The sequence below is a fragment of the Janthinobacterium sp. NFX145 genome (assembly GCF_049810325.1).
GTDB classification, from domain to species: Bacteria; Pseudomonadota; Gammaproteobacteria; order Burkholderiales; family Burkholderiaceae_D; genus Janthinobacterium; species Janthinobacterium rivuli.
The window spans coordinates 4,273,923-4,330,952 of record NZ_CP187360.1; the positions used below are offsets into that span (position 1 = coordinate 4,273,923).

The 57,030-nt window shown below is 61.3% G+C and carries 49 protein-coding genes and 2 tRNA genes (2 of these 51 running past the window's edge); 13 read left to right on the forward strand and 38 right to left on the reverse strand.

Annotated features, from left to right (window positions below):
• A protein-coding gene (locus ACPJXG_RS19070; RefSeq protein ID WP_099402681.1) for a carbohydrate ABC transporter permease crosses the window boundary here: on the reverse strand, positions 1–259 show its start. Its footprint begins 602 nt before the window's first position; the window shows 259 of its 861 coding nt (coding positions 1–259); the start codon lies at positions 257–259; the stop codon falls past the left edge of the window.
• A gap of 102 nt (positions 260–361) precedes the next feature.
• Entirely contained in the window at positions 362–1,666 is a 1,305-nt protein-coding gene (locus ACPJXG_RS19075) for an ABC transporter substrate-binding protein (protein ID WP_176390914.1), read from the reverse strand.
• 310 nt (positions 1,667–1,976) lie between these two features.
• On the opposite strand from ACPJXG_RS19075, the gene ACPJXG_RS19080 reads away from it, so the two are divergent.
• The gene (locus tag ACPJXG_RS19080; RefSeq protein WP_035826512.1) at positions 1,977–3,245 is read left to right on the forward strand and encodes a maltoporin; all 1,269 of its coding nucleotides are present in this window, start codon (positions 1,977–1,979) and stop codon (positions 3,243–3,245) included.
• Between the two features lie 71 nt (positions 3,246–3,316).
• On the opposite strand, the gene ACPJXG_RS19085 is transcribed toward ACPJXG_RS19080, so the two are convergent.
• The 11 genes from ACPJXG_RS19085 to xsc (ACPJXG_RS19135) form a co-directional block, all read right to left on the reverse strand.
• Positions 3,317–5,665, reverse strand: a complete 2,349-nt coding sequence (locus ACPJXG_RS19085; RefSeq protein WP_425252006.1) for a chitinase C-terminal domain-containing protein — start codon at positions 5,663–5,665, stop codon at positions 3,317–3,319.
• A 112-nt stretch (positions 5,666–5,777) separates the two neighbouring features.
• On the reverse strand, positions 5,778–7,229 hold the full coding sequence (locus ACPJXG_RS19090; RefSeq protein ID WP_425252007.1) for a glycoside hydrolase family 19 protein: 1,452 nt from the start codon (positions 7,227–7,229) through the stop codon (positions 5,778–5,780).
• Between the two features lie 298 nt (positions 7,230–7,527).
• Positions 7,528–8,139 carry a c-type cytochrome gene (locus ACPJXG_RS19095; protein WP_425252008.1) on the reverse strand — a complete coding sequence of 204 codons (612 nt, stop codon included), beginning with the start codon at positions 8,137–8,139 and terminating at the stop codon, positions 7,528–7,530.
• Between the two features lie 10 nt (positions 8,140–8,149).
• Complete coding sequence (locus tag ACPJXG_RS19100) at positions 8,150–9,376, reverse strand: molybdopterin-dependent oxidoreductase (protein ID WP_425252009.1); 1,227 nt, start codon at positions 9,374–9,376, stop codon at positions 8,150–8,152.
• On the reverse strand, positions 9,369–10,796 hold the full coding sequence (locus ACPJXG_RS19105) for an amino acid permease (protein ID WP_425252010.1): 1,428 nt from the start codon (positions 10,794–10,796) through the stop codon (positions 9,369–9,371). The genes ACPJXG_RS19100 and ACPJXG_RS19105 overlap by 8 nt, the downstream gene beginning before the upstream one ends.
• Before the next feature lie 278 nt (positions 10,797–11,074).
• Positions 11,075–11,869 carry an ABC transporter permease subunit gene (locus tag ACPJXG_RS19110; RefSeq protein ID WP_051959683.1) on the reverse strand — a complete coding sequence of 265 codons (795 nt, stop codon included), beginning with the start codon at positions 11,867–11,869 and terminating at the stop codon, positions 11,075–11,077.
• Positions 11,870–11,948: 79 nt separating this feature from the next.
• Positions 11,949–12,764, reverse strand: a complete 816-nt coding sequence (locus ACPJXG_RS19115) for a taurine ABC transporter ATP-binding protein (protein ID WP_035828937.1) — start codon at positions 12,762–12,764, stop codon at positions 11,949–11,951.
• An 84-nt stretch (positions 12,765–12,848) separates the two neighbouring features.
• On the reverse strand, positions 12,849–13,910 hold the full coding sequence (gene tauA, locus ACPJXG_RS19120) for a taurine ABC transporter substrate-binding protein (protein WP_425252011.1): 1,062 nt from the start codon (positions 13,908–13,910) through the stop codon (positions 12,849–12,851).
• Positions 13,911–14,028: 118 nt separating this feature from the next.
• Positions 14,029–15,468 (reverse strand): NAD(P)/FAD-dependent oxidoreductase, encoded by a 1,440-nt coding sequence (locus tag ACPJXG_RS19125; RefSeq protein WP_425252012.1) that lies wholly within the window; start codon positions 15,466–15,468, stop codon positions 14,029–14,031.
• 25 nt (positions 15,469–15,493) lie between these two features.
• The gene (locus ACPJXG_RS19130) at positions 15,494–15,919 is read right to left on the reverse strand and encodes a nuclear transport factor 2 family protein (protein WP_402720750.1); all 426 of its coding nucleotides are present in this window, start codon (positions 15,917–15,919) and stop codon (positions 15,494–15,496) included.
• A 278-nt stretch (positions 15,920–16,197) separates the two neighbouring features.
• A complete protein-coding gene (gene xsc / locus ACPJXG_RS19135) occupies positions 16,198–18,006 on the reverse strand; it encodes a sulfoacetaldehyde acetyltransferase (RefSeq protein ID WP_425254769.1) in 1,809 nt (602 codons plus the stop codon).
• Between the two features lie 201 nt (positions 18,007–18,207).
• On the opposite strand from xsc (ACPJXG_RS19135), the gene ACPJXG_RS19140 reads away from it, so the two are divergent.
• The 3 genes from ACPJXG_RS19140 to ACPJXG_RS19150 are packed head-to-tail and all read left to right on the forward strand — an operon-like array spanning position 18,208 to position 21,798.
• On the forward strand, positions 18,208–19,056 hold the full coding sequence (locus ACPJXG_RS19140; protein ID WP_425252013.1) for an IclR family transcriptional regulator: 849 nt from the start codon (positions 18,208–18,210) through the stop codon (positions 19,054–19,056).
• A 40-nt stretch (positions 19,057–19,096) separates the two neighbouring features.
• The gene (locus ACPJXG_RS19145) at positions 19,097–20,071 is read left to right on the forward strand and encodes an AAA family ATPase (RefSeq protein ID WP_425252014.1); all 975 of its coding nucleotides are present in this window, start codon (positions 19,097–19,099) and stop codon (positions 20,069–20,071) included.
• Positions 20,068–21,798 carry a cobaltochelatase CobT-related protein gene (locus ACPJXG_RS19150; RefSeq protein ID WP_425252015.1) on the forward strand — a complete coding sequence of 577 codons (1,731 nt, stop codon included), beginning with the start codon at positions 20,068–20,070 and terminating at the stop codon, positions 21,796–21,798. The genes ACPJXG_RS19145 and ACPJXG_RS19150 overlap by 4 nt, the downstream gene beginning before the upstream one ends.
• Positions 21,799–21,802: 4 nt before the next feature.
• On the opposite strand, the gene ACPJXG_RS19155 is transcribed toward ACPJXG_RS19150, so the two are convergent.
• Together ACPJXG_RS19155 and ACPJXG_RS19160 are read right to left on the reverse strand one after the other, a co-directional pair.
• Complete coding sequence (locus tag ACPJXG_RS19155; RefSeq protein ID WP_425252016.1) at positions 21,803–22,945, reverse strand: AAA family ATPase; 1,143 nt, start codon at positions 22,943–22,945, stop codon at positions 21,803–21,805.
• A complete protein-coding gene (locus ACPJXG_RS19160; RefSeq protein ID WP_425252017.1) occupies positions 22,942–23,829 on the reverse strand; it encodes an RNA ligase family protein in 888 nt (295 codons plus the stop codon). The genes ACPJXG_RS19155 and ACPJXG_RS19160 overlap by 4 nt, the downstream gene beginning before the upstream one ends.
• Positions 23,830–24,265: 436 nt before the next feature.
• Here ACPJXG_RS19160 and ACPJXG_RS19165 point away from each other — a divergent pair, with 436 nt between their 5' ends.
• Positions 24,266–24,667: an RtcB family protein gene (locus tag ACPJXG_RS19165; RefSeq protein ID WP_402720745.1), complete on the forward strand. Its 402-nt coding sequence runs from the start codon at positions 24,266–24,268 to the stop codon at positions 24,665–24,667.
• Between the two features lie 76 nt (positions 24,668–24,743).
• On the opposite strand, the gene ACPJXG_RS19170 is transcribed toward ACPJXG_RS19165, so the two are convergent.
• From ACPJXG_RS19170 to hisC, 11 genes are all read right to left on the reverse strand, one after another.
• A complete protein-coding gene (locus ACPJXG_RS19170; RefSeq protein ID WP_425252018.1) occupies positions 24,744–25,358 on the reverse strand; it encodes a hypothetical protein in 615 nt (204 codons plus the stop codon).
• Positions 25,355–26,122, reverse strand: coding sequence for a TSUP family transporter (locus tag ACPJXG_RS19175; RefSeq protein ID WP_425252019.1), 768 nt, complete (start codon positions 26,120–26,122; stop codon positions 25,355–25,357). Before ACPJXG_RS19175 ends, ACPJXG_RS19170 begins: the two co-directional genes overlap by 4 nt.
• Position 26,123: 1 nt before the next feature.
• Positions 26,124–27,125, reverse strand: coding sequence for a phosphate acetyltransferase (pta, locus tag ACPJXG_RS19180; RefSeq protein ID WP_425252020.1), 1,002 nt, complete (start codon positions 27,123–27,125; stop codon positions 26,124–26,126).
• 189 nt (positions 27,126–27,314) lie between these two features.
• On the reverse strand, positions 27,315–29,129 hold the full coding sequence (gene xsc / locus ACPJXG_RS19185) for a sulfoacetaldehyde acetyltransferase (protein ID WP_425252021.1): 1,815 nt from the start codon (positions 29,127–29,129) through the stop codon (positions 27,315–27,317).
• 225 nt (positions 29,130–29,354) lie between these two features.
• Positions 29,355–30,365 (reverse strand): porin, encoded by a 1,011-nt coding sequence (locus ACPJXG_RS19190; protein ID WP_425252022.1) that lies wholly within the window; start codon positions 30,363–30,365, stop codon positions 29,355–29,357.
• A gap of 70 nt (positions 30,366–30,435) precedes the next feature.
• The gene (locus tag ACPJXG_RS19195; protein ID WP_425252023.1) at positions 30,436–31,257 is read right to left on the reverse strand and encodes a thiazole synthase; all 822 of its coding nucleotides are present in this window, start codon (positions 31,255–31,257) and stop codon (positions 30,436–30,438) included.
• Positions 31,254–32,591 carry a D-amino acid dehydrogenase gene (locus ACPJXG_RS19200; protein ID WP_425252024.1) on the reverse strand — a complete coding sequence of 446 codons (1,338 nt, stop codon included), beginning with the start codon at positions 32,589–32,591 and terminating at the stop codon, positions 31,254–31,256. Before ACPJXG_RS19200 ends, ACPJXG_RS19195 begins: the two co-directional genes overlap by 4 nt.
• 16 nt (positions 32,592–32,607) lie before the next feature.
• A complete protein-coding gene (locus tag ACPJXG_RS19205; RefSeq protein WP_082127569.1) occupies positions 32,608–33,672 on the reverse strand; it encodes a YeiH family protein in 1,065 nt (354 codons plus the stop codon).
• Positions 33,673–33,877: 205 nt separating this feature from the next.
• On the reverse strand, positions 33,878–34,747 hold the full coding sequence (locus ACPJXG_RS19210) for an NAD(P)-dependent oxidoreductase (RefSeq protein ID WP_402720739.1): 870 nt from the start codon (positions 34,745–34,747) through the stop codon (positions 33,878–33,880).
• Positions 34,748–34,810: 63 nt separating this feature from the next.
• Positions 34,811–35,248: a GNAT family N-acetyltransferase gene (locus ACPJXG_RS19215; protein ID WP_402720738.1), complete on the reverse strand. Its 438-nt coding sequence runs from the start codon at positions 35,246–35,248 to the stop codon at positions 34,811–34,813.
• 4 nt (positions 35,249–35,252) lie between these two features.
• Positions 35,253–36,308, reverse strand: a complete 1,056-nt coding sequence (gene hisC, locus ACPJXG_RS19220) for a histidinol-phosphate transaminase (RefSeq protein ID WP_402720737.1) — start codon at positions 36,306–36,308, stop codon at positions 35,253–35,255.
• Between the two features lie 191 nt (positions 36,309–36,499).
• Between hisC and ACPJXG_RS19225 the strand changes: the two genes are divergently transcribed.
• A complete protein-coding gene (locus ACPJXG_RS19225) occupies positions 36,500–36,676 on the forward strand; it encodes a hypothetical protein (RefSeq protein WP_157814808.1) in 177 nt (58 codons plus the stop codon).
• Between the two features lie 164 nt (positions 36,677–36,840).
• Here ACPJXG_RS19225 and ACPJXG_RS19230 read toward each other — a convergent pair.
• From ACPJXG_RS19230 to ACPJXG_RS19250, 5 genes are all read right to left on the reverse strand, one after another.
• Positions 36,841–36,930: transfer RNA gene (locus tag ACPJXG_RS19230), tRNA-Ser, on the reverse strand.
• Between the two features lie 257 nt (positions 36,931–37,187).
• Positions 37,188–37,277, reverse strand: a tRNA-Ser gene (locus tag ACPJXG_RS19235).
• 77 nt (positions 37,278–37,354) lie between these two features.
• Complete coding sequence (gene serS / locus ACPJXG_RS19240) at positions 37,355–38,644, reverse strand: serine--tRNA ligase (RefSeq protein ID WP_425252025.1); 1,290 nt, start codon at positions 38,642–38,644, stop codon at positions 37,355–37,357.
• Between the two features lie 147 nt (positions 38,645–38,791).
• The gene (locus ACPJXG_RS19245) at positions 38,792–38,995 is read right to left on the reverse strand and encodes a hypothetical protein (RefSeq protein ID WP_034786145.1); all 204 of its coding nucleotides are present in this window, start codon (positions 38,993–38,995) and stop codon (positions 38,792–38,794) included.
• 276 nt (positions 38,996–39,271) lie between these two features.
• On the reverse strand, positions 39,272–40,693 hold the full coding sequence (locus ACPJXG_RS19250) for a PLP-dependent aminotransferase family protein (protein ID WP_425252026.1): 1,422 nt from the start codon (positions 40,691–40,693) through the stop codon (positions 39,272–39,274).
• A gap of 180 nt (positions 40,694–40,873) precedes the next feature.
• Here ACPJXG_RS19250 and ACPJXG_RS19255 point away from each other — a divergent pair, with 180 nt between their 5' ends.
• Both ACPJXG_RS19255 and ACPJXG_RS19260 read left to right on the forward strand, forming a co-directional pair.
• On the forward strand, positions 40,874–41,164 hold the full coding sequence (locus ACPJXG_RS19255; protein ID WP_425252027.1) for a DUF2917 domain-containing protein: 291 nt from the start codon (positions 40,874–40,876) through the stop codon (positions 41,162–41,164).
• A complete protein-coding gene (locus ACPJXG_RS19260) occupies positions 41,161–41,898 on the forward strand; it encodes an NAD-dependent epimerase/dehydratase family protein (RefSeq protein WP_425252028.1) in 738 nt (245 codons plus the stop codon). Before ACPJXG_RS19255 ends, ACPJXG_RS19260 begins: the two co-directional genes overlap by 4 nt.
• A gap of 2 nt (positions 41,899–41,900) precedes the next feature.
• Here ACPJXG_RS19260 and ACPJXG_RS19265 read toward each other — a convergent pair whose 3' ends face one another.
• The 3 genes from ACPJXG_RS19265 to ACPJXG_RS19275 all read right to left on the reverse strand — a co-directional run bounded on the left by ACPJXG_RS19265 (position 41,901) and on the right by ACPJXG_RS19275 (position 46,313).
• Positions 41,901–43,220: a replication-associated recombination protein A gene (locus tag ACPJXG_RS19265; RefSeq protein ID WP_425252029.1), complete on the reverse strand. Its 1,320-nt coding sequence runs from the start codon at positions 43,218–43,220 to the stop codon at positions 41,901–41,903.
• A 71-nt stretch (positions 43,221–43,291) separates the two neighbouring features.
• Complete coding sequence (gene lolA / locus ACPJXG_RS19270) at positions 43,292–43,948, reverse strand: outer membrane lipoprotein chaperone LolA (RefSeq protein WP_425252030.1); 657 nt, start codon at positions 43,946–43,948, stop codon at positions 43,292–43,294.
• 4 nt (positions 43,949–43,952) lie between these two features.
• Positions 43,953–46,313 carry a DNA translocase FtsK gene (locus tag ACPJXG_RS19275; protein ID WP_099380551.1) on the reverse strand — a complete coding sequence of 787 codons (2,361 nt, stop codon included), beginning with the start codon at positions 46,311–46,313 and terminating at the stop codon, positions 43,953–43,955.
• Between the two features lie 215 nt (positions 46,314–46,528).
• On the opposite strand from ACPJXG_RS19275, the gene trxB reads away from it, so the two are divergent.
• The 3 genes from trxB (at position 46,529) to ACPJXG_RS19290 (ending at position 48,929) form a co-directional block, all read left to right on the forward strand.
• Positions 46,529–47,482: a thioredoxin-disulfide reductase gene (gene trxB, locus ACPJXG_RS19280; protein WP_034758671.1), complete on the forward strand. Its 954-nt coding sequence runs from the start codon at positions 46,529–46,531 to the stop codon at positions 47,480–47,482.
• A gap of 7 nt (positions 47,483–47,489) precedes the next feature.
• Positions 47,490–48,164, forward strand: coding sequence for a Smr/MutS family protein (locus ACPJXG_RS19285; RefSeq protein WP_425252031.1), 675 nt, complete (start codon positions 47,490–47,492; stop codon positions 48,162–48,164).
• Between the two features lie 135 nt (positions 48,165–48,299).
• Positions 48,300–48,929, forward strand: a complete 630-nt coding sequence (locus tag ACPJXG_RS19290) for a trimeric intracellular cation channel family protein (protein WP_096234652.1) — start codon at positions 48,300–48,302, stop codon at positions 48,927–48,929.
• 143 nt (positions 48,930–49,072) lie between these two features.
• On the opposite strand, the gene ACPJXG_RS19295 is transcribed toward ACPJXG_RS19290, so the two are convergent.
• Together ACPJXG_RS19295 and ACPJXG_RS19300 are read right to left on the reverse strand one after the other, a co-directional pair.
• Positions 49,073–49,411 carry a P-II family nitrogen regulator gene (locus ACPJXG_RS19295; RefSeq protein ID WP_034758685.1) on the reverse strand — a complete coding sequence of 113 codons (339 nt, stop codon included), beginning with the start codon at positions 49,409–49,411 and terminating at the stop codon, positions 49,073–49,075.
• A gap of 173 nt (positions 49,412–49,584) precedes the next feature.
• Positions 49,585–51,201 carry an NAD+ synthase gene (locus ACPJXG_RS19300; protein ID WP_425252032.1) on the reverse strand — a complete coding sequence of 539 codons (1,617 nt, stop codon included), beginning with the start codon at positions 51,199–51,201 and terminating at the stop codon, positions 49,585–49,587.
• Between the two features lie 91 nt (positions 51,202–51,292).
• On the opposite strand from ACPJXG_RS19300, the gene ACPJXG_RS19305 reads away from it, so the two are divergent.
• The gene (locus tag ACPJXG_RS19305) at positions 51,293–52,426 is read left to right on the forward strand and encodes a GNAT family N-acetyltransferase (protein ID WP_425254770.1); all 1,134 of its coding nucleotides are present in this window, start codon (positions 51,293–51,295) and stop codon (positions 52,424–52,426) included.
• A 52-nt stretch (positions 52,427–52,478) separates the two neighbouring features.
• On the opposite strand, the gene ppa is transcribed toward ACPJXG_RS19305, so the two are convergent.
• Positions 52,479–53,021 carry an inorganic diphosphatase gene (ppa, locus tag ACPJXG_RS19310; protein ID WP_034758697.1) on the reverse strand — a complete coding sequence of 181 codons (543 nt, stop codon included), beginning with the start codon at positions 53,019–53,021 and terminating at the stop codon, positions 52,479–52,481.
• A gap of 611 nt (positions 53,022–53,632) precedes the next feature.
• Between ppa and ACPJXG_RS19315 the strand changes: the two genes are divergently transcribed.
• Positions 53,633–56,062 carry a membrane-bound PQQ-dependent dehydrogenase, glucose/quinate/shikimate family gene (locus ACPJXG_RS19315; RefSeq protein ID WP_425252033.1) on the forward strand — a complete coding sequence of 810 codons (2,430 nt, stop codon included), beginning with the start codon at positions 53,633–53,635 and terminating at the stop codon, positions 56,060–56,062.
• Positions 56,063–56,147: 85 nt separating this feature from the next.
• Here ACPJXG_RS19315 and ACPJXG_RS19320 read toward each other — a convergent pair whose 3' ends face one another.
• Positions 56,148–57,030, reverse strand: the 3' portion of a protein-coding gene (locus ACPJXG_RS19320) for a heme biosynthesis protein HemY (protein WP_071653290.1). The gene runs 314 nt beyond the window's last position; only the last 883 of its 1,197 coding nucleotides appear in the window; the start codon falls outside the window, past its right edge — the gene reads right to left on this strand; the stop codon is at positions 56,148–56,150.

The window sequence follows — 57,030 nt, forward strand, 5'->3', positions numbered from 1 at the left end:
CCAGCGCCGTGCCCAGCACCACCGTGATCAGCATCACGGAAAACAGCAGGGTAAACGTGTTCTGCAAGGCCGGCAGGAACGAGGCATCCGTAAAGAAAAAGTGAAAATTGGCCAGGCCATGGAAAGGATGGCCGCTCGGATCGAGCATGGAATAGCGCACGAACGCGTAATACAAGGTGATCAGCAGCGGGATCACGGAAATGACGGAGACGGCGACCACGGCCGGCGTCAGCAAAGTCCGGGGGATAATGCGTTTCATAGGATTCTCTTGAGACAAGGTGAAATCTGGGGTCAGACCCGGCGGGTCTGACCCCTGCTTTACGCCGTTGGGGTAAGCAAACTACTCGACGAGGACGCTGCGTTATTTGTAGTAGCCGCCCTTGCGCATTTCTCTTTCCGCCGTCTGCTGCGACAACTCCAGCGCCTGGTCCACCGTCACTTTGCCCAGCAATGCTGCCGCCATCTGCTGGCCTGCCGCCACGCCGATCACCTGGAATTCGGGAATCGACGCGAATTGCACTCCCACGTACGGCGATGGCGGCAAGGTGCTCTGCACGGCGCGCGTGGTGGCCAGGGCCTTGCCTTCGGCGGCGGCAAATTTCGCCACTTTCTGGAACTCGGGGCTCGCATACGTCGACTTGCGCGTGCCCGTCGGCACGTTGGCCCAGCTCGTTTCCTTGGCCACCAGCTTCACGTAGTCTGGCGAGGTAGCCCAGTTGATGAAGCGCTGCGCTTCGTTCGGGTGCTTCGAGCTCGCTGGAATGGCCAGCGACCAGATCCACAGCCAGTTGGCGCCCCGCTCCGTCACGCCGACGGGCGACTGGGCAAACGCCACCTTGTCGGCCACCTTGCTTTGCTTGGGATCCGTGATGAAGGAGGCGGCGATCGTCGCGTCGATCCAGATGCCGCACTTGCCCTGATTGAACAGCGCCAGGTTTTCATTGAAGCTGTTGGCGGCCGCGCCCGGCGGGCCGTATTTCTTCATCAGGTCGACATACATGTTGACCGCGTCTTTCCACGGCTTGCTGGTAAATTGCGGCTTCCATTTCATGTCGAACAGCTGGCCGCCGTAGGAATTGGCCATGGTGGTGATCAGGGCCATATTGTCGCCCCAGCCCGGCTTGCCGCGCAGGCAGATGCCGTACACGCCGTTGGCCGGATCGTGCAGCTTGGCCGCCACGTCGCGCAGCTGGTTCCAGGATGGGCGGTCCTCGATCGTCACGCCCGCTTTTTTGACGAGGTCGCTGCGGTACATGATCATCGAGCTTTCGCCATAGAACGGCGACGCGTACAGCTTGCCGTCGCCGGACAGCCCTTCGCGGATGGCGGGCAGCAAGTCGTCGATATCGTATTTGGCATCCGGCTTGATGGGAATCAGCCAGTTTTTCTTGCCCCAGATGGGTGTTTCATACAGGCCGATGGTCATCACGTCGAACTGACCGCCCTTGGTGGCGATATCGGTGGTCATGCGCTGGCGCAAGACGCCCTCTTCCAGTGTCACCCATTTGAGCTTGATGTCGGGATTGGCTTGCTCGAAGAACTTGCTGAGCTTTTGCATTTCGATCATGTGGCCGTTGTTGACGGTCGCGATGACCAGGTCGGTAGCGGCGAAAGCGGACGAGCTGAGGCAGCCGGCGATCAGCGCGGCAATGGCGGAACGTTTCATTGTGTGTCTCCAGTGTTTTTTGTCGTTGGCAATGCTCAGGTACTTGGCACCACGACCACAATGTAGCACCGGACTTTGATACTTTCTGATACTCCAAAACCGCAATTCGATACTCCTTTGCAAACCTGCCATGCGCAAGAGTATCGATATGTGGCAAAAACAACACTCTGAAAGAAAGTATCAGCACTTGCACGTTTTGTATCAGGGTGGTTAAAAAAGCGCTGCTAGACTTGGTTTTCGGCATTAGACCGCGTGCGGTGACCGTCCCCCTGGGCGCCACCGCTACCACCTACATTCTTCTGGAGACCGCATGAACCGCACTGCATTGAAAACCTTACCTGCCCTCATCCTGGCCATCGCCAGCGCTTCCGCCATGGCCGACCCCATGTACCCAAGTGATGCCGAAGGCTTCCACGGCTACCTGCGCGCTGGCGCCGGCAGCAATACCTCGGGCGACGGCGGTTCGCAAGGCTGCTTCGGCCTGGGTGGCAATACCATGAAATACCGTCTGGGCAATGAGTGCGACGCCTACACGGAATTCGGCTACACCAAGTCCGTTGCCCAGTCCGGCGGCGTGAACTATCTGGCCACCATCTGGGTCAATGCCTACGCGCCAAACTCGGATTTCGGCAGCAACAAGCTGGGCATCGTCAAGGCCTATGTCGAAGCGCAGGGACTCGATTTCCTGAACGGCGGCACGGCCTGGATCGGTAAACGCTTCTACTACCGTCCTGACATCCACATGCTGGACTTGCAGTACATCAACATGAACGGCACGGGCGCCGGCCTGGACCGCATTCCTGCTGGTCCGGGTAAATTCTCGTACGCCTTCTTCAAGGACAACGATATCAACACCGTGTCGAACACCGGCGTCGTCACCACCAAGTCTGCCGTACGCCAGAACTTCATCTTTGGCGAGATTCCCGTCAACGAAAACGGCACCTTGGACCTGGCCGCGACCTACATCATCGGCGAAGGCAAGGATGACGTGCTCACGGGCAAGCGCAATAACGGCTGGCAGTTGTCGGCATTCCACCGCCAGGCGAAAGTGTTCGGCGGCGGCAATACCTTCGGCGTGCAGTACGGCGTCGGCCCTGGCACGGGCGCGGGCGCGCAGTTCGGCGCTTCGGGCGACACCACTTTCGGTTCGGACGTGAAACGCACGCGCATCTTCAATGACATGGCGATCCAGCCGATGGCCAACTTCGGCATGGAATTCGTCGCCCTGTGGCAAAAAGACGAGTCGAACGCCAAGGGTTCGTCGACCTGGACCTCGGTCGGCGTGCGTCCCGTGTACGCGTTCACCAACAACTTCAAGCTGGTGGGCGAACTGGGCACGGATCGCGTGACGCAGTCGGGCGGCCAGCCAGCCAAGCGTTTGACCAAGCTGACCATCGCACCGACGATCTCCGCCGGTCCTGGCCTGTGGTCGCGTCCTGAACTGCGCGCTTTTGTTACCTACGGCAAATGGAACGATGCGGCCACCGCCTCGGTCAACGCGTCGAACAACGGCGGCCCGATCTACAACAACAATACCAGCGGCACTTCGTATGGTTTCCAGGTAGAAACCTGGTTCTAAACGGAATCAGCGGTAAAAACTAACAAGGGCGGAACCTCGGTTCCGCCCTTTTACTTTACGGCATCACCAACTTACGGCAAGGCCACCGGCAGTTCCGGATACTCTTGCGTCAAGGCATACTTGGTGCCGCCCACGGTGACCGTGTAGTTGGCCGGTCCCGAGATCGGCAGGCGGTAGTTCAGGGTCAGCGCCACGGAACCGCCCGGCGCCAGCGATTGCCAGGCGGGAATCGCAAAGCGGGCACGGTTGTAGTTCTTCGTAAAGCCGCCGATATTGTTCGGCCCCGTGTAGCCGGCATTGATCACCGTCAAGCCGAAGCCGGACTGGTCGCTCATGTCCGACGGTGCCGAGACGGGATAGTCGAACTCCACCACGGTGCCGCCCGGCAAGGTTGTGGCCGTGTTGTTCTTCACCGTCATCACGGGATTGATGGGGAAGTTGCTGTCGCCCAATTTCCAGCCGCCGAGGGTGATGCTGACGTTGGCCGCCGTGCCCGGCATGGCGATTTCGGCGCGCTTGTTGCCATATACGCCAGCCGTGCGGAAGGCCTGGTACAGCACGTCCGTCAGGGTGGTGCCCATGAAATACTCGCCCTTGCCGCCGTTGCGCGTGGCATCCCAGGCATAGTCGCCCGCCATTTCCCAGATCATCACGCCGCCGATATTGTTGTTGACGATGTACTGGGCCTTGGCCGCGATCGACTGCGTGGTTTCCGTGGAAATGAACACTTTTTTGGTTGCATTCCACAGCCACGGCGCCACCATGGTGCTGCTGTAATGCGGCACATAGCTGCCTACCAGCGCCTTGTCCGTGACTTTATACGCATCAAGGTAGCTCGGCACGATGCCGTTCTGCAAGTTCAGCGCATGCCAGATGGGGTTGCCACCGCCCGGCGTCGGTTTGCCTTGCGAGTCCAGGTCGTACCACACGTTGTCGATGCCGGTGGCGCCCGTGCCGCAGGTCTTGGTGCCGGCGCAGGTGACAGTGGAACTGATCAGTGGCGTCGTGCCCCACAGGCCATTCGTGCCGCCCGTCACGTCCTTCCAGCCCCGCGTGTAGAACGGCACGCCGATATTGATGCGTCCCGCCTGCATGGCGCCCCGGTAGTAGCGGTAAGCCCAGTCCGTGTTCAGGTAGCCGATGTTCTGGAACTGGTAGGCGTTACCGGCCCGCAATTCGCCGTCATTGCCATCGTCAAACAGCGCCGCGTTCGGCCCCACATACTGGTTCCATGCGCCGTGCAAGTCATAGCTCATCAGGCTGGCGTAATCGAGATATTTCAATCCCGACATGTTTTCTTCGCCACGCAAGACCCAGCCCGAGGCGGAACCGGCGATGGTCAGCAGATAGTATTTATTGTCCTGAACGGCCGCTTCGTCGAGCTTCTGGCGCAGCACTTTCAGCAGCAAGTTGTAGCTCGTCATCAGGCCGGCCAGGCGCGGCTTCGAGACGGCGAAGTCGTTCGGATTGCCCGCTTCATTGTTGGTGGTCGGGTGTTCGTAATCGACATCGACCCCATCGAAGAAGTTGTACTGGCGCACAAACGCCACCATGGAATCGGCCAGGGTGTTGATGCCGGCCGTGTTGATGCTGCCATCCGCGTTCGTCGTGGCCGTGTAGAAGCCGCCGCTGCCGGCCCAGCCGCCAACGGATATCATCAATTTGACGCCCGGATACTTCTTCTTGTATTGCGACAGCAAGTTGAAGTGGCCCTTGTACGGCAGCGACGGGTCCATGGCGGCGGCCGGCACGTTCGGCCATGTGAGGCCCGTATCGGGATTGGCCGCGCCGCTGCCGATGGCGATTTTTGACGTGGCCGGGTCGACGGAAGCGAACGCATAGTTCAGGTGGGTGATCTTGTCCCACGGCAGGTTATTCACGAGGTAAGTCGGGCTGCCATCGACGCCCGTGCGCCAGCTGGCGAAGTAGCCGACGATGCGCCGGTTCAAGCCATTGCTCAGCACTTCGCGGCCATTCGTATCGTACACCTTGCAGTACGGCACATTCGGTACGGCCGAGATCAAGCCGTCCGGGCGGCAAGCCGTGGGGGTTGGCGTTGGGGTCGGGGTCGGGGTCGGCGTTGGGGTTGGGGTTGGGGTCGGGGTCGGGGTCGGGGTCGGAGTCGGAGTCGGAGTCGGTGTTGGCGTTGGCGTCGGTGTTGGCGTATCCGTCACGGCCCATGGGCCCCACTGGTCCGTGGCGCTCGGGACATTGCCCTGCGTCCACCACTTGGCCTTGTAGGTGACGCCCTGGTACAGCACGCACTGGCCGCCCGTGTAGACGGTGGCGGCATCCCAGACGGCGCACGCTTCGACGGCGGCGAGCAAGGTGTTCGGGGTGGCGGTCGTACCGTCCTGGCCGCCGCCGCAGGCGACGAGTACGCCGCTGAGCAGGGCCATCAATAATGCATTCGATTTCATGTTGTATTGGTCTCCGTTATGGTTTTACAGCTTGTACGTTGTGAGCTGTTGCAGGCCCCTTGAGGGGCTCTTGTCAACTGTTATCCCTGGCTGGCTGGTCCTGCTTTTGCTGCTACTGCAACTTCACATTCCAGTTGGCTTCCACGCATTTCACGTAGTTCCCGGCCAGCAAGGCGCTGTACGGGGTTTGATAGCTGACCAGCTGGCATTGGTTGTCGCCACCGGCGCTCCAGTTCTTTTCCCAATAAATGTTGTAGGAAGCGGAACTGGCCGGGGTGAAGCGTTGCATGTTGGCGCAAGACAGTTGTTCGCCGGAATAATCCCAGCCCATGTCGGCGGCAAATTGCTTGTAGTAATCGATGCGGTTTTGCGCGGCCTGCTTTTCCGTGCCCTGTCCGCATTCGGCGTTGATGATCATGATGGTGGTGGCAAAGTTATTGCCCGCACCCGCCGTCGTATCGGCCGCGTTCGGCACCCACGTACCGTCCAGCACATGCAGCATCGACGGCTTCGGCGGTTGCGGATAGACAAAGAAAAACGTGGCCGAGGCCAGGTTCAGCCAGGTCGACGCCACCAGGTCCGGGTTCTTCAGCAGAACGGACTGGTCGCCGTCATGCATGGCTTGCGAAAATGGGCCGTAATTGTAGTTGTACGACAGCTGCTTGGCGCCGCGGCCGAAATACTTCTTGAAGCTGCCATCCGCGTTCTTGCCACAAGTCCACACCTTGTTGAAGACGGGGTCGGCGCACTCGATGTTGTAGCCGCAGCCGGCGCCCGTTTCGTCGCAGCCCAGCTCGCGCAAATACTTCAAGCCCTGGCGCCATTGCGGCAGCGGGCTGCTGGCGTTATGGTCGCCCGTTTCCTGCACAAAATGGGCGAACATGGTGGACAGGCTGTGGCGGCAGATGGCGTCCGCATTGCGTCCGTCGCTGTAGTCGTCACACACGGCGGGGAACTTGGCCACGGCTTGCAGGAAGCGCTGGTAGGTATAACTGGCGTCGCGCGCGGCAAAATAATAATCCCACTTCGCCGCCGGCAGCAGGCGCTCGACCCGCTTCACGTTGAGCGGATTGCTGGCCAGGCCAGGCTGCACGGCTTCGACGGCAGCATTGCCCAGGGTGCGGATCGAGGCCTTGACCTTGCGGAAGAAATCGTTGTTCGTCAGCGCCGCTTCATTGGCCTCGGCCTGGGCCTTGGTGGGCACGCCTGGCGTGGGCGTGGGCGTCGGCGTCGGCGTCGGCGTTGGAGTGGGCGTTGGCGTCGGCGTGGGCGTCGGGGTTGGCGTGCTCGTATCGAGGCTCCACGGTCCCCACTGGTCGTTGTTCGGCGCCGTGCCCTGCACCCACCATTTGGCCCGATACACCTTGCCGTCATAGACGGCGCACTGGCCCGCCGTGTAGACGGCGCTGGCGCTCCAGGCCGCGCAACTGTCGCTGGCGGCCGTGGCGGCCAGCAGGGTCGACGGGGGTTCGGTGGTGGAATTGCCGCCGCAAGCGAGCAGCGCGCTGCCCAGCAGGCCAGCCATCAAAGGCGAGGCCAGCCGGCTAATTTGCCGTGTCTTCACAGTGTCTCCTGAACGTTATACGAAAACTATCGAAGTAGCTTTTTATGTTGTACGTAAAGAAAGCACAGCGAAGCGTCGGCTTTCTGCACAGAGAATGCGACGCCCTAAATTGGTAGTCAAGTGGTTTTGTATAACGGTGTTTTTTACAATACCAGTGCTGAGGATTGTTGCTTTGGCAAGCGATGCGGCGGCGAATGGGGGAAGTAAAAAAAGCCCGCTGCGCAATGGCAGCGGGCAATACCGCGCAAGAGAGGCGGCGGCAAGTGGTATTAAGGGTTGCCGCGCGTCCGGGACGAACTTATCTGTTCAGCACGTACTTCGCCAGACTGGCCGCATCGGCTGCACTGAGCTGGCTGAACGGCGGCATGGGCACGGGCCCCCATTTGCCGGCGCCGCCACTGCGGATGTTGGCCGCCACGGCGGCGCCACCATCCTTGCCCTTGTACCTGGCCGCCACTTCAGCAAAGCCGGGGCCGACCACCTTCTGGTCGAGCGCGTGGCAAGCCATGCAGCCGTTCGCCGCCAGCAAGGTTTTCACGTCCTTGCCGCTGGCGGCCGGGACCGCGGCTGCCACGGGTTTGGCGGCTGCAGCAGGTACGATGGCGCCCCGCTCCACGCCATAGGTTTTCACAAGGTAATCGACCATGGCCGGCACGTCCGCGTCGTCAAACTGCGCGCCGAACGGCTTTTTCATCTTCTTGACGGTCGCTTCCCAGTAGGCGCGCGGCGAAGCGGGCGGCTGGCTCGATGCGTACTGGGCCGCGTGGCACGTCATGCAGTTGCGCTGCACCAGCTGGTAGCCGGGCAATTCGCTGGCTTTGTAGGTCGCCGTTTCCGGCGGCAAATGGATTTCCAGCGCGCACGCGCCGCCCGCCGCCGACAGTGCCAGCGCGGCAAGTAATATCTTCATATGGTTCTCCTCAGACTGCCTGGATACGCGTGGTTTCCACCACGTTGCGCATATAACCCATGGGATTCCACAGGGCTTTCATGGGCTGGCTCTGGCCGATGCGGTTGACGGCGCGCACCATCAGCACATGCTTGCCCTTGCGCGGCGCCTTCATGACCATCGTCCACTCGCGGAACGAGAAGCGTCCCAGGTCCTTGCCCAGCTTGGCTTCCTGCCACGTCTGGCCGCCGTCCACCGACACGCTCACCTCGCTGATGCCCTGGCCGCCGTCAAAAGCGATGCCGCGCAGCGCTAGGTCGCGCCCCGCTTTCACCTGCGCGCCATCTTGCACGCTGGTAATGAAGGAGCGCACGTTGAGGCGGCTGATCGGCGTCGTCTTGCCCACGGGCGCGCCCGGTTCGATGAAGCCGGAGCCGTTGTCGGGAATGCGGTAGCCCGTGCTCATCCAGAAGCCGTCAAACGGCTTGTCGAGCACGGTGATGTCGCTCAAATGCTTGACCCAGTAAGTGCCATAGAAACCCGGCACGATCAGGCGCAGCGGATAGCCGTTGAGGAAAGGAATGTCCTCGCCATTCATGGCCCAGGCCAGCATGACGTCGCCGGCCATGATGTGCTCGACCGACAAGGCTTTCTGAAAATCGGGGCCATCGCCCACGGGCGGCGTTTCCAGGCCATTGAAGGCCACTTGCACGGCGCTGGCCGCGATACCGGCCTTTTCCAGCACGGTTTTCAGGGGGATCCCCATCCAGCGGGCATTGCCCATGGCGCCATTGCCCAGCTGCCCGCCATTCGCGCGCGGGGCGAAGAAGCCGCGGCTATTGCCCGAACATTGCGTCACGGCCACCACCTCGACGGGGTCGGCCAGCTGCTTCAGTTCGGCCAGCGACAGTTCCAAAGGCGTTTTCACGAGGCCGGCTATGCGCAGCCGGTAGCTGCCGCCATCGATGCTGGTGGGCAAGCCGCTCCAGTGGTAGCGCACGAAAAACGCATCGTTGGGCGTAATCGCGCCTTCATTGAACACGCTGAACGGCGTTTCCAGCTGGGGCGGGCGGCTGGTCAGCAGGATCAGCGGGCGCTTTTGCGGGAAGGCCACCAGTTCGCGCTCGCCGTTTTCAAACGGCAAGGTCACTGAGGCGGACTGCGCCAAAGCCGGCCCCGCCACGGCGGCGGCGCCCAGGGCGGCCGTCGTGCGCAGGAAGCGGCGCCGCCCTGTGGGCAACAAGGTCGTATCAGACATGTTTGAGCTCCACCTTGGCTTCGTTACCGCCGTTGCGGTCGTCGTTGACCAGTTTCTTGATGTAGTACATGACGCTCAGGATGACCACGCTCAACAGGCCGAACCAGAACGACACGCGCTGCTCCGTATCGGACGACACGCTCATGGCGCCCAGGATCACCAGCATGGCGATGATGGTGAAATACGTCAGGTAGGGAAACAGCCACATGCGCACCTTGATGCGTTCCGGGCATTCGCGTTCCAGCCGGCGACGCAAACGCAATTGAGATATCGCAATGAGCAGGTAGACGAACAGGATCAGGATGCCGTAGGAATTGACGATGAAGGGGAATACGAGGTCGGCCGACACATACGAGACGGCAATGGCGAAGTAGGCGAACAGGGTGCTGAACAGGATGGCGCGAATCGGCACGCCGTTCTTGCTCAGCTTGACCAGGCCCGTGGGGGCGTCGCCGCGGCGCGTCAGCGCAAAGATCATGCGCGACGAGGCGTACAGGCTGGAATTGAGGGCCGACAGCACGGCCGTCAGAATGATGGCGTTCATGATGTGGGCTGCGTACGGGATATTCATGACGGTCAAGGCGCTGACGAAGGGCGTGGCGATGGCCGGCGAATCCCAGGGCACGATACAGACGACGACAAACATGGATCCCACATAAAACATCAGCACGCGCGTGATGACGGAATTGGTGGCGCGGGCGATGGCCTTGGCCGGGTCCGACGTTTCGGCGGCGGCGATGGTGACGATTTCGGCGCCCGAATAAAAGGCCGTGGCGGCGACGGCGCCACTGAGTACCGGTCCCCAGCCGTGCGGCATGAAGCCGCCATTGCTGGTCAAGAATCCCAGGGTCGGGATGCTGTTGGGCAAGCTGCCCGTGATGAACAGGGCGCCGACGAACAGGAAAACGATGATGGCGACCACCTTGATCGAGGCGAACCAGAATTCGAATTCGCCGAACGCTTTCACCGAGAACAGGTTGAGGATGGTCATTGAGACCAGCAGCACCAGGCTGATCGACCACGACGGCACGTCAGGCAGCCAGAAATTGACCAGTTTCGCGCCGGCGATGGCTTCCAGCGCCACGACGACGACCCAGAAATACCAGTACATCCAGCCGCTCATGAAGCCGAGGAATTTCGAGACCTTCGGTTTGTCGTCGAAGGCCAGGCGCGCGTATTCGTAAAAGGAGCCGACCACGGGCAAGGACGAAGCCAGCTCGCCCAGCATGCGCATGATCAGGACGACGAGGCCGCCCGTGAGCAGGAAGGACAGGATGGCGGCCGGGCCGGCGGCCTTGGCGATGACGCCGCTGCCGACGAAGAGGCCGGCGCCGATCACGCCGCCGATGGCGATCATGCTCATGTGGCGTTGCTTGAGCGAGTGCTGCAAGCCCGTGTTGTTGTGGTTGTCGCGAATCATGTTTGTCTCCTAGTAATATCTGAAGCTCGGTGCGCCCTGGCCTGCTGCGGCTTGTTCCTGCCGCGCGGCTTTGTTTTATTTGGGCAACACCGTCAAGCAGCATCGATACATCGTGTGAATCAGTCTGGTTGGCCGCATTCCATAAGTCAATCTGGAAATGCAGCGGCCCGGCGCGGCAGCCAAGGGGCAAGCGCGCTGGAGGTTACGTACAGTGAGGGTTGCTAAAAAAAGGGAGCGGCGGCAACACTTGTGGCGTGCGCGCCACTCCCGGGAACGTCTTACACCTTGCCCTTCCATGGCACGAGGGTACGTTCGAGGTAACGCATCATCAAATCAAACAGGAAAGCGAAGAAGCCGATCACGATGATGCCCATGATCACCACGTCGCTGGCCAGGAACTCGGAAGCGCTCAGCACCATGTAGCCGAGGCCGCGCGTGGCCGCCACCATCTCGCCCGCCACCAGGGTGGTCCAGCCCACGCCGATGCCGATGCGCATGCCTGTGAGGATTTCCGGAATCGCGGCACGCAAAATCACGTGCACGATGACCTGGAAACGGGTAGCGCCCATCGAATACGCCGCGTGGATTTGCTCCAGCGACACGGAGCTGACGCCGGCGCGGGCCGCAATCGCCATCGGCGCGAAGATGGCCAGGAAGATCAGGTAGACCTTCGAAAACTCGCCGATGCCGAACCAGATAATGACCAGTGGCAAGTAAGCGAGCGGCGGCAGCGGACGGTAGAACTCGATCAAGGGATCGAAGATGCCGCGCGCCACGCGGTTGACGCCCATCATCACGCCGATGGGAATGGCGAACAAACAAGCCAGGCCAAAGGCGCCAAACACACGCACCAGACTGGCGACGGTGTGTTCCCACAGGGTGGCGCCGCCGAAACCGGTGGTAGCCGCCATGATGAATTTTTCATACACGGCTTGCGGCGACGGTAAAAACAGCGGTTTGACCATGCCGCTGGCCGTCACGCCAAACCACAGCAAGAGCACGGCGATGACGGTAACGGTAGCGATGCGGCTGGAATTGCCCTGCCCCGGCGCGCCGAACGCTTCGCCTGGCATGGCGCAGCGGGGAGCGAACAGGCGGCCAAAGAAACCGGCGCGCTTGGCGGTGGTGGGAGGAAATCCCACGGCGGATGGGCTATGCATGGGACACCTCCAGCTCTTTATTGACGGCACGTTCGTCGCCATAAATGATGTTGAGCACCGTTTCGCGCATCTTGATGAAGTCCGGGCTCGATTTCACGGCGCGCGCATCGCGGCATTCGAGGAAGCGCTTGTTGAAATCGAGTTCATACGTGTGCGTGATGCGGCCCGGACGGGGCGACATGACGATCAGCCGGTTCGCCAGGAACAGCGCCTCGTCGACGCTGTGGGTAATGAAGAAGAACATGGTGCTGGACTTGGCCCAGATATCGAGCAGCAACTCCTGGATGGTTTCGCGCGTCAGCGCGTCGAGCGCCGCCATCGGTTCATCCATCAGCAGCATGGCGGGATTGCTGGTCAGGGCGCGGGCGATGCCCACCCTTTGCTGCATGCCGCCCGACAACTGATAAATCATATTGTCGTGAAAGTCCTTCAAGCCCACCAGCGCCAGGTTCTTGGCCGCCTGTTCGCGCCGCACGGCTTTCGCCACGCCTTGCAGTTTCAAGCCGAATTCCACGTTTTCCATCACGTTCAGCCATGGCAGCAAGGCATGTTTCTGGAACACGACGCCACGGTCGGCGCCCGGCCCTTCCACTTTATTGCTGCCCAACATGATTTCGCCCTTGGAGGGAGCGATAAAGCCCGCCATCAAGCTCAGCAAGGTTGTCTTGCCGCAACCCGAGGCACCGAGCGCGACGACGAAGTCGCCGCTATTGATGGTGAGATTGATATTATTTAAGGCATGTACGCGTTCACCGGCCGTCTTGCCCGGATAAATCACGCTGACATCCTTGACGTAGAGATTTTCCATCATGTGCCCCGCATAGGTGTAGTCACTTCAGTTCAACGCATTCTGTTCAGTCAGCGCGCCCGCAGGCGCGCCATCGCACAACGTTTACTTCAGCAGGCCGGCGGCCTGTGCATACTTGGGTGTCACATACTTGGCGTAATCAGTTGCCAGGGTGTCGATCTTGCCTTCGCCCTTCAAAAATTGCGCCGTGGCCAGCAAGGCTTGCGCCACGCCGCCCTTCGCGCCACCGCCGAGCCAGGCCGGCGACGCCTGCTCCTGCAATGATGGATAGGCGTACAGGGCCACGGAAGCGGCCACGTCCTTGGCGGCCGCGCCCGAATGCTTGACGTTGGCTTTGACTTGCGGGGAATCGATGGTCCACGCCTTCGGATTGGCGCGGTAGTCGGCATCGGCAGCGGCCATCACCTTGACGAACTTGGCCATGAAGTCCGCGTTCGCTTCGCCCCAGGCGCGCTCGACGGCCATGCCGTCAAACGTGGCCTTGCCCTTCTTGCTCAGCTCGCCGGACGTGACGAGCACCTTGCCGTTTTGCTTGAGCTTGCTCAAGGCCGGATCCCATACAAAGGCCGCATCGATGTCGCCGCGCTCCCAAGCGGCGGCGATCTGGTTCGGCTGCATGTTGAGCAATTTCACTTCCGTGGGCTTGATGCCCCACGTTTCCAGCGCGAACATGGTGTGAAAGTGTGTGGTGGAAACGAAAGGCACGGCGATCTTCTTGCCGCGCAAGTCCGTCGGCTTGCTGATGCCGGCGCCATTGCGGGCCACCATCGCTTCGGCTTCATTGATGTCGTCGATGATCCAGAATAGCTGCAAATCGACGCCGCGGCTGACGGCCGCCGTCAAGGGACTGGAACCGATGACGCCGATCTGCACGTCGCCGGACGCCATGCCGGTGGCTACCTTGGCGCCCGAATCGAACTTGCGCCAGTTGATTTTATAGCCGGTGGTTTTTTCCACTTCGCCGCTGGCGATCGCCACCAGGAAGGGACCGTTGATTTCCTGGTAGGCAATCGTCACTTCCTTGCTTTGCGCGAAGGCCGTGCCGCTGGCAGCAACGGCGAGACCCAGCACCAGGGTGCCGAGGACGGCGCGGCGCATTGTTGAAAAAATCGTTTTGCTCGGGGTTTTGCTCGTGTATGTGTTCATGTCTCACTCCAAGTTTATTGTTATGTGTGAACGTTCGGGCAATATCTGCTCCTTGCGGAACAGGCGCCGCTGGTTGCTCTTTGTCAACCATACGGCGGCTTGGTACGGCTACTGCTATTTAAAATACTTCATCCTTCAAGTGATACCAGCGGTACAGGAAGCGCTGGCCCAGGCGGCGGAACGGGGCGAAGGCTTGCGACTCGACCAGTTCCATCATGTTCGGATACGGCAGTTTGGAATTGAAGATCGGCAAGCCCGTGTCGCTGGCCTTGCCGGCGATGCGCTCGGCCATGCGCCGGCCCGCCTGCGCCGAGTACATGACGCCGTTGCCGCCATAACCGAGCGAATAGAAGATCGATTGCTTCGGGTCCGGTTGCACGATGCGCGGCATCATGTCGTGGCTGACATCGACCCAGCCCCACCACGAATAATCGATGGCGATACCGGTCAGCGCGGGGAACTTGCGGTGCAGATCGTTGATCAAAAACTGTTTGTATTTCTCGTCCGGCGCGTCGGCGCCCGTGATGGCGCTGCGGCTGCCGATCTGTACGCGGTTGTCCGGCATCAAGCGGTAGTAGTGGCGCAAAATGCGCGTATCCGTGATCACCTGGTGGGTGCGGAAATTGCACGCCGCGATTTCCGCCGGGGTCAACGGACGCGTGACGAGCGAGTTCGACAAAATCGGCAGCAAGCGGTTTTTCACTTGCGGATGCAGGTGCGGCGAGGTGTAGCCGCCCGTGGCCACAGCCACGGAACGGGCACGCACCACGCCGCCTGGCGTTTGCAGATAATGCACGCCATTGCGCGTTTCCCAGCCCATCACGGGGCTCGATGGATGCACCTTGGCACCCAGCGCGCGCGCCTTGCGCAGGTAGCCGAAGGCCAGCTTGCCCGCGTGGATGCCGATGCCTTCCGGCTCATGCAGCGCGCCGGCCGCTTCCTTGTCGTCGACGAATTCGCGCTTGACGGTGTCGGCGTCGAGGATGCGCGCGTCGTACTTGAAGATCTCGCGCATGATCTTGGCTTCTTTTTCCAGCGCGGGCATGGCTTTCGCCTTGTGGGCGATGTACAGGTGGCCGCCCGGCTGCGGGTCGCAATCGATGTCGGCCGTGATCTTCTTGAACGTTTCCATCGCGTCGCACACTTCCGTGTGCAGTTTCAGGGCCGTGTCCAGCCCATAGCGGTCTATCCACTGCGAGCGCTTCAGGCGGCCCGTCGTGCATTGCGCCTGGCCGCCGTTGCGCGTGCTGCAGCCCCAGCTGACACGGTTCGCTTCCAGCACGGTGGCCTTGATGCCGTGTTCCTGGGCCAGGAAGATGGCGCAGGACAGACCGGTAAAACCCGAGCCGATGATGGCCACGTCGACGTCGATGTCGTGCGTGATGGGGCCGTCGTCGGCAGGCGGCTCGCCGGCCGTACCGATCCAGTAGGTGGGCGCGTAGGCATTGCCGTGGCCGGGACGCTGGGCCACCAGCGGATCGAAGGCGGGATCGTAAGGCGTGCGGGCGGCGGTGCTGTTGCCCAGTACGTCAGATGGGGTGTCGACAGGTTTGTTCATGATCATTCCTGGTGAACGTACTGGCTCAGGCTTTGGCAGCCGTGACGACCGGTGGGCGATCCTTGCGGAAAGCGTTCTTCACGGCGATCTTGCCGTCGCGGAAAGTAAAAATGTCGACCATGCGCGCTTCGATGCGCGTACCGTCCGCCTTGGTGCCGGCAAACGTCGACTCCGTCACGCCGCGCTCGCCGCTGACGAAGTGCACGGGGTTAAGCCATGCCGCGTCGGGGAAGGTTTGCCAGGCCAGTTCGAAACCGGCGCGCACGGCGTCGCGGCCGATAAAACTCTTGCCCAGCAAGTCAGGACCGGCCACGGCGTGAAATTCGCAATCATCGGCCATGGCGGCCATCAGGGCGTCGATATCGTGGCGGTTCCAGGCATCGCCGAACGCTTGCAGAAAATCAGTAGTGGCAGCGGTGGTGACGGCGTCGGTAGGTACTCGTGTGTTCATTTTTGTCTCCGTGAGTCGAATTTGGTACTATTCGTTCCGTTTTTTAGTATTTTATTGAATTTAAGCTGAATGCTTGGGCTTGTCAAATCAAATAATCCAAATACCGGGACGCTTTGTATTCTTTATTGAAATAGCGATGAAGAAGTGACAATGTGTGAGAATTTCGTCACAACGCTGTGTCGGATTACGCCGGGCTTGCGCCCGGCTAATCCGACCTACGCCAGCACCACGCGTAGGTTGGATTAGCCCAGAGGGCGTAATCCAACAACACCATCACATCAAACGTAGTCTTTATATTTATCCAGGTGACGCACAGGTTTGCTCAGCGCATCCCGGCGGAACGGGTCGCCCAGCTCGCGCGTGCACATGATTTCAATGATGGTGGTCTTGCCTTCATTCATCTGCATGTCGATCGCTTTCTTCAAGGCCTGGCCCACGTCTTCCAGCTTGTCGACCGTGATGCCTTCGGCGCCCATGGCGCGCGCAATTTCCGCAAAGCTCTGGTTGTCGAGTTCACCGGCCACGAAGCGGCGGTTGTAGAAATCGACCTGGTTTTTCTTTTCCGCGCCCCACTGGCGGTTGTGGAACACCACGGCCGTCACGGGGATGTTGTGGCGCACGCAGGTCATCGTTTCCATCAAGCTCATGCCCCAGGCGCCGTCGCCCGCATACGACACGGCCGGACGGTGCGGCGCGGCCACTTTCGCGCCGATGATGGTCGGGAACGCATAGCCGCAGTTGCCAAAGCTCATCGCCGCAAAGAAGCTGCGCGGCTTTTCAAAGCGCAGGTAACTATTTGCCACCGAGTTGATGTTGCCGATGTCGGTCGACACCATCACGTCTTCCGGCATGGCTTTTTCCAGCTCGCGCAAGACCTGGCGCGGATGCAGATAGCTGCCCGGCTCTTTCTTCTGCTCTTCGATCATGTCCAGGCTGTACGCATCTTTTTCATGCGTCCAGTTCGTCAGTTCCTCTTCCCATGCCGCTTTTTCGGCTTGCACGGTGGCATAACGCTCGTCGCGCGTGGCGTCGCAGTCGAGCGTCTTGCCATCCAGGCGGGACAGGATGGCTTTCGCGGCCGCCTTAGCATCGCCGCAGATGCCGACCGAAATCTTTTTCACCAGGCCCAGCATCTTGTTGTCGGCGTCGATCTGGATGATCTTGGCGTTTTTCGGCCAGTAATCCATGCCGTGCTGCGGCAAGGTACCGAACGGGCCCAGGCGCGAGCCCAAAGCGACGACGACGTCCGCCTTGGCGATCAGTTTCATGGCTGCCTTGGAACCCTGGTAGCCGAGCGGACCGCACCACAGCGGGTGGCTGGCGGGGAAGGAATCGTTATGCAGATAGCTATTGACGACGGGTGCGCCGAGGCGCTCGGCCAGGGCCTTGCATTCTTCGATCGCTTCGCCCATGACGACGCCGCCGCCCGAGATGATCACGGGGAACTTGGCCTTGGCCAGCAGCTCGGCCGCGTCGTTGAGGCTTTGCTCGCCGCCGGCGCCACGGTCCAGGCGGTTCGGTTTTGGAATTTCCGCCTTGATTTCGCCATAGAAATAATCGCGCGGAATGTTCAGTTGCGTCGGGCCCATTTCCGACATGGCGCGGTCAAAGCAGCGGCCCGTGAATTCCGCCATGCGGGCGGGATTGGTCACATGACCCTGATATTTCGTGAATTCCTCGAACATCGGCAACTGGTTCGCTTCCTGGAAGCCGCCCAGGCCCATGCTCATGGTCCCCGTTTCCGGCGTAATGATCACGACGGGCGTATGCGCCCAGTAGGCGGCGGCAATGGCTGTCACGCAATTGCTGATGCCGGGGCCGTTCTGGCCGATGACCACGCCATGGCGGCCCGAGACGCGGGCATAGCCGTCGGCCATGTGGCCGGCGCCCTGCTCGTGCACGACGGGAATCAAACGGATGCCGGCCGGCGCAAAGATATCCATCGGGTCCATGAAGGCCGAGCCCATGATGCCGAACATGTCGGTCACGCCATTGGCGGCCAGGGTTTCCACGAACGCTTCGGAAGGCGTCATCTTTTGCGGGCCGGTAGGGGTAGCCGCTGCGGCGGCGGCTTTTTGCTCGGTCATGTCATTCATGGGTGTCTCCTGGTCTGTGGTGATAAGCTTCGTCTAAATTATCAAAAAACGGTATATTTTGTTCCGAAATTTGATATACAATTCAATTTAAGCGTTCAGCAATCAAAAGTCAAACAGAATTTCGAGGAAACGGTACAATTTGAGTTCGAAAATGAAATAACACTCAGACAGACAACCGAGGCCACCATGGACATGATTTCATCCCCAAAACTTGAGCCGGAAAAACTGGAAGGCGACACGCCCACGATGCGTTTGTTTGCCTTGCTGGAAGTGATTGCCGAAAAAGACCAGTTGCTGTCGCTGCAAGCGCTGGTGGAAGAAACGGGACTACCAAAACCCACCCTGCACCGCATGCTGCAACAGCTGGAAAGCGTGGGCGTGCTGCAGCGCGAAAGCGATGGCCGCCACTACAGCACGGGCGTGCGCCTGCGCCGCCTGGCGTCGAACCTCTTGATTAACAACACTTTCCATGGCGCCCGCCGCATGGTCTTGCGCCAGCTGGTCGAGGAAGTGGGCGAAAGCTGCAACCTGACGGCCTTCAGCGGCAGCGAAGTGGTGTACCTGGACCGGGTAGAAACGGCGGCCCCGCTGCGCTTCTATCTGCATCCCGGTTCTCGCGTGCCGGCCCATTGCTCGTCCAGCGGCAAGCTGTTCCTGGCGCAAATGACGCCCGTACAACGGCGCCGCCTGCTGGGCCATATGGAATTGACGCGCTTTACGGACAAGACGGAAACGGATCCCGTCAAGCTCGAGCGCGAACTGGAACTGGTGCGCCGCAACGGCTATGCGCTCGACGACGAGGAATTCCTTCCCGGCCTGCTGTGCGTGGCCGTGCTGGTGCCGAACCCGAACGGCCGCTCGAACCTGGCCGTGGCCATCCAGGCGCCCATCATCCGTTTGACGCACGACAAGGCTTTACATTTCTTGCCAGCATTGCAGCGCGCCGCGCAAGCCCTGGCCGCCATCGAATCGGAAACCATGCCGACGACGGGCGGGGACGACGACGCATTGCAAACCGGCAATTCCGCAGCTCACACATAACCGCCGTAGCGCCCATGCTGCGGCTTCACAGGAGAACAAGGTGCCAGATTCACGCCAACATCCCCCCGCCGCCGCAGCGCAAACCGTGCAGTCCGTGCGCAGCCTGTTCCATATCGACAGCGACCTGCTCGTGCCCGTCTTCACGGAGCGCGACCCGCACGTGCCCGACATCGATCCCGCCTACCGCTTCAACAAGGATGTGACCCTGGCGATACTGGCCGGCTTCACCCACAACCGCAGAGTGATGGTGCAAGGCTTGCACGGCACGGGCAAGTCCACGCACATCGAGCAAGTGGCGGCGCGCCTGAACTGGCCTTGCGTGCGGGTCAACCTCGATGGCCACATCAGCCGCCTGGATCTGGTCGGCAAGGACGCCATCGTGCTGCGCGAGCAGCAGCAGGTCACCGAATTCCAGGAAGGCATCGTGCCCTGGTCCTTGCAACGGCCCGTGGCCCTGATCTTCGACGAGTACGACGCAGGCCGCCCCGACGTGATGTTCGTCATCCAGCGCATTCTCGAGCGCGACGGCAAGTTCACCCTGCTCGACCAGAACCGGGTCATCACGCCGCATCCCCACTTCCGTTTGTTCGCCACCTCGAACACGGTGGGCCTCGGCAACTTGAACGGCATGTACCACGGCACGCAAGTACTCAATCACGCGCAGATCGACCGCTGGAACATCGTTGCCACCTTGAATTATCTGCCGCAGGACGAGGAAACGCAGATCGTGCTGGCGCGTGTCCCCGCCATGAACGACGAGGCGGGCCGCCAGTTGGCCGCCCGCATGGTGGCCGTGGCCAGCCTCACGCGCCACGGTTATGCGGCGGGCGACCTGGCTTGTCTGATGTCGCCGCGCACGGGGATCACCTGGGCGGAGAATTGCCAGATCTTCCGCGACCCGGCCCTGGCCTTCCGCCTGTCCTTTCTCAACAAATGCGACGAGGCCGAGCGGCCCATTGTGGCCGAGTATTACCAGCGCTGTTTCAATGAGGAATTGCTGGCGAGCCAGGCATGAACGCCGAAGCCATCATTCCTGCCGCCTACACGCGCGAGCAGCAGGAAACGGACGAGTTGTGCGCGGGCGCCATCCGCGCCCTCAGCGGTTCTCCCTCGATACGCTACCGCGGCCGGCGCCTGCACGACGGCCACCGCCCGCTGCCCATCCATGCGGCCCATCTGCAGCCCGATGCGGCGCTGCAGGATTTGCCCTCCTTGCGCGGCGCGGCCGACAGCGTGGCCCTGCGCCTGCTGCACACGGATGCCGCCCTGCACAAGTCCCTGTGTCCGCTTGCCCCCGTGGCACGCCTCGTCTTCGAACTGCTGGAGCAGTTAAGAGTGGAAACGCTTGCGCCCGATCAACATGCCGGCGTGATCGCCAACCTGCGCCACCGGTTTACGGCCTGGTCGCACGCGTTTTACGATTCCGGCCTGGCGGAAGGCGCATCGGGCTTGCTCTTGTATACAGTGTTCCAGATGTGCTGGTCGCGCCTGACCGCCAGGCCCGTGCTGGAAAAGACGGAAGATTTTATCGAGGCCACGCGCTGGTCGGTGTCCTCAACACTAAGCGGCGACCTGGCTGGCTTGCGCCGCCACCGTGCCGACCAGGCGGCCTTTGCGCTGCACGCGCTGGCCATCGCCCACGCCGTCGATGCCATGCTGAAAGAAGCGCAAGCGGTGCGCGACGGCAGCCAGGACGATGGGGGAGACGCCAAGGCGCAGGCAGCCTTCAAGCTGCTGCTCGATTTCGACAGCGATAACGACAATATTCCAGACGCCGCCCCGCTGGGCGAGAGCCGCGCCTTCAGCGATGGCGATGGCGGCTACAAGGCTTACTCCACAGCATATGACCGCGAGGAAAAAGCGGGCGATCTCGTGCGCCGCGCCCTGCTGCTCGACTACCGCGAACGCATGGATGCCCGCATCGCCAGCCTGGGCATCAACACGGCACGTCTGGCGCGGCGGTTCACGCAATTGCTGGCCGTGCCCCAGCGCGATGGCTGGTCATTTGGCGAAGAAGAGGGGTATATCGATGGCCGGCGGCTGGCGCAGCTGATCAGTTCGCCGTCCGAGCGCAGGCTGTTTCGCAAGGAACAATTCCTGCCGCAATCCGATTGCCTGGTGTCCTTTCTCGTCGATTGTTCCGGCTCCATGAAGACGCATGCGGAATCCGTGGCCGTGCTGCTCGACATTCTGTTGCGCGCGCTGGACCAGGCCGGCATCACCACCGAATTGCTGGGCTTTACGACGGGCGCGTGGAACGGAGGACGAGTCAAGCGCGACTGGATGCGCGCCCGCTCGCCCGCCAATCCGGGCCGCTTGAACGAACTCGTGCACATGGTGGTCAAGGATGGCGACACGAGCTGGCGCCGCGCGCGGCCCGACATCGCGGCCCTGCTGAAGGCGGACCTGTACCGCGAAGGCGTCGATGGCGAAGCCGTGGACTGGGCGTGCAGCCGCATGCTGGCGCGCCCGGAACGGCGGCGCATCCTGCTCGTCGTGTCCGACGGTTGCCCGATGGATACGGCCACGAATCTGGCCAACGACGAGTTTTACCTCGCGCAACATCTGAAACAAGTGGTGGCGCGCCGCGAAGCGCAGGGCGCGGTGGAAATCTGCGGCCTGGGACTGGGCCTGGACCTGGGCGCCTACTACAGCCGCAGCCTGGCCACCACCCTGCCCGCCTCGCTGAACAATGAGCTGTTCAGCGAGATCGCGCAGTTGCTCGGTGGACGCAAACGCTAGCGGTTCAACTCACCTCATAGCGCACGGCATGCGCTTCCATCGGCAGCGGGATTTCCCAGTTCCACAGCATCGCTTGCAGCTTCTTGTTGCTCAGCGATGTGTCGCGCTGGCCGTTGCGCCGCAGTAATTCCTTGCGCGGCTGCTCCAGGTACACGAGCTCCACCTGCGCATGGTATTTGTACAGCAGGTTGAGCGTCTTTTCGCGCATCAGCTTGGACAGGTGCGTGGCGTTCCACACGAACGGTTCGCCCTTGCGCAACAGTTCGCGCGCCCGCTCTTCCGCATAGTCGCCCACCTGCCCTTCGTTCTTGCCGTGCTTCAAGCCCAGGGCCGTGCGCGCATCGTCAAACGACACGACGGGCAGGCGCGGATGGTGTTTCTCCACCCACGTATTCTTGCCCGACGCGGGCAAGCCCGACATGACGATCACGTGCGAACCCGCTTCCTGGAACAGGGGATAGTCGGGATGCGCCTCGGCGCCGCGAAAATATTTGACGCGCGTGTGGTCGTCGACAAAGGCGCGCCGCTGTCCATAACAGCCCTCCTCGCGCGCCAGTTCGCGGAACAGCTCGATGGCGTCGAGTATGCGCTGCGGATCGGGACAGATGCGCCCGCGAATATCGGCTTCGGCCAGCATGGCCAGCAGGCGGATATCGACTTGCCACGACAGTTCGCGCACGGTGAACTCGGGCGTGACGCCGCGCCGCGATGTTTCCAGCGCAAAGAACGGCACCTGGTGCACATTGATCAGGCGGCAGATCTCTTCGCGCGCGGCAAACGGCACGTCGCCATCCCACAGGGCGATGCGCGCATCGAGGGCGCCCTTGCGCGAGTGGCCCGGCTGGCCGATGGCGCCCGTCACGGGGTCGATCACCGTGGTGCTGCACTTGGCCACGTCGTGCAGCAAGGCGGCGAGAAACACGATTTCCTGTTCCGCCCGCGTGGCTTGCTGATATTCAAGCATGCCCAGCAAGGATTCGACCACCATCATCGTATGCGTCCACACATCGCCTTCCGCGTGGTACACGGGGTTTTGCGGCGTCGTCTTGGCCAGTTCCAACTGTGGGAAGGCGGCCAGGCAGGCGTTGAAATCGGGCGACTGGCCCGGCATGGGCACCAGTTGTTGCAGGGTTTTCCAATGCATCATTTTGTACTCCTTGAGAAGGCTGCCAGTTCGTCGAGCGACCGGCAGGTGTGTAAACCCAGGCTTTCCCACGTGACGAGCGGTTGCGGCGCGTACAGGTCGACGCCCTCGGCCAGCTGGTTGGGGATCAAGGGCCGCGTGCTGTGGTGCGAGCCGCTGTCGAGGATGGTTTGCGTAAAGTCATGGCGCACCAGCTTGTAGCGGGCCAGCACTTGCTCGTCATCCTCCACCTTCAGATACAGGCCTTCCGCGTGGTCGGATTTGTCCGTCTGCTTCCAGCACAGGTCCAGCGGCAGGCGTTCGCGCGCCACCGCGGTTTCAAAAGCGTCGCGCCACAGCCGGGACTTCGCCAGCGAATGGCGCAGCAGCTGCCACAGCTGCTTCGGCGACGTGGGCATGGTGCCCGCATACAGCACGGGAACCGACAGCACGGGCGAGCCGGCCAGCATGGCGTGGCGGCGCGCCGTCGACAAGAACATCTGGCTGCGGCGGCAGTACACGTCGAACTCGTTGAAGTAATGGGGTAGCCGGTCGTAAAACACGGAATGCTTGCTGTACGACCATTCGCCAAACAGCACATACTGGTCTTCCAGCAAGTGCAGCAAGGCGTGTTCGTGCGCATGCGCCCACGGCTTCAACAGGTTGAACTGGCGTTCGCTGCCGCCGCCCGCCAGGTAATGGCCGCGCGACTGCAGCAGCACTTCGCCCGCATCGCTGAACGACACGGCGGAGTTGGCGCCATCGATTTTTTCCTCGATGACGACGTACTGGCCGGCCAGCTTTTTCAGGGGCATCTGGTCGGAACCGTCGTCGCCGTCCTGCAGGCGCGAACCTTCCAGGTGCGGCGTACGCGGGTATTTGAATAAGGGTAAAGATTGTAAAAACATAGCGTCCCACGCCGCGTTCACCGGGGCGTGTCCATACAGGGTCAGGGGTGCTGACGACGTGTTCGGGCGTGGACGATCAAGAGCGTAGTCTTGGATACGTGTGCGGATGGAACAAAAACAGTGCCGCAGCAATCGGGGGCGTCAACGCGCCGAACGATGCTGCAAAGAGCATTTCGTCAGCGTTAGCAGGTGATGGCGAAGTAGCGAGGCACTTTTGGCTCCAATAAGGAAGAGGTTCGAGAAAGAACCGCGAATATAAAGGCTGTTTGATTATTTTGCAAGTGGCTACGCGTATTGTGCGCCCTCTTGCGCGCGCGCCCGCTTTGCAATCCGCACGAAGTTTGCTAAGCTGGCGGCACTTCCTGTCGCTGCTGCGTGGAAAACAAACATGGCCCTTGCAAAAGGGCCGTGCATTCGTTATTTCCGGAGCAGAATCGTGTTTCCCATATCCAGATTACAAAAAGCCCTGCGCCGCCAGGGCATCGCCGTCGCCTATGCCGACGGCATTTATACACTCAGCAATCCACACGCGCAGGCGTCCGTGCTGCTTCCCCACAACTTTCCCCTCGAGGAAAAAGCCGTGCGCCAGCTGATGGCGTTTGCCGCCGTCGCCGTAACGGGCCAGGATGGCCATGTGTGCAAGGCCTGTGCCACGCCCGACTTTCACCCTGGCAGCATTGCGCCCGTGGGCAGCATCGTCGCCACCAGTCCCGACATGGTGATCCCCGCCATTCCCGGCACGGACATCGCCTGCGGCATGCGCTTGATCACGACCGGCTTGACCCTGGCCCAGTTCGAGGCGCGCAAGCCGCGGCTATTGAGCAAGCTCTCCTTTTAATAAGTTTATCAAACGGAAATATCCGAAAAGGTCAGGCTACCTCAAAGCATGTAGAGAAGGTGTTAGCGCTGAAAGATCAATCTTGAGAAGGGGCCTCTTCTTGGAGTTGGTCGGTGACGCCGGTGAGACATGCCATAAGAGGTTGAAACTCCACATCTGACAACGCGGTCCCAAAACTGACCACAGTATCTAACCGCTGGCTTTTGTATCTTGTTGCGAACTGGATGCGTTCGCCGTTAGCCATCCCAAGCAGGATGTCGTAAGTTTTTACGAGGTCCGCTCCGGCAAGAATATAGCCAGGGGTATCACCAGGGATAATCTTCTGTAGCCGGAGAGCGCTTCCTTCAGCTTCTTTTGCAATCCAGAAGTTAGTAGGAGCAGGTTGGACGGCCGTCGGCGGCGATTTGTTCTCCAGCATTTTCTTTGTGGATGTCTGTATCTTTCCAGCTTTGATTAATCCCACATGCATATTTGCACGGATATTGATAGAAAAATCATAAACGTCCACACTTTGGCCTTGGATGTTGAGTACAACGGCATGGATCCCACATGTCGAGTAGCCTTTATCATCTCGACCAATTTGAGGCTGGAGCTTGGCGGAAGCCGCCTGCACAACGATTTGTGCCAGTACAGATTGGCTTCCCCCTCCAAGTGAGAAGGCGCAAATCATAAGGTAAATTATCTTTTTCATAAAACATTGTATATCGGAATGCCGCTTCGGACCATCAGTGAAATGCCGATCAAGGTCAGCACGGCAAAGGCGATGCGGCGCATGCCGCGCTGGGCGATCGGTGGCGGGTAGCGCTTGCCGGCCATCGTGGCCAGCACGCCCACGGGCAAGGCCAGCGAGCACAGCAACAGCACTTTTGCGTCCAGCTGGCCCTGGCTACCCGCCATCAGCGAGCGTCCGCCCGCGCTGATGGCAAACAAAAAGATCAGGCTGTAGCGGATGGTTTTCAGACTCATTTCCTGGCGGTAGAACTGGTACACGAGCGGTGGCCCGGCCAGCGAAAACAGGCCCGAGAACAGGCCGCCGCACACGCCGCTGATGAAGAAGCTGCGTTTATCCGCCGCGCCCGGTCCCGGCGGCGCTTGCAGCAGGATGCTGACGCCGCCATATACGATGGCCGCGCCCAATAACAGATGCAGCAAGGGCGCATACGCCTGGTCCAGGTAGCCGAGCAGCAACACGCCGGCCGCCATGGCGGGCAGCAAACCGATGCTGGCTGCGCGGATGGCGCGCCAGTCCAGGTGGTGCAAGGCGCCCGGCAAGGCCACGAGGCAATTGGCCAGGGACAACAAACTGACGAGGGCCGCCAGCGCCGGCACGGGCGCCAGGCCCAGGCCGCTGGCCACGCCCATGACGATCATGCCCAGGCCAAAGCCCGTGACGGTCTGGAAGTACGTGCCCGCCGCCACTACGCCCAGCAGCGCCAGCACGGGCCAGCTGAACAACTCAGCGCCCACCCTGGGCCTGCACGGACGTGACCGCAATCACGTTATAGACATCGTCGGCGCTGCAACCGCGCGACAGATCGTTGGCGGGCTTCTTCAAGCCTTGCAGCAAGGGGCCGATGGCGACGGCGCCGCCCATGCGCTCGGCCAGCTTGTAGCCGATATTGCCCGCGTCCAAGTTCGGAAACACCAGCACATTGGCGCGGCCGTTGACGACGGAATCCTTGACCTTGCGCTGGGAAATCTCGGCCACGATGGCCGCATCGAGCTGCACGTCGCCATCGATGGCCAGCAGCGGACGCTGGGCCTTGACCCGGTCTGTTGCCGCATGCACCTTGTCGACGGCCGCGTGGTGGGCGCTGCCGCTGGTGGAAAACGACAGCATGGCCACGCGCGGCTCTTCCATCAGCAAGGCTTGGGCGCTGTCGGCGGCGGCCATGGCGATGTCGGCCAATTCCTCGGCTTTCGGATCAACAACGAGGGCGCAGTCGGAAAAGATGAAACCGCCCTTGAGGCTGTGAAAAGGTTCGCACAGCATCATCAGGAAAAAGCTCGACACCAGCTTGAAAGCCGGGTCGACGCCGATGATCTGGATGGCGCTGCGCACCACGTCGGCCGTCGTGTGCACGGCTCCCGCCACGCAACCGTCCGCATCGCCCAGGCGCACCATCAGGTTGGCATAGCACAAGGGATCCTGCACGGCGGTCCTCGCCTGCTCCACCGTCATGCCCTTGGCTTGACGCAGCACAAACAATTGCTGGGCGTAGTGTTCCGACTCGTCAGACGTTGCCGGATCAACCAGGCGCACGGCGTCCAGGTCCAGCGCGTGCTCACGCGCCAACGCCAGGATGGCGGCCGGCTTGCCGACGATGGTGATGTGCGCCAGGCCTTCGGCAGCGGCACGCACGGCCGCCTGCAGCACGCGCACGTCGCCGCCTTCGCACAAGACGATGTTTTTCGGCACGGCGCGGGCTTGCGCGATGATGCGGTGCAGGGCTTTCATGGCGACTCCAATTCGGTAAAAAAATGCCGGAGCCATGGAAGCACAAAGATGACTCCGGCACATAAAACCCGGCGCGATTGCCGGGGTCATACAAGGATCGGTCAGGGTGGTGTCGGATTACGCACATGCAGATGCAGGTACCCGTAGGTTGGATTAGCCCAGAGGGCGTAATCCAACAACACCATCACATCAAACGTAATCTTTATATTTGTCCAGGTGACGCACAGGTTTGCTCAGCGCATCGCGGCGGAACGGGTCGCCCAGTTCACGCGTGCACATGATTTCAATGATGGTCGTCTTGCCTTCATTCATCTGCATGTCGATCGCCTTTTTCAGGGCCGGACCCACGTCTTCCAGCTTGTCGACCGTGATGCCTTCGGCGCCCATGGCCCGCGCAATTTCCGCAAAGCTCTGGTTGTCGAGTTCACCGGCGACGAAGCGGCGGTTGTAGAAATCGACCTGGTTTTTCTTTTCCGCGCCCCACTGGCGGTTATGGAACACCACGGCCGTCACGGGGATGTTGTGGCGCACGCAGGTCATGGTTTCCATCAAGCTCATGCCCCAGGCGCCGTCGCCCGCATACGACACGGCCGGACGGTGCGGCGCGGCCACTTTCGCGCCGATGATGGTCGGGAACGCATAGCCGCAGTTGCCAAAGCTCATCGCCGCAAAGAAGCTGCGCGGCTTTTCAAAGCGCAGGTAACTATTTGCCACCGAGTTGATGTTGCCGATGTCGGTCGACACCATCACGTCTTCCGGCATGGCTTTTTCCAGCTCGCGCAAGACCTGGCGCGGATGCAGATAGCTGCCCGGCTCTTTCTTCTGCTCTTCGATCATGTCCAGGCTGTACGCATCTTTTTCATGCGTCCAGTTCGTCAGTTCCTCTTCCCATGCCGCTTTTTCGGCTTGCACGGTGGCATAACGCTCGTCGCGCGTGGCGTCGCAGTCGAGCGTCTTGCCATCCAGGCGGGACAGGATGGCTTTCGCGGCCGCCTTAGCATCGCCGCAGATGCCGACCGAAATCTTTTTCACCAGGCCCAGCATCTTGTTGTCCGCGTCGATCTGGATGATCTTGGCATTCTTCGGCCAGTAATCCATGCCGTGCTGCGGCAAGGTACCGAATGGGCCCAGGCGCGAACCGAGGGCGACGACGACGTCGGCCTGGGCGATCAGTTTCATGGCCGCCTTGGAACCCTGGTAGCCAAGCGGACCGCACCACAGCGGGTGGCTGGCGGGGAACGAGTCGTTATGCAAATAGCTGTTGACGACGGGTGCGCCGAGGCGTTCGGCCAGGGCCTTGCATTCTTCGATGGCTTCGCCCATGACGACGCCGCCGCCCGAGATGATGACGGGGAACTTGGCCTTGGCCAGCAGTTCGGCCGCGTCGTTGAGGCTTTGCTCGCCGCCGGCGCCGCGGTCCAGACGGTTCGGCTTTGGAATCTCGGCCTTGATTTCGCCATAGAAATAGTCGCGCGGGATATTCAGTTGCGTCGGGCCCATTTCGGACATGGCGCGGTCAAAACAACGGCCCGTGTATTCGGCCATGCGGGCCGGATGGGTGACGTGGCCTTGATATTTCGTGAATTCTTCGAACATCGGCAGCTGATTCGCTTCCTGGAAACCGCCCAGGCCCATGCTCATCGTGCCGGTCTCCGGCGTGATGATGACGACAGGCGTATGCGCCCAGTAGGCGGCGGCGATGGCGGTGACGCAATTGCTGATGCCGGGACCATTCTGGCCGATGACGACACCATGGCGGCCCGAGACGCGGGCATAGCCGTCAGCCATGTGGCCGGCGCCCTGCTCGTGCACGACGGGGATCAAACGGATGCCGGCCGGCGCAAAAATGTCCATCGGGTCCATGAAGGCCGAGCCCATGATGCCGAACATGTCGGTCACGCCATTGGCGGCCAGGGTTTCCACGAACGCTTCGGAAGGCGTCATCTTTTGCGGGCCCACAGGTATCGCTGCGGCGGCGGCTTTTTGGTCGGACAAATCGGTCATGGCTCAGTCTCCTTACGGTTTTATGAAAAATCGGTATATTTTGTTCCGATATTTGAAATACATATTCAATTTAACGGTTGCGAAATGCGCTGTCAATGAAAATTCATGAAAAATCGGACTGTTTCATTCCTGAATCCGGAATCCGTGCATGTGCACCACTGCTGAAACAACAATGGCGGCTTATCCGCAACAGACAAGCCGCCATCTAGCCCTGCTTCGCCGCGCTTAGAACTTCAAACGCATGCCGGCCGTGAAGGCGCTCGAGTTATGGCCCGGCAAGGGCACGCTGCCGCCGCTCGATGCATCGCCAACGAAATTGGTGCCCGCGCCATCGTTGTTGATGCGGCCGTACGAGGTGTACAGATTCGTGCGCTTGGACAAGGCATAGGTGTAGCCGATGGCCAGCTGGCGCCCGCCGCGGCGCGCATTCGTGCGGTCATCCTTCTTGATGTAGGACGCCATCACGCTACCCGCCGCGCCCACGGGGGCCGACGCGCCCAGCATGTAGCTGCGGAAGTCCGTGCCCGCATCGTCCTTGTCCGTTTCATACGCGGCGTGCAGCTTGGCGGGGCCGAAGTCGTAGGTGCCGCCCAGCAAGGTGACCTTGGCCGTATTCAGCGGCGTGTCCTTGCGGTTATCGTGCGCCAGGGTCAGCACCAGCGGGCCGTTGGCGTAATCGATGGAAAAGTCGACGGTGCGGCCCAGCGTGTTGCTGTCCGGCTTTTCGCCGAGGCCAACCATGACGGCGGCCGACAAGCCGTTCACCTTCGGCGTCTCGTACATGATCGAGTTTTTCGTGCGCAGGCTGGCCACGCTCATCAGGTTGATCGAGGCGCCCGTCATGCCCGTCTCGAAGGGGTCGATATTGTCCAGCGCGGTGAACAGCGGGTTGTGCTGCAAGCCCAGGTTCACGGCGCCAAAGCCGCCCGACAGGCCCACGTAAGCCTTGCGTCCGAACAAGGCGCCCTGGCGGTTGGCGCCCGTATCCACGTCAAGGCCATTTTCCAGCAAGAAATTGGCTTTCAAATTGTTGCCCAGGTCTTCCGTGCCCTTGAAGCCGATGCGGCTGCCCGACTGCACGCCGGTGGCCAGCTTGGTGACGGAACCGTCCGCGCCGCCATGTTCGGACGTCAGGCCCGCGTCGAGCAAGCCGTACACGGTGACGGACGATTGGGCGCTGGCGTTACCGGCGAAGAAGGTGGCCAGGACGGCTGCCGCTACGAGTGTGTGTTTCATGTCATCTCCAGGTATTGTGGTTTTTATAAACGCTTGAAACGATAATCAACTGCCTTGCTACAAATCTGGCTCAGGCGATCAGCCCGGCCATCGGCGACGAGGGCGTAGCGCTCATGACGCCTGCTCTCCGGGGCATGCGTCCGGCCAGATAGGCCTCGCGTCCGCCCTGCACTGCCAGTTTCATGGCGCGCGCCATGCGAATCGGTTCGCGCGCCGCCGCGATGGCGGTATTCATCAGGATGCCGTCGCAGCCGAGTTCCATGGCGATGGCCGCGTCCGACGCCGTGCCGACACCGGCGTCGACCAGCACGGGGACCCTGGCTTGCTCGATGATCAGCGACAGATTCCACGGATTCAGAATGCCCATGCCCGAGCCGATCAACGACGCCAGCGGCATGACGGCGATGCAGCCGAGGTCTTCCAGCATGCGCGCCTGGATGGGGTCGTCGCTGCAATACACCATCACCTGGAAACCGTCGCGTACCAGCTCCCCGGCCGCCTTTAACGTTTCCGGCATGTTCGGGAACAAAGTCTTTTCGTCGCCGAGCACTTCCAGCTTGCACAGCGGGTGCCCGCCCAGCAGCTCGCGCGCCAGTTGCAGGGTGTAGACGGCGTCGCGCGCGTTGTAGCAGCCGCCCGTGTTGGGCAGGATCGTGTATTTCGACGGCGGGATGAAGTCGAGCAGGTTCGGCTCGCCCTTTTCCTGGCCAATGTTGACCCTGCGGATCGTGACGGTGACGATCTCGGCGCCGCTCTCTTCGATGGCCAGGCGCGTTTCCTCGAAATCCTTGTATTTACCGGTGCCCACCAGCAGGCGCGACTGGTAAGTGGTGCCGGCCAGGGTCAGGCCGGTCGGTGTTGGGCTGGGGGTGGTGGCGTCTCTCATCTTCATCTCCTGTGCAATTCATTTAAACCAGAAGTAAAATCCGGGGTCGGACCCTGAGGGTCCGACCCCAGCCTTTTCCCTTGGGTTTCCCCGCAAAACGCAAAATCGACTTCAGGCCGCCGCCCGGATACCAGCTCGGCGATCGCCCTGCCCGCGCCACAACCCATGGTCCACCCCAAAGTGCCGTGGCCCGTGTTGAGGAACAGCTGGCGGTAGCGCGTGGCGCCGATGTAGGGCACGTTAGATGGCGTCAGGGGGCGCAAGCCGGCCCAGTAGACGGGGTCGCTGTAATCACAGGCATCAGGGAACAGCGCTTGCACTCTGCGCGTGATGGCGGCGCAGCGCACGGGATTGAGTTCGCGCGTGTAGCCGTTCAGCTCGCACGTGCCGGCCACACGCAGGCGCTCGCCGAGGCGCGAAAACACCAGCTTGTGGCCGTCGTCCGTCAGCGATACGGTCGGCGCGCTGGCAGGGTCAAGTATCGGATAGGTGGCCGAATAACCCTTGCCCGGATACAACATCAACCGGATGCCCAGCGGCTGCAGCAGCGGTGCGGAAAAGCTGCCCATGGCGACCACCACGGCGTCCGCGTATTCCAGGCGGTGGCGGCCCTGCGCATCGATGCATTCCACGCCCGTGATGCGTGTGCCATCGGCCAGCAGCCGCGTCACTGTCATGCCGTACTGAAAATTCACGCCGGCAGCGGCAGCACGCGCGGCAAGCGCCGTGGTAAACAAATGCACGTCGCCCGACTCGTCGCTGGCCGTGAAATCGCCGCCCACGATGTGCTGGCGCGCATGGGCCAGGGCCGGTTCCAGCCGTATCACTTCATCAGCGCTGACGGTGTTGCGCGGGCAGCCCAGTTCGCGCAAGAGCGCGGCGCCCGACTGCGATTTATCGAACTCCTGCTGGTCCGTATAGAAATGCAAAATGCCCCGCTCGAGGTGGTCATACGCGATGCCCGTCTCGCGGCGCAAGGCTTGCAGGCTCTGGCGGCTGTACTCGGCCAGGGCGACGATCTGGCGCATGTTGCGCGACACGCGCGATGGCAGGCATTCGCGCAAATAATGCAAGGCCCACTGCCATTGCAGCGTATCAAGACGGGGACGGAACAGCAGCGGCGCGTCGTCCTTGCCCAGCCAGCGGACGACCTTGCGCAGGGTGGCGGGATTGGCCCACGGTTCCGCGTGCGAGACGGAAATCTGGCCGCCATTGCCGAAGCTCGTTTCCTGCGCGGCGCCCGCCTGGCGCTCGAGCACGCGCACGTCGTGGCCCGCCTGGCGCAAGTACCAGGCCGATGCCGTGCCGACCACGCCGGCGCCGAGGACTAGGATCTTCATGGCGGCTGGCCGTGGCTTAGCGCGTCAGCAGCACGGCGATGGCGACGAAGGCGGCGATCCACACGGTTTCCATCACCAGCATGATCACGGGACGCCAGCCCAGCGAGGCCAGCGACTGGAACGACGTTTTCACGCCCAGTGCGGCAATGGCGATGACGAGGCAGGCGCGCGAAGCGTTGTTGATCCAGCCATTCACTTCCTGCGGAATCAGGCCCAGGCTGTTGGTGATGACGAGCCAGACAAAGCCGATCAGGAAGAAGGGTACAAGCGGCGGCGCATCGACTTCGCTCTTGCCGTCCTTGCGCTTGAACATGATCGACAGGCCCAGCACGACGGGCACAAGGCAAGCGACACGCGTCAGTTTGACGAAGGTAGCGACGTCGCCCGTGTGGTTGCTCACCAGATAGCCGGCACCCACCACTTGCGCCACGTCGTGGATGGTGCCGCCAATGAACACGCCCGCTTCCGTGGGGTCGAAGCCCAGCAGCTTGACCAGCAGCGGGTAGACGATCATGGCCAGGGTCGACAAGGTCGTCACGCCCACCACCGTCAGCAGGGTGAACTTTTCGTTTTCCTTCGTTTGCGGGAGCACGGCCGAGATGGCCAGCGCGGCCGACGCGCCGCAGATGGCGACCGAGCCGCCCGACAAGATCCCTTCCGTGATGGGGCGCTTGAGCCACCTGGCCAGCAGATAGCCGAAGCCCAAAGTCGCCACCAGGCCGCCGACGACGATCAATAACGGCGTCACGCCGACCGACGCAATCTGGTTGAAGGTGATGCGCGCGCCCAGCAGGGCCACTCCCGTGCGCAACAACACCTTGCTGCAAAACTCGATGCCGGGCTTGCAGGTAGGGTCGGCCGCGAGGAAGTGGAAGGCCAGGCCGAAGAACAGCGCATACAGCAGCTGCGGGCCGCCGTAATTGCTGGAAATAAAGGTAGCCGACAGGGCGATCACCAGCGCGATGGCCACGCCGGGCCAGCTGCGCAGTACGGCGCGGGGACGCCAGATGGCAACGGCGGAAGACAGGTAGGGAATGTTCTTGTCGACAACGCGTGTTATCGCTGAGGAGTTGGTTTTCATGCGGGTCCGCTCATAATGTTTTAAAAATTGGGACATTTCATCTCGTTTTTTAATAATACACGATGAGCTAGCGAAGTCCATGCTTTTCCATGAAAATCGAAACCGGATGTTCCGGAAACTGACGTTTTAATGATATCAGCACCGTAAACGACAAGCGGCGCGGCCCTTTGCAGGGACGCGCCGCTCGCTACTGACGAGTTAAACTTTACTTTTTGTTCAGGCGGGTAATCAGGCTGGACGTGTCGTAACGGTTACCGCCCGCCTGCTGCACTTCGCCATAGAACTGGTCCGTCAAGGTCGTCACGGGCAGGTCGCTGCCATTGCGCTTGGCTTCAGCGATACAGATACCCAAGTCCTTGCGCATCAGGTCGACGGCGAAACCGAAGTCGAACTTGCGGGCTATCATGGTCTTGCCCCGGTTTTCCAGCTGCCACGACTGCGCCGCGCCCTTGGAAATCACGTCGACCACCAGCGCCGCATCGAGGCCCGCGTTTTCAGCAAAGGCGATGCCTTCGCTCAAGGCTTGCACGAGGCCCGCGATGCAGATCTGGTTGACCATTTTTGTGAGCTGGCCGGAACCCGAGGCACCCATGTAGGTGACGGCGCGCGAGAACAGGGCGATGACGGGTTCGGCCCGCGCGTACGCTTCCGCGTCGCCGCCCACCATCACCGTCAGCTTGCCGTTTTCCGCACCAGCCTGGCCGCCGGACACGGGCGCATCGAGGAAGAACACGCCTTTCTCTTTCGCCGCCGCGTGGATGGTGCGCGCCGCTTCGGCCGAAGCCGTCGTATGGTCGATCAGGATGCTGCCCGGTGCCATGGCGGACAACAGGCCGCCCTCTTCCAGGATGACCTGGTACAGGTCGTTATCGTTGCCGATGCAGGTGAAGACGAACTCGGCGCCTGCTGCGGCGGCGGCTGGCGTGGCGGCGCTGCTGCCCTTGTATTGCTCCAGCCAGGCGGCCGCGCGGGCCGGGTTGCGGTTGTACACGGTGACGTCGTGCCCGCCCGCCGCCAGGTGACCTGCCATGGGGAAACCCATGACGCCCAAACCGATGAATGCCACTTTTGCCATATTGTCCGTCCTGTCGATGAATGAATCCGATTATTGTTGCACAAACAGTCGCCGCCGGCAGCATCAAGGCGCGGGGGCGCGCCGATAATACAGGTCGAACTCTTCCTCGCCATCGGGCACGAAGCCGTGACGCACATAGAAACGGTTCGCCTCGCTGCCGCGCAAGGCGCCCACGCGCACACTCTTGCCAGCCGCATCGGCCTCGGCAAACACGCGCGCCAGCACGGCCGCGCCCAGGCCTTGCCGCTGGTATTCTGGATCCAGGTAGAGGTGGTCGAGCAGCAAATACTCCGCTTGCGGGCGCAACACATAAAAGCCTGCCAGCGCGCCGCCATGGCGCAGCTGCCAGGTGCAATCGGGATCGTACGTGGCCAGGAAACGCTGGCGCGCCCGCTGCGGATCATAGCGGCCGATGCGCTCCAGGCTTTCGCGCATGGCGGCCACGCGCAGGCTGGCCAGTGCCTCGCCATCGGCCAGGCTGGCAGGAACGACGGTCAGCATGGCGTCACAGCACTGCGCGCAACGCCGCCATCAAGGCTGCACACTCGGCCGGGTTGCCGATGCTGATGCGCAAATACTGGCTGATGCGGGGGGCATTGAAGTGGCGCACGATCACAGAACGGGCGCGCAAGCCGGCCGCCAGTTGCGCCGCGTCATGCTGCGGGTGGCGGGCAAAGACGAAGTTGGCCACCGACGGCAGCACCTCGAAGCCCAGCGCCGCCAGGTCCGCCGTCAGCTGTTCGCGGCTGGCGATGACGGCCTGGCGCGTCTGCTGGAAATACGCTTCGTCGTGCAGCGAGGCCATGGCGCCAGCCAGCGCCAGCCGGTCCAGCGGATACGAATTGAAACTGTTCTTCACTCTTTCCAGCGCCTCGACCAAGTCCGGATGTCCGAAGGCGCAACCCACGCGCAAGCCGGCCAGCGAACGCGATTTCGAGAACGTCTGCACCACCAGCAAGTTCGGATGACGGTCGACCAGGGCCACGGCACTTTCTCCGCCGAAATCCACATACGCTTCATCGACCACCACCACGGCGTCGGGATGGGCGCGCAGCAGGGTTTCCACGCCGGCCAGCGGCAAGTCGACGCCAGTCGGCGCATTGGGATTGGGGAAGATGATGGCGCCGCACGGGCCCTGGTAGTCTTGCGGGCGGATGCGCATGGCCTCGTCGAGCGCTACCGTGCGGTAATCGATGCCGTACAGCTTGCAATACACGGGATAGAAGCTGTAGCTGATGTCCGGAAACAGCAGCGGCGCATCCTGCTTGAGCAAGGCCATGAAAGCCAGCGCCAGCACTTCGTCGGAACCGTTGCCGACGAACACTTGCGCGCTGTTCAGGCCGTGGTAGTCGGCCAGGGTTTGCTTCAGTTCGCTGGCAGTGGGGTCCGGGTAGAGGCGCAGGCTGTCGTTGGCGGCTTCGCGCAACGCGGCCAGCACTTGGGGCGATGGGCCGTAGGGGTTTTCGTTGGTGTTGAGTTTGACCAGGTTGGGCAGTTTCGGTTGCTCGCCCGGGATGTAGGGGGTCAGCTCGCTGACGATGTTGCTCCAGAATCGGCTCATTGCTTTTATTGGTGGGGTCGGGATGGGAGGGGGTAGATTACCATAGGCTGAGCGGGGTCAAGGTGGGCGGCAGCGGCGAAGGCAGATATGCAACAGCGCAATAGCCGGACCGTGCACGATACCCTCGGGACACGGTTTGACAGCGCTGAAAAAAGCGCGGAGCATGGAGTGGGCAACGAGGAGATGCGGTCATGAGCGGACGGGGCGACACACAGGAGCGGGATACGGCGGATATGAAAATGGAGCATGCCGATTACGCGACAAAAAGCGATCTGGCTGCGGCCAGATCAGCCATGATTTTATGGTGCGTGGGGACGATGATTGCCATGTCGGTCGTGGCATTTGCGGTGGCGAGGCTGGCGCACTAGCTTGTTTCGTTAGTGGCGGCGCTGACGTTCAATGCCTGAATGGAGGAAAAAACGCCTTGCGCTGCGCGCTTTGGGCGGTTTTTCTACCTGGACTTTGAGCTGGTGGCTTGCATATGTGGTGGGTATAAAAAAAGCTCCCTTGCGGGAGCTTCTTCTATGTATTCTGGCGGAGAGGGTGGGATTCGAACCCACGGTACGATTTAACGTACGCTTGATTTCGAGTCAAGTACATTCGACCACTCTGCCACCTCTCCGTTTACTGCGGTCTATTCATTCAAACTGGCGTGCCGGTTTGAACGAGGCGCTATTTTAGCATGGGTGTTGTTGGGTTGGGTAGGGGTTTGTTGCTGATCTTGCTTTTGAAAAGCAAAAACCATTTGGACGATTCGGGGAGCCTCGCGCGCGTACGCGCTCGTCTTCGAATCCCACGCGTACGCCCCGCAGGGGGCGTCCTCCTTTCCGCCGCCACAAATAAAAAAAGCTCCCTTGCGGGAGCTTTCTCTATTTGTTCTGGCGGAGAGGGTGGGATTCGAACCCACGGTACGATTTAACGTACGCTTGATTTCGAGTCAAGTACATTCGACCACTCTGCCACCTCTCCATTTGCTGCGGTCTTTCCCCGCATTGCTGCGAGAAGGCAAGATTATAGCAGCCCGCAGCGAAAAGAAAAGGACTATTTTAAGCCGTCAGATGCGTCAGGCCGCCCATGTACGGGCGCAGCACTGGAGGGATCTCGACGCTGCCGTCTGCTTGCTGGTAGTTTTCCAGCACGGCGACCAAGGTGCGGCCCACTGCCAGGCCGGAGCCGTTCAGGGTATGCGCCAGTTCCGGCTTGCCGGCGGCGTTGCGGAAACGCGCCTGCATGCGGCGGGCCTGGAAGGCTTCGCAGTTCGACAGCGACGAAATCTCGCGGTAGGTGTTTTGCGCCGGCAGCCACACTTCCAGGTCGAAGGTCTTGGTGGCGCCGAAACCCATGTCGCCCGTGCACAGCGACATCACGCGGTATGGCAGGCCCAGGCGTTGCAAGATGGCTTCCGCATGGCCGACCATCTCGTCCAGCACCTGGTACGAGGTGTCCGGATGCACCACTTGCACCATTTCGACTTTATCGAACTGGTGCTGGCGGATCATGCCGCGCGTGTCGCGACCATAGCTGCCCGCTTCCGAGCGGAAGCATGGCGTGTGGGCCGTCATTTTCAGGGGCAGTTGATCGAGCGCCAGGATTTCATCGCGCGCGATGTTGGTCAGCGACACTTCCGAGGTCGGGATCAGGTAGAAGGTCTCGCCCTCGCCTTCCGCGCCGCCTTTTTTCACCGAGAAGAGATCGGCTTCAAATTTCGGCAGCTGGCCCGTGCCGCGCAGCGAATCGGCGTTGACCATGTACGGCGTATAGCATTCCGTGTAGCCGTGCTCGTCCACGTGCGTGTTGAGCATGAATTGCGCCAGCGCACGGTGCAGACGGGCGATGCCGCCCTTCATGACGGAGAAGCGCGAACCGGTCAGCTTGGTGGCCACTTCGAAGTCGAGGCCCAGCGGGCCGCCCACGTCGACGTGATCCTTGACTTCAAAGTCGAACGTGCGTGGCGTGCCGACCTTGCGCACTTCCACATTGCCCGACTCGTCCGTACCCAGCGGCGACGATTCATGCGGCAGGTTCGGCACGGCCATGATGAAATCGCTCAGCTTGGCTTGTACCACGCTCAGGGCCGTTTCATCGGCTTTCAGTTCATCGCCCAGGCCGGCCACTTGCGCCATCACGGCCGAGGTGTCTTCCCCCTTGCCTTTCAACATGCCGATTTGCTTGGACAGCGCGTTGCGCTTGCCCTGCAGCTCTTCGGTGCGCGTCTGGATCGCCTTGCGTTCGGCTTCGAGGGCGGTAAAACCTGCCACGTCGAGCTGGAATTTGCGCGTCGCCAGGCGTTCTGCGACGGTGGCGATGTCTTTACGGAGAAGTTGGATATCTATCATGGGTGGATGGCGGTGCCGATGTATCGAAAGCACTCATTGTACCAAGACCCGTTCAGTTCTTTAGGAGTTTTGCACATGGCCGGCCATCGTCATGGCGGCATGGCTGGGCACTCGCGCCCGCTTTGCGGCTGCTGCTTAGTTTAGCGCTTAGATAAAGGCGGCTTTTTCGGCAGCGGTCAGGCGGCGGGCGCTGACGGTGACGACGGGCATCGTGCTGTCGGCAGCCTGGGCGATCACGGTGCTGCTGGCGCTCACTTCCACGGTATTCGCGCCGGCGGTGGCGAAGCTGGCGCCGATGGCGATGATGGCGGCGGCGACAAAGGTGATTTCCATGTTTTTCAGTGCGTTCATGATGTGACTCCTGGTTAGTTTGTTTCGTTGACTGCTGCTGGTATGGTGGTACTTTAGCCAACGGCCACGAACAACGCCACCGGCTTGCGACCAGCAGCGAAAAACAGGGAGCGAACGGTGAAAAACGGGGACTGAAGGGAAAACAAGGGAATGAACAACGCCTGACAAAACCGTAGCGAGCGGCAGTGATTTGTGGCTAAGAAGCGCAACCGTGCTAGAGCACGGTGAGCATCGCAGGCCGCAAAGCGCGCCGCGCAGTAGGTTTTGACAGGCGTTCTACAAGGCGTCCTTGACCAGACGCCCTAACCGGCTGATAGCCTGCTCGATGCGCGGCGTCCATGCATTGCCGCAATTGAGACGCAGATAATTGCCGAACTTGCCCGAGGCCGAGAACAGCTGGCCCGGCATATACGCCACGCCGTCCGCGATGGCCGGGCCATGCAGGGCCAGCGCATCGACTTGCGGCGGCATCTGCACCCACAGCACGAAACCACCCTGCGGCTCGGACAGCATGCAGTCCGCCGGAAAGCTGGCCGCCACGGCGTCGGACATGCGGGCGATGCGCTGCACCAGGGTGCGCCGCATCTTGCGCAGCTGCTGGTCGTAGCTGCTGCCTTCCAGAAAGTCGGCCAGCACGGCCTGGAAGAAATGGCTGGTGGCGCCGCTCGACACAGTTTTCAGCAAGGCCACTTCCTGCGCGAAACGCCCGGCCAGCACGTAACCGACGCGCGACGCAGGGGTAATCGCCTTGGAAAACGAGGAGCACAGCAACACATTGCCGCTCGTATCGTAGGCCTTCACGGGCCACGGCCGCTGCGGGGCAAAGCACAGGTCGCCATAGACATCGTCTTCCACCAATGGAATATTGAATTCAGACAGCAGCCCCGCCAGCCGCTTCTTGTTTTCCTCCGGCATGACGCAACCGAGCGGGTTATTGGCGTTCGGTACGAACAGGCAGGCTTGCACGAGGCCGGCGCGCAAGGCCAGTTCCAGCGCATCGAGCGACGGCCCCGTCTTCGGGTCGGTGGGAATTTCCAGCGCCTTCATGCCCAGGCTTTCGATCATCTGCAGCAGCACGAAATACGTGGCCGACTCGATGGCGATGGTGTCGCCCGGCCTGGCGACGGCGCGCAGGCACAGGCTGATCGCTTCCGTGCAGGAATTCGTCACGACGATCTCGTGCGGATCGAGCTTGCCCCAGTCCAGCGCGCGGCGCGTCACCTGGCGCAAGAAATTGCCTTCGCTGACGTCGTAACAGCTGACCTTGCTCAATAAAGCGGGCTCGCGCCGCGCGACAAAGCTGATGGTGCGCTGCATGCGCTTGATGGGCAGAATCTCGTCGGGCGGCCAGGCCGTGCCCAGCTGCACGATATTCTCCGTCTCGTTGTCCTTCAGCACGCGCATCAACAGATTGTTGATGCCGACAAAGGCCGGCTCCTTCAAGTGCTGCGCGTCCGCGCTGCACGGGCGGCGCGGCGCGCGGTGACGCACGAAATAGCCGGACTGCGGCCGCGCATCGACTTGCCCCCGGTCTTCCATCAGGCGCAAGGCTTGCATCACGGTGCTGATGGAGATGCGCTTTTGCTGCGCCAGGTGGCGGATCGATGGCAGGCGGTCGCCGGGCGCGAACACGCGCGAGTCGATCAGCGCGCCCAGCTCGTTGGCCAGGTGCTCGTACAGATTCAAATGCGCGCTCATGTTCATCCCTTCAGTATGCGGCTGCCGCGCGGGGCCGGCACAGATACAGTTGCCGATTTTTTTGACAAGCACAGTGTACGGCAAGGGGCACTGTATGCATCACAATTTCGTTTTTCTGCATCTGTCATGCTTCACCGCAAGGGCCTAAGCTGTTCCTGTCAGCAAAACAGGAGCGATGCCATGCATACCGACCATGAATTACGCAGCGAACAGCCCTTGCGTCTGGAAAAAGCGCATGCCAGGGTCATCGAATGCCTGTCCGGCACGGCGTGGATCACGGCCTACGCCCAGTTCGAGGATTGCGTGCTGCGCAGCGGCGAACGCTATACGATACCGAATGACGGCCTGGTGCTGGTCGAAGCCGTAGGCAGCGGACACATCCGCGTGCATGGCACAACCACACCCCGGCCCACCCTGCTGCGCTGGCTGCACCTGGCACTGCCTCACACACTGAATACAAGGAATACATGAGCCAAGAACCACTGCGCGTCCTCGTCACGGGCGCCGCCGGCATCATCGGCACCGCTTTCTGGAAGCGCCGGCACGGGGAATTCTCCCTGCGCCTGGCCGACCTGCACACAGGCAAGCTGGCCGAAGCGCCCTGCCCATCCATCGAGCTCGACGTCAGCGACTATGCGGCCTGCCTGGCCACCTGTGCCGATATCGATGTGGTGTTGCACCTGGCCGGCGTGCCGCACGCCGGCGCCGATTTCGATGCGCAATTGCTGCAGCCGAACATTGTCGGCACGCACAACATCTTCCGCGCGGCACAGGCGCAAGGCGTGAAAAGAGTGGTGTTTGCCAGCAGCGCGCAAGCCATCGAGGGCTATCCGCTGGACGTGCAAGTGCAGGAAAACATGCCGGCCCGTCCGGCGAACATGTATGGCGCCAGCAAGGCCTTCGGTGAAGGCGTCGCTTCCGCGTTCGCCCACCAGCATGGCATGACGGCAATCGCCGTGCGCATCGCCAACGTGGCCAACTTTGCGCCAGGGCAAGAGCACAGCGCGCGCGACATCGCCGCCTTCATCAGCGAGCGCGACGTGGTGCAGTTGCTGGCCCGCTGCATCGTGGCGGATGTGCCGGCCGGCTACCATGTCGTGCATGGCGTGTCGGACAACCGCTACAAGCGGCTAGCCATCGAAGCGACGCGCCGGCTGGTCGGCTACGCGCCGCAGGATGACGGTTTTAGCTTGCTGGGACTGTAACCTCAGCCCTTGCCGGCTGGTTTTCCTGCTTTTCTGTCCAGCTCGCGCAACCATGCCAGCTTGTCGGCGATCTTGCTTTCAAGTCCGCGCGGCACGGGCTGGTACCAGCCCGGTTCCGCCATGCCATCCGGAAAATAGGTTTCGCCGGCCGCATACGCATCGGGCTCGTCATGCGCATAGCGGTAGGCATGGCCGTAGCCCAGTTCCTTCATCAACTTTGTCGGCGCATTGCGCAAATGCACGGGCACTTCCTTCGACTTGTCCTTCTTGACAAACGCCATGGCCGTATTGAACGCGTTGTAGCCGGCATTGCTTTTCGCGGCAATCGCCAGGTAGATGACGGCCTGGCCCAAGGCCAGCTCACCTTCGGGCGAACCGAGGCGTTCATACGTTTCCGCCGCATCATTGACCATGGTCAGGGCACGCGGGTCGGCCAGGCCGATGTCTTCCCAGGCCATGCGCACGATGCGCCGCGACAAATAGCGCGGGTCGGCGCCGCCGTCGATCATGCGGCAAAACCAGTACAGGGCCGCATCGGGATTCGAGCCGCGCACGGACTTGTGCAGGGCGGAAATCTGGTCATAGAAATTATCGCCGCCCTTGTCGAAACGGCGTGAATTCAAGGTCAGTGCATTATCGACGAAGGCCGCGTCGATCTTGGTCGTGCCCGTCGAACTGGCGGCCGTCTCGGCCTGTTCCAGCAAATTCAGGAAACGCCGCGCATCGCCGTCCGCATAGCCGATCAGGGTATCAGCTGCCGCCTCATCAAAGCTCAAGTGCGTCAGGGCCGTCGATTGCGCCTTGGCCAGCAACTGTTTCATCTCGTCTTCGTTGAGCGATTTCAACACATACACTTGCGCGCGCGACAGCAGCGCCGAGTTCACTTCAAAGCTGGGGTTTTCCGTCGTCGCGCCGATAAACGTCACCAGGCCCGATTCAACGAAGGGCAGCAAGGCGTCCTGCTGCGACTTGTTGAACCTGTGAATCTCGTCGACGAACAGCAAGGTGTGCTTGCCGAACTGGTCCAGGCTGTGACGTGCCTGGTCCATGGCCGCGCGGATATCTTTGACACCGGCAAACACTGCCGACAAGGCGATGAATTCGCTGTCGAACGCGTTCGCCATCAGCCGTGCCAGCGTCGTCTTGCCCACGCCGGGCGGCCCCCACAAGATCATCGAGTGGGCCTTGCCGGCCTCGAACGCGAGGCGCAGCGGCTTGCCCACGCCCAGCAGGTGCGTCTGGCCGATGACTTCGTTCAGGGTGGCTGGCCGCAAGGCTTCGGCCAGCGGCTGGCGCGGTGCGGTGGAAAAGAGATCCGCCATAATGAGTTACCTAATAAGAATGCAAAAGCCCCGCATTGCTGCGAGGCTGGTCAACAGCAAGACGTCAACAATCAGTTATTAATGACGTCCGCGCCTTTTGGCATCACGAATTTGAAATGGTTCGCGGCCAGCGCCGGATTTTTCTGGAAATTCTTGAACGCCAGCACCGACGTCTGCCCGAACGAATCGCGCAATTCCATCGCTTCCGGCACGCCATTGCGCAGGCCGATGGTGATTTCATCGAACGTCGTGTCCTTGGCTTTCGGCGTCGCCTTCAGCCATTCCAGGCCATCGCGCGTGCCCGCTTCAGCCAGGGTGAAATTCTTTTCCAGGTCGTTGCTGCCGAACAAGATGGCGGCCGGCGAGGAGCCGAGCGCGTCGCCCAGTTTCTTGACCGTTACCTGGCTCAGGTCCTTGTCGTAGATATACAGTTTGTCGCCATCGGCTTGCAGCAGCTGCTCGTACGGTTTCAAGTACGTCCAGATGAACTTGCCCGGACGGGCAAACTCGAACGTGCCGCTGGCCGGTGTCGACACTTTCGACTTGCCGCTGGCGTCCGCCTTCTTGACTTGCCGCTGCACGAACTCGCCCTTGGCCGACTTGGTGCCGGCCGCAAAGCTCTTGAACTGTTCCAGCGCGCTGGCCGAGGCGCTGGCCGCGAACAGCAGGCCGCAGGCAACGCTGGCCGCGCCGATCATCATTTTTGCTGCGAAAGTATTGCTTTTCATTCCGTTACCCTTGTTCGGCACTTGCCGCCGGCACCAGGATTTCCCGGTTGCCATTGGATTGCATGGTTGATACCACCCCGCTCTGCTCCATCTGCTCGAGCAGACGGGCGGCGCGGTTGTAGCCGATGCGCAAATGACGCTGCACCAGCGAAATCGAGGCGCGGCGGTTTTTCAGCACCACCGCCACCGCCTGGTCGTACAGGGCATCGGCCTCGCCGCCGCCCTCACCCGGCGCGCCGCCTTCGGCGCCGTCGCCTTCCAGGGTGCCGCCTTCGAGGATGCCCTCGATGTAATTCGGTTCGCCCTGCAGCTTCAGATGGCTGACAACCCTGTGCACTTCTTCATCGGACACAAACGCGCCGTGCACGCGCATCGGCAAACCGGTGCCGGGCGGCATGTACAGCATGTCGCCCATGCCCAGCAGGGTTTCCGCGCCCATCTGGTCAAGAATGGTGCGCGAGTCGATCTTCGACGACACCTGGAACGCGATACGCGTGGGGATGTTCGCCTTGATCAAGCCCGTGATCACGTCTACAGATGGGCGCTGCGTGGCCAGAATCAAGTGCAAACCGGCGGCGCGCGCCTTTTGCGCGATACGCGCGATCAATTCCTCGACTTTTTTGCCTACGACCATCATCAAATCGGCCAGCTCGTCGATGATGATGACGATGGTCGGCAGTTTTTCCAGCGGTTCCGGCGAATCCGGCGTCAGGCTGAACGGATTCGGGATGTGTTCTTCGCGCTTTTTCGCGTCGGCAATCTTGGCGTTATAGCCGGCCAGGTTACGCACGCCCATCTTGCTCATCAGTTTGTAGCGGCGTTCCATCTCGTTCACGGCCCAGTTCAGCGCGTGGCCAGCCTGGCGCATGTCGGTGACGACGGGCGCCAGCAAGTGCGGAATGCCTTCGTAGACGGACATTTCCAGCATCTTCGGATCGATCAAAATCAGGCGGACGTCGAGCGGGTCGGATTTGTACAGCAGCGACAGAATCGTCGCATTGATGCCGACCGACTTACCGGAACCGGTGGTACCAGCCACCAGCAAGTGGGGCATTTTCGCCAGGTCGGCCACGACGGGCTTGCCGGCGATATCCTTGCCCAGCGCAATCGTCAGGCTGGACACGCCATCGTTGTAGACCTTGGAGCCGAGGATTTCCGTCAGGCGCACGATCTGGCGCTTGCTGTTCGGCAGCTCCAAGGCCATGTAATTCTTGCCGGGAATGGTTTCCACCACACGGATGGAAGTCAGGGATAGCGAACGGGCCAGGTCGCGCGCCAGGCCGACGATCTGGCTGCCTTTGACGCCCGTGGCCGGCTCGATTTCATAGCGCGTCACCACAGGGCCGGGGTAAGCGGCCACTACCTTGGCATCCACGCCAAAGTCCGACAATTTCTTTTCGATCAGGCGGCTCGTAAACTCCAGGGTTTCCACGGAAACCGTCTCCACCACAGGTGGCGCTTCATCGAGCAAGGACAGCGGCGGCAGCTTGCCGTCGCCGGGGGTTTCAAACAGATGCGCCTGGCGCTCCTTTTCCACGCGCTCGGATTTCACGACAGTGACCACTTGCGGCTCGATCTTGACGGGCGGCGCGGCCACATGTTTTTCCACATGCTTGGCCCGCTCGATCACCACCACTTCGTCGCGGCGCACGGCAGCCACTTCGCCCTGGCGGCGGTCTTCGCGGTCCTGGTAGCGCAGCACAAACCAGTTGAAAGCGTCTTCGATGGCGCCGCCGATGCGTTCGGCCACTTGCAGCCACGATACGTGGAAGAACAGGGAAAAGCCCAGGCCGAACAGCAGCAACAGTAATAAAGTGGCGCCCGTGAAACCAAAGGCCACGTGGGCCGAATGGCCCACCAACTGGCCCAGCACGCCACCGGGATCGCGCGGCAGCTGCACGTGCAGGCTTTTCGCCATGCGCAGGTATTCCAGGCCCATGCTGCCGATCAGCATGATGGAGAAGCCGACGATGCGGATCAGCATCTCGACGTGGTGCTCGCGCTCCACCTCTTCCTCTTCCAGCAGGAAGCGCTTACTCAGGCGACGATAGCCATGCCACACCGTACGCAGCAGCCACACGCACCACCACCAGGCGGAAAAGCCGAAGATATATAGCAACAGATCGGAAAAGGTCGCGCCGAGCTTGCCGCCCAGGTTGGCGACCTTGTCGACGTTGGTGGCGTGCGACCAGCCGGGATCGAGCTTGTTGAAGCTGGCCAGTATCAGCACGAAATACAGGGCAAACGCGGCCAGCGCGAACCAGCGCGCCTCGGACAGCAGCCGCACCAGCCGGTTGGGCAGGGGCCGGCGTTCGACCGGTTTTCGGGTGTAGCTATTTTGATTGGCCTGGGCTGGTTTAGTCATTCTGGGAAGCGCTGCAAGGTGAAAAATGTTTCTGAAAGGGAATTTCCCATAATAAGGAAGTATTCTAAGCCATATATGCCCCGGACGGCCCCACGATTCGTCGCTACAGGCGGCTTGGTCTATAATCGTGGATTGCTTGCGCAAGCGCAATACGCCCTTGTTCTTCGCGCGTATGCCCCCAATTCGGATAGACCCCACTCATAGAGAAGCCTCCCATGACCACTACCAAACACGCCCGCGTTTTGATCCTCGGCTCCGGCCCAGCCGGCTACAGCGCCGCCGTCTACGCCGCCCGCGCCAACCTGAACCCGATGCTGGTTACCGGCGTGGAACAGGGCGGCCAGTTGATGACCACCACCGACGTGGAAAACTGGCCCGGCGACCCGATGGGCGTGCAAGGCCCGGACCTGATGCAGCGCTTGCTGCAGCACGCCGAGCGTTTCAATACGGAAATCGTGTTTGACCACATCCACACTACTTTCCTCAATGAAAAGCCGATCCGCCTGAAGGGCGACAGCCACGAATACACGTGCGACACCTTGATCATCGCCACGGGCGCATCCGCGCAATACCTGGGCCTGCCATCGGAAGCGGAATTCATGGGCAAGGGCGTGTCCGCCTGCGCCACCTGCGATGGCTTCTTCTACCGCAACCAGGAAGTGGCCGTTGTCGGCGGCGGCAACACGGCCGTCGAAGAAGCGCTGTACCTGTCGAACATCGCCAATAAAGTCACCCTGATCCACCGCCGCGACAAGTTCCGCGCGGAAGCGATCCTGATCGACCGCCTGAACGCCAAGGTTGCCGAGGGCAAGATTGTGTTGAAATATAACCACACTCTGGATGAAGTGACAGGCAACGAAGGCGGCGTGACGGGCCTGAACATCAAGTCCACCATCGATGGCAAGGTCGAAGCGCTCTCCGTGCACGGCGTGTTCATCGCCATCGGCCACAAGCCGAACACGGGCATCTTCGAAGGCCAGCTGGACATGCACAACGGCTACATCAAGACCAAGACGGGCCTGGAAGGCATGGCCACCGCCACCAGCGCACCGGGCGTGTTCGCCGCCGGCGACGTGCAAGACCATATCTACCGCCAGGCCATCACCAGCGCCGGCACGGGTTGCATGGCAGCACTGGATGCCCAGCGCTACCTGGAAGGCCAGGAGTAAGCGTCGCATGGCGTCGATGAAAGACTTTGCCGACCTGAAAGCGGTCAGCAAGCAGCTCAAGGAGCAGGCCGATGCACGCGCGCAAGCCGCGGCTGAGCGCGCCCAGCAGGTCAAGGTGCAGGCCGTGGAGAGCAATCTGTTCAAGGCCAGCATCGGCGGCGTCAAGCGCCTGCCCGAGTCGGACCGCTACGTGCCCAGCCTGCCCAAGACGGGCACCATGGCGGCCCAGCAGCCGGCGCGCAAGTTGTCTCCGGAAGAGGACGATGCGGCCGTGCTGCGCGAGTCGCTGTCGGACTTGTTCGAAGTCGACCATTACCTGGAAAACGATCCGGCCCTGAACTACGCCCGCCCCGGCGTGGGACCGGATGTGATCAAGAAGATGCGCAAGGGGCACTGGCCCATCCAGGATGAGCTGGACTTGCACGGCTTGCGCCGCGACGAGGCGCGCGACGGCATCGGCGCCTTTTTGAACCAGGCGACGCGGCGCAAGCTGCGCTGCGTGCGCGTCATCCACGGCAAGGGTTTTGGCTCGAAAGGCCAGGAACCGGTCTTGAAATCGATGGTGCACAGCTGGCTCGTGCAAAAGGATGAAGTCATCGCCTTTTGCCAGGCGCGCCGCTCCGAAGGGGGCGATGGCGCGCTGGTCGTATTGCTTTCTTCCGCCCTGCAGCCCATCCGCTGAGCACCGCAGCAAGAAATTACAATTCAGTAACAAGTTAGCTCTCGCACACGGCCCCGTTTGTCACCATTCGGGGCCGTGTCATGTTAACCTGTAACAATTATTTCCTGCTTAGCGTCTCGTGCACGCGCTCCACCCATGATGCCACCCCAATTGCCGCCTGGCTCGCTGATCAAGATCATTGAGGTCATCGCCATCCTGGTGGGCGCGTTTTCCGGCTTCATCGAAGCGCGCCGCAAGCGCATGGACCTGGTCGGCGTGTTCGTCGTGGCCTTCATCACGGCATTTGGCGGGGGGACTTTGCGCGACATCCTGCTCGACAAGCGGCCGTTGTTCTGGGTTTCGCACCAGGAATACGCGATTCTCATCTTCGTGCTGGCCCTGACGGCCGCGCCCCTGATCCAGCACTTGCGCCAGATCGTCTCGGAACGCCTGATCGTCATCGCCGACGCCATCGGCCTGGGCATGTTCGCCATCGCGGGTGTGGCCGAAGCGACGCGCGCCGGCATGCCGCTCTTCATCGCGTCGATGATGGGGGTGATTACGGGGATTTTCGGCGGCGTGATGCGCGACATCGTCTGCAACGAAGTACCGATGGTGTTCCGCGACGGCAAACCGTACGCCATCTGCGCGTTTTTCGGCTGCTGGGCTTATTTATTGCAGATGCACTTCGGCGCCCAGCACGACTTCGCGCTGTGGACCAGCGCCAGCGGCATCACGATTTTGCGCCTGATATGCTGGAAATTCGATATGCGGCTGGGGCGTTGATACGCCAAGCGGCAACGTTGTTGGCGAGGCATGTCGGCTTACGCGCGGGCGCGCTAAGCCGACCTACGGCCAGATAAGCGATACATCGCGTAGGTCGGATCAGGCTCGAAGAGCCGTAATCCGACAACACTGTTGACCCAGACTTACACCGCGTCCGGGCCCGTCTCTCCGGTGCGAATACGGATCACCTGCTCCACATCGCGCACGAAGATCTTGCCGTCGCCAATCTTGCCCGTGCGGGCCGCCTTGATGATGGCGTCGACCACCAGTTCCGACACGCTGTCGTCCACCACCACTTCCACTTTGACTTTCGGCAAGAAGTCGACCACGTACTCGGCGCCACGGTACAGCTCGGTATGGCCTTTCTGGCGGCCAAAGCCCTTCACTTCCGTCACGGTCAAGCCCGTCACGTTCACATCGGCCAGGGCCTCGCGTACTTCGTCGAGCTTGAATGGTTTGATGATGGCGGTAATCTGTTTCATGGCTTTCTCCTTATTGGTAATCGTCAGTTCTTCATTAGCTGGCTTAACGGGACCCCGCAAAACCGTAGCGAGCAAGTTCAATACCGGGTTGAGTAGCGGAGCCGTACTTTAGTACGGTGAGCAACGGATGCCCGGTAGTGAGCTGCGCAGTAGGTTTGGCGGGGTTCCCCACGTTATTCGTAAAACTTCGACGTAATGGGGTAGCGCCAGTCGCGGCCGAAGCCACGGTGCGTGACGCGGATGCCCACCGGCGACTGGCGCCGCTTGTATTCATTGATCTTGATCAGGCGCGTGATTTTCGCCACGTCGGCCGGCGGGTAGCCTGCCTCGATAATGTCGGCGATCGGCCGGTTTTCTTCCATATACATCTGCATGATGCCATCGAGTATTTCATACGCTGGCAAGGAATCCTGGTCCAGCTGGTCGGCGCGCAATTCGGCCGACGGTCCGCGCGTCAGGATGCGCTCGGGGATCACGCTTGAGATGCTGTTGCGGTACGCACACAAACGGTACACGAGCGTCTTGGCAATATCCTTGATCACGGCAAAGCCGCCCGCCATGTCGCCGTACAGGGTGCAATAACCGACCGCCATCTCGCTCTTGTTGCCCGTCGTCAAGACGATGCTGCCATGCTTGTTCGACAGGGCCATCAGCAAGGTGCCGCGGATGCGCGCCTGGATGTTCTCTTCCGTCGCGTCTTCCGCCAGTCCGGCGAACTCATCAGCCAGGGTGGCGCGGAAAGCGTCGAAGGTTTGCTTGATCGGAATTTCATCGTAGCGCACATCGAGGCGTTTTACCATGTCGCGTGAATCGATCCACGAGATATCGGCCGTAAATTGCGACGGCATCATCACGGCGCGCACCTTGTCGGCGCCCAGCGCATCGACGGCGATGGCCAGGGTCAGGGCGGAATCGACGCCACCCGACATGCCGATCAGCACGCCAGGGAAGCCGTTCTTGACTATATAGTCGCGCACGCCCAGCACCAGCGCCTGGTACACCTGCGCTTCGGTGGTCAATGGCGTGGCCAGCGGCTGCGGCACGGGCGAGGCGCCGTCGAACTCGACCAGTTGCAAGTCTTCCTCGAAGTGGCGCAGCTGGGCGCAAATCGTGCCGGCCGCATCCATGACAAACGAGTCGCCGTCGAAAATCAGTTCATCCTGGCCGCCGACCAGGTTGGCGTACACCAGGGCCATGCCTTGCGCGCTGACATTCTTGCGCATGGTTTCATAGCGCAGATGCTGCTTGTTCATGTGGTAGGGCGAGCCATTCGGCACCAGCAGCACTTGCGCGCCGGCCGCGCGGGCGCGCATCGGTGCGTGCTCGAACCACGTGTCTTCGCAGATATTGATGCCGAAGCGCACGCCTTTTACGCCGAAGACGAAAGCCTGGTCCGACGACGTGAAATAACGCTTTTCATCGAATACAGTCGTGTTCGGCAAGTCGTGCTTGCGGTAGGTGCCCAGCACTTCGCCATTCAGCAGCACGGAGGCGGCATTGTGGCGCACGCCCTTTTCGTCCTGCAGGGGCAAGCCCACCACCACGTGCAGATCCTTGAACTGGGCCAGGTCGGCAGCCAGTCCCGCAAACGCTTCCTGCGTTTTTGCGTAGAATGCATTGCGCAGCAATAAGTCCTCGGGTGGATAGCCGACCAGCGACAGTTCCGGCGTGAGCACGATATCGGCGCCCGCCTCGAACGCGCGACGGGAAAGGTCGAAGATCTTGGCACGGTTGCCGGCCAGATCGCCGACCGTACTATTCATTTGAGCAATTGCGACTTTGACTGTCATGATGATGATGGATATTTTCGTTCTATTAAACAAGACAGGGGCGCGCAGGCCGGTGGCGGCGCCCCGAGAGTGATGAATGCACACTACAACAATGAATTATCGCACGGCTATCGTCACTACCCTGGCTGAAATTGGCGAAGCGGCCTGGTCCGAACTACTGGCAAGCCAGGCGGAGGCCACTCCCTTCCTTTCCTACGCCTTTTTGCACGCGCTGCACGAGTCCGGCTGCGCCAGCGCGGACACGGGCTGGCAGCCGAATTACCTGGTGCTGTGGCAAGGCGAGGTGCTGGCCGCCGCCCTGCCCCTGTACCTCAAAATGCACTCGTATGGCGAATACGTGTTCGACTGGGCCTGGGCCGACGCGTATCGGCAACATGGTCTCGAATATTACCCGAAACTGTTGTCGGCGATCCCATTTACGCCCGTGAGCGGCACGCGCTTGCTGGCCCGCGATGGCCAAGCGCGCGCTGCCCTGCAGGCATTCCTGCAAGCCCAGCAGCAAGCGGCCGACGTGTCGTCCTGCCACATCCTGTTCCCGCCGGAAAGCGAGGCGCGCCAGCTGGAAGAAGCTGGCTACCTGATGCGTAGTGGCGTGCAGTTTCACTGGCTCAATCCCGGCTACACGGATTTCGAGCAATTCCTCGCCACCCTGGAACACAAGAAGCGCAAGAATATCCGCGCCGAGCGGCGCAAGGTAATTGACGCGGGCGTCACCATGCGCCAGGTGCGCGGGACAGAGGCAACGGATGCGGACTGGCAGCTGTTCCACCGCTGCTACAGCAATACTTATGCGGAACATCGCTCCTCGCCCTATCTGTCGCTGGAGTTCTTCCGCCGCATCGGCGCCAGCATGCCGGAAAACATTCTATTAGTGATCGCCGAACGCGAGGGCCGGGCCATTGCCGCTTCGCTAGTGATCCACACGGCTGACACCCTGTATGGCCGCTACTGGGGCGCGCTCGAGCACGTGCCCTGTCTGCATTTCGAGACGGCCTACTACCAGCCGCTGGAATTCTGCATCGCCAACGGCATCGCCACTTTCGAAGGGGGTGCCCAGGGCGAGCACAAGATGGCGCGCGGCTTCCTGCCGCAAAAGACCTGGTCCGCCCACTGGCTGGCGCACCCCGCGTTTTCAGATGCCGTGCAGCGCTTCCTCGAACGCGAACGGGGCGGCATCGATGCCTACCTCGATGAATTGAACGAGCACAGCCCGTTTCGCGCATAAAAAAACGCTCCCGGCCATGACTGGCGGGGAGCGTTTTTCCTACTGGGTGTTCTTAGGCTTTGGCGGCATCAGCCTTGAACGCGGCAACGCCGTTCAGGATTTCTTCCTTGGCCACTTCAGGACCATACCAGCCGTCGATCTTGACCCATTTGCCTTTTTCCAGATCCTTGTAGTGCTCAAAGAAATGCTGGATCTGGCGCAAGCGCAGTTCGTTCAAGTCTTCCGGCTTTTGCCAGTGGCTGTAGATCGACAGGACCTTGTCGACTGGCACGGCCAGCACTTTCGCGTCTTCGCCCGACTCGTCGGTCATTTTCAGCACGCCGATAGGACGGCAGCGCACGACTACGCCTGGAATCAGCGGGAACGGGGTGATGACCAGCACGTCAACCGGGTCGCCGTCCGGCGACAGGGTGTTTGGCACGTAGCCGTAGTTGCACGGGTAATGCATGGCGGTACCCATGAAGCGATCGACGAAGATCGCGCCGCTTTCCTTGTCGACTTCGTACTTGATCGGATCGGCATTCATCGGGATTTCGATGACGACGTTGAAATCGTTCGGCAGGTCGCGGCCGGAAGAGACGTTATTCAAACTCATGGGATTCCTCATTAGCGGGTGGTGTTTTAACCGCGTAATTATAGCGAAGTACGGGCCGCTTGTGCGATGCAGCAGCGCCCTGCCGGCGATTCACGCGTCCTGCCAGCAACAGTGGCGTGCATGGCATGCTGGCCCGCGCAGCCTGCCATCGAAAGAATAAACAGGCCACTGGAAATAATAAGTAGAAACACTTAAGCATTACTACGGCAATTCCCGAGTTAATACCGGGAATATCCGCGTATTTTCATTTCAATATCACCATACGGCAGACATGGTTATTATGTTTGATATTGCATTTTATGCAGCCACTTATAACAACAGCGTCAATTTTATTCTCCCCACAATGCGGGTGCATGACGACGCAGCCGCGTCAATACACCCCTTCAGCCAGGGAATTCCCTCTTCCAGCATAATTTTTGCGCTTATTTGAAGCATTTATTTATTCAAATGGCGGCCCTGCCAAAAAACGGCGCGACCAGAAGACAATCATCAATTCTGATAAACTGTCACATTCTGGTGTTTCCAAAACTTCGCATACTCTGCAAACAAAGCCTTCGCTAGATTCAATATGGCGCATCACGCGCCACCGATAAATCCTTGCAAAAAGGAATATGATGATTCCCTCTTTTCGGTCCGGGCCTTTATTAAAGGTCACCGGCGTTATTTTCATTCTGTTTGGCCTCGCCCTGCTGGGCGGCGGCATCTGGCTGGCCACGCTAGGCGGCTCCTGGTACTACTTGCTGGCCGGCATAGGCATGCTGATCGCAGGCGTGCTCGTCTTCAAAGGCAAGCGCAGCGCGCAACCGTTCATGGCGCTGCTGCTGCTCGCCACTCTCATCTGGTCCGTCATTGAAGTGAAATTCGACTGGTGGCAATTGCTGCCGCGCCTCGACATCTGGTTTGCCGCCGCCGTCTGGCTGCTGCTGCCCTTCGTCAGCCGCCGCCTGGCGCCAGCCGCCGCAGAGAAACAGGGCCAAGCGGGCAAGACGGCGCTCTCCGCCGCCGTGGCCCTGACCGTCATCGCCGGCGTCATCGCCCTGTTCCAGGACTACCATGACCTGCATGGCGAAGTGCCAGCCGAAAACATGGCCGCCACCGCCACGGGCGACCTGGCGCCCGGCGTCGAGCACAACGACTGGTCCGCCTATGGCCGCTCCGGCTATGGCGACCGCTATGCCCCGGCCGCACAGATCACGCCCGCCAATATTTCCGGCCTGAAAGAAGCCTGGACCTATCATACGGGCGACTTCAAGGGTCCGAACGACCCGGGCGAGATCGCCAACGAAGTCACGCCGCTGAAGGTCAATGACATGCTGTACCTGTGCACGCCGCACAACATCGTCATCGCGCTGAACCCGGACACGGGCAAGGAAATCTGGCGCCACGATCCGAAGATCAACCGCGACGCGGCCAGCTACCAGCACATGATCTGCCGTGGCGTGGCGTACTGGGACGTGAACGCGGGCCGCGCGAAGAACAACCCGGCCCCCGAAGCTGCCAGCATGGAATGCCCGCGCCGCATCCTGGCACCCACCATGGATGGCACCATGATTGCCGTCAACGCCGATACGGGCGAGTCGTGCAAGAGCTTTGGCAACAACGGCGTCGTCAACCTGTATAAAAACATGGCCATGATCAAGCGCGGTTTCCTGATGCCGACTTCGCCGCCGGCCGTGTCGCAGAAAATGGCCGTGATCGCCGCCAGCGTGACGGACAACCATTCGACGGAAGAGCCATCGGGCGTGATCCGCGGCTACGATCCCGTCACCGGCAAGCTGATATGGAACTGGGATCCGGCCACGCCGGAAGATACCGCGCCTTTCCCTGAAGGCAAAAACTACACCAACAACTCGCCCAATTCCTGGGGCGTGGCCAGCATCGATGAAAAGCTGGGCATGGTCTACATTCCGATGGGCAATGAAACCCCCGACACCTGGGGCGGCAACCGCAACAAGAATGGCGAGAAATTCAACAGCGCCATCGTCGCGCTGGACCTGGCGACTGGTAAAGTGCGCTGGGTGTACCAGACCGTGCACCACGATATCTGGGACATGGATATCGGCGGCCAGCCGTCGCTGGTCGACATCGACACGCCGAAAGGCAAAGTGCCGTCCGTCGTGGCCACAACAAAACGCGGCGACATCTATGTGATCGACCGCCGCGATGGCAGCCTGGTCGTGCCGGCGCCGGAAAAACCCGTGCCAACGAGCAATCCTGCCGCTGGCGACACCCTGTCGCCCACGCAGCCGTTCTCAGCCCTGACCTTCTTGCCTGAGCGCAATATCAGCGAAGCGGACATGTGGGGCACCACGCCGTTCGACCAGCTCGCCTGCCGCATCATCTTCAAGGAACGCCGCTATGAAGGCCCGTTCACGCCGCAAACGGCTGGCAAGGGCGCCGTCATCTCCCCTGGCCCGCTCGGCATCTTCGAATGGGGTGGCGCGGCCATCGACCCCGTGCGCCAGTTGTTGATCGTCAACCCAGACTACATGGGCTTCCTGGAAAAACTCGTGCCGCGTGCGGAAACGACGGCCAAGGGCGGCACGGGTGGCGAAATGGGCTTGCAGCCGCAGACGGGCGTCCCGTTCGCCGTGGAAATCAAGGCCTTCCTGTCGCCGCTGGGCTTCCCATGCCAGGCACCGCCGTGGGGCTATGTGGCCGCCGTCGACCTGCGCACAATGAAAAAAGTGTGGATGCACAAGAACGGCACCACGCGCGACAGCGGTCCCGTGCCGATCCCGCTGCCACTGGGCGTCCCTAGCCTGGGCGGCATGGTCACCACGGGTGGCGGCGTGACCTTCCTCAGCAGCACGCTCGACTACTACATCCGCGGCTACGACGTAAGCAACGGTAAAGTCATCTGGAAAGCCCGCTTGCCAGCCGGCGGCCAGGCTACGCCGATGAGCTATGTGTCGAACAAATCGGGACGCCAGTTCGTCGTCGTCATGGCCGGCGGCCACGGTTCGCTGGGCACGAAGATGAGCGACACCCTGGTCGCATATTCCTTGCCGGAAGGCACTGCAGCAGTACCGAAGAAGTAAAGCGCGAAGAAGTAAAGTAGCAGCGCAAAAAAAAGCCGTTCAGTCTGCACTGAACGGCTTTTTTACGTCTGAAGAAACAAGTGGCTTACAGGATGGTCGCCAGTGCGCACTGCCGGTAATGCGCGGCAGCCTGTTCCGTCTGCTGCAAGGCATCGTGCATCTGCGCCAGCTTCAGGTGGGCGTCGCGCACCATTTGCGGCTCGTTCGCGTCCGACAAAGCCTGCTCCAGGTGGCGCTGGGCCTTGCCCCACAGTTTTTGCTTGAGGCACAAGGTACCCAGGGTCAGCGCCAGTTCCGCGTCCAGCGGACGCTGTTTCATCCATTGCTCGCAATGCTCGATCTGCAGCAGCAGGGCCGGCGTGCCGCTTGGCGCCGCCGCTTCGCGGTAGGCGCGCACGACTCTCTCGTCCCAGTCGGCGGCCAGCGACTCTTCGCACACGAGGCGCGCTTCATCGTGCAGGCCGCGCGCATTCAGGGCCGTGGCGGCGCGGCAGGCGATATACGGCTTGACCCGGTCCGCGCTCGGCACGGTGGACCACACGCGCATCAGGGATTCGGCGTCATGCGACGGGTCGGACAGCAAATGGTCGTAGGCCAGTTCGCGCAGGCGCGACGACAGGGCCGGATGCAGGGCGCGGTGCTTGTCGAGCGAACGCACGAGGCGCAGCACTTCCGGCCAGTTCTTTGCCTGCTGCTCGGCTTTCAACGACCATTGCAGCGCGTGGATGTGGCGCGTGCCGCTGGCATTGAGTTCGCGCACGGCGGCCAGGGCCGCTTCCGGCTGGTGGTCGTCGACCAGCAATTCCGTCACCGTCATCAAACGGGCCGTCTTCAGGCTGGCATCGCCTTCGACGCGGGACAGCCAGCTGTCGCGGCGTTCGGACTGGCGCATGCGGTGTGCGGCGCGCGCGCCGATCAGCGCGGCCAGGCCGGCGTTTTCTTCCAGCTCGGCGGCGCGCAAGGCGGCC

Bases quoted from the DNA above. Each gene is read 5' to 3' on its own strand.
- tauA (WP_425252011.1), bottom strand. From the start codon at position 13,910: ATGAACACATACACGAGCAAAACCCCGAGCAAAACGATTTTTTCAACA.
- ACPJXG_RS19250 (WP_425252026.1), bottom strand. From the start codon at position 40,693: ATGAGCGCGCATTTGAATCTGTACGAGCACCTGGCCAACGAGCTGGGC.
- ACPJXG_RS19210 (WP_402720739.1), bottom strand. From the start codon at position 34,747: ATGGCAAAAGTGGCATTCATCGGTTTGGGCGTCATGGGTTTCCCCATG.
- ACPJXG_RS19160 (WP_425252017.1), bottom strand. From the start codon at position 23,829: ATGTTTTTACAATCTTTACCCTTATTCAAATACCCGCGTACGCCGCAC.
- ACPJXG_RS19225 (WP_157814808.1), top strand. From the start codon at position 36,500: ATGAGCGGACGGGGCGACACACAGGAGCGGGATACGGCGGATATGAAA.
- ACPJXG_RS19275 (WP_099380551.1), bottom strand. From the start codon at position 46,313: ATGACTAAACCAGCCCAGGCCAATCAAAATAGCTACACCCGAAAACCG.
- ACPJXG_RS19315 (WP_425252033.1), top strand. From the start codon at position 53,633: ATGATGATTCCCTCTTTTCGGTCCGGGCCTTTATTAAAGGTCACCGGC.
- xsc (WP_425254769.1), bottom strand. From the start codon at position 18,006: ATGACCGAGCAAAAAGCCGCCGCCGCAGCGGCTACCCCTACCGGCCCG.
- ACPJXG_RS19075 (WP_176390914.1), bottom strand. From the start codon at position 1,666: ATGAAACGTTCCGCCATTGCCGCGCTGATCGCCGGCTGCCTCAGCTCG.
- ACPJXG_RS19125 (WP_425252012.1), bottom strand. From the start codon at position 15,468: ATGAACAAACCTGTCGACACCCCATCTGACGTACTGGGCAACAGCACC.
- ACPJXG_RS19260 (WP_425252028.1), top strand. From the start codon at position 41,161: ATGAGCCAAGAACCACTGCGCGTCCTCGTCACGGGCGCCGCCGGCATC.
- ACPJXG_RS19100 (WP_425252009.1), bottom strand. From the start codon at position 9,376: ATGTCTGATACGACCTTGTTGCCCACAGGGCGGCGCCGCTTCCTGCGC.
- ACPJXG_RS19300 (WP_425252032.1), bottom strand. From the start codon at position 51,201: ATGACAGTCAAAGTCGCAATTGCTCAAATGAATAGTACGGTCGGCGAT.
- ACPJXG_RS19205 (WP_082127569.1), bottom strand. From the start codon at position 33,672: ATGAAAACCAACTCCTCAGCGATAACACGCGTTGTCGACAAGAACATT.
- trxB (WP_034758671.1), top strand. From the start codon at position 46,529: ATGACCACTACCAAACACGCCCGCGTTTTGATCCTCGGCTCCGGCCCA.
- xsc (WP_425252021.1), bottom strand. From the start codon at position 29,129: ATGACCGATTTGTCCGACCAAAAAGCCGCCGCCGCAGCGATACCTGTG.
- ACPJXG_RS19105 (WP_425252010.1), bottom strand. From the start codon at position 10,796: ATGATTCGCGACAACCACAACAACACGGGCTTGCAGCACTCGCTCAAG.
- ACPJXG_RS19200 (WP_425252024.1), bottom strand. From the start codon at position 32,591: ATGAAGATCCTAGTCCTCGGCGCCGGCGTGGTCGGCACGGCATCGGCC.
- ACPJXG_RS19080 (WP_035826512.1), top strand. From the start codon at position 1,977: ATGAACCGCACTGCATTGAAAACCTTACCTGCCCTCATCCTGGCCATC.
- hisC (WP_402720737.1), bottom strand. From the start codon at position 36,308: ATGAGCCGATTCTGGAGCAACATCGTCAGCGAGCTGACCCCCTACATC.
- ACPJXG_RS19190 (WP_425252022.1), bottom strand. From the start codon at position 30,365: ATGAAACACACACTCGTAGCGGCAGCCGTCCTGGCCACCTTCTTCGCC.
- ACPJXG_RS19305 (WP_425254770.1), top strand. From the start codon at position 51,293: ATGAATTATCGCACGGCTATCGTCACTACCCTGGCTGAAATTGGCGAA.
- serS (WP_425252025.1), bottom strand. From the start codon at position 38,644: ATGATAGATATCCAACTTCTCCGTAAAGACATCGCCACCGTCGCAGAA.
- ACPJXG_RS19115 (WP_035828937.1), bottom strand. From the start codon at position 12,764: ATGGAAAATCTCTACGTCAAGGATGTCAGCGTGATTTATCCGGGCAAG.
- ppa (WP_034758697.1), bottom strand. From the start codon at position 53,021: ATGAGTTTGAATAACGTCTCTTCCGGCCGCGACCTGCCGAACGATTTC.
- ACPJXG_RS19245 (WP_034786145.1), bottom strand. From the start codon at position 38,995: ATGAACGCACTGAAAAACATGGAAATCACCTTTGTCGCCGCCGCCATC.
- ACPJXG_RS19285 (WP_425252031.1), top strand. From the start codon at position 47,490: ATGGCGTCGATGAAAGACTTTGCCGACCTGAAAGCGGTCAGCAAGCAG.
- ACPJXG_RS19095 (WP_425252008.1), bottom strand. From the start codon at position 8,139: ATGAAGATATTACTTGCCGCGCTGGCACTGTCGGCGGCGGGCGGCGCG.
- ACPJXG_RS19170 (WP_425252018.1), bottom strand. From the start codon at position 25,358: ATGAAAAAGATAATTTACCTTATGATTTGCGCCTTCTCACTTGGAGGG.
- ACPJXG_RS19085 (WP_425252006.1), bottom strand. From the start codon at position 5,665: ATGAAATCGAATGCATTATTGATGGCCCTGCTCAGCGGCGTACTCGTC.
- ACPJXG_RS19140 (WP_425252013.1), top strand. From the start codon at position 18,208: ATGATTTCATCCCCAAAACTTGAGCCGGAAAAACTGGAAGGCGACACG.
- pta (WP_425252020.1), bottom strand. From the start codon at position 27,125: ATGAAAGCCCTGCACCGCATCATCGCGCAAGCCCGCGCCGTGCCGAAA.
- ACPJXG_RS19265 (WP_425252029.1), bottom strand. From the start codon at position 43,220: ATGGCGGATCTCTTTTCCACCGCACCGCGCCAGCCGCTGGCCGAAGCC.
- ACPJXG_RS19255 (WP_425252027.1), top strand. From the start codon at position 40,874: ATGCATACCGACCATGAATTACGCAGCGAACAGCCCTTGCGTCTGGAA.
- ACPJXG_RS19150 (WP_425252015.1), top strand. From the start codon at position 20,068: ATGAACGCCGAAGCCATCATTCCTGCCGCCTACACGCGCGAGCAGCAG.
- ACPJXG_RS19195 (WP_425252023.1), bottom strand. From the start codon at position 31,257: ATGAAGATGAGAGACGCCACCACCCCCAGCCCAACACCGACCGGCCTG.
- ACPJXG_RS19130 (WP_402720750.1), bottom strand. From the start codon at position 15,919: ATGAACACACGAGTACCTACCGACGCCGTCACCACCGCTGCCACTACT.
- ACPJXG_RS19110 (WP_051959683.1), bottom strand. From the start codon at position 11,869: ATGCCAGGCGAAGCGTTCGGCGCGCCGGGGCAGGGCAATTCCAGCCGC.
- ACPJXG_RS19295 (WP_034758685.1), bottom strand. From the start codon at position 49,411: ATGAAACAGATTACCGCCATCATCAAACCATTCAAGCTCGACGAAGTA.
- lolA (WP_425252030.1), bottom strand. From the start codon at position 43,948: ATGAAAAGCAATACTTTCGCAGCAAAAATGATGATCGGCGCGGCCAGC.
- ACPJXG_RS19290 (WP_096234652.1), top strand. From the start codon at position 48,300: ATGATGCCACCCCAATTGCCGCCTGGCTCGCTGATCAAGATCATTGAG.
- ACPJXG_RS19155 (WP_425252016.1), bottom strand. From the start codon at position 22,945: ATGATGCATTGGAAAACCCTGCAACAACTGGTGCCCATGCCGGGCCAG.
- ACPJXG_RS19215 (WP_402720738.1), bottom strand. From the start codon at position 35,248: ATGCTGACCGTCGTTCCTGCCAGCCTGGCCGATGGCGAGGCACTGGCC.